Source organism: Lysobacter sp. KACC 24251, assembly GCF_057747755.1.
This window is the reverse complement of sequence record NZ_CM173222.1, coordinates 847,824-902,709: the sequence shown is the minus strand read 5'-3', so window position 1 is coordinate 902,709 and position 54,886 is coordinate 847,824. Positions and strand designations below refer to the sequence as shown.

At 68.1% G+C, this 54,886-nt stretch carries 58 protein-coding genes (1 of these 58 running past the window's edge); 25 read left to right on the top strand and 33 right to left on the bottom strand.

Going from position 1 to position 54,886, the window contains the following annotated elements:
• Nucleotides 1-286 precede the first annotated feature (286 nt).
• The 3 genes from folP to rlmE form a co-directional block, all read right to left on the bottom strand.
• Nucleotides 287-1,186, bottom strand: a complete 900-nt coding sequence (gene folP, locus AC3ARF_RS04295) for a dihydropteroate synthase (protein ID WP_498930592.1) — start codon at nt 1,184-1,186, stop codon at nt 287-289.
• 113 nt (nt 1,187-1,299) lie between these two features.
• Nucleotides 1,300-3,201 (bottom strand): ATP-dependent zinc metalloprotease FtsH, encoded by a 1,902-nt coding sequence (gene ftsH / locus AC3ARF_RS04290; protein ID WP_498930590.1) that lies wholly within the window; start codon nt 3,199-3,201, stop codon nt 1,300-1,302.
• A gap of 94 nt (nt 3,202-3,295) precedes the next feature.
• Nucleotides 3,296-3,928: a 23S rRNA (uridine(2552)-2'-O)-methyltransferase RlmE gene (rlmE, locus tag AC3ARF_RS04285; protein ID WP_498930588.1), complete on the bottom strand. Its 633-nt coding sequence runs from the start codon at nt 3,926-3,928 to the stop codon at nt 3,296-3,298.
• Between the two features lie 69 nt (nt 3,929-3,997).
• On the opposite strand from rlmE, the gene yhbY reads away from it, so the two are divergent.
• Both yhbY and AC3ARF_RS04275 read left to right on the top strand, forming a co-directional pair.
• Nucleotides 3,998-4,303, top strand: coding sequence for a ribosome assembly RNA-binding protein YhbY (yhbY, locus tag AC3ARF_RS04280; protein ID WP_498930586.1), 306 nt, complete (start codon nt 3,998-4,000; stop codon nt 4,301-4,303).
• Between the two features lie 27 nt (nt 4,304-4,330).
• On the top strand, nt 4,331-4,705 hold the full coding sequence (locus AC3ARF_RS04275; protein ID WP_498930584.1) for an Mth938-like domain-containing protein: 375 nt from the start codon (nt 4,331-4,333) through the stop codon (nt 4,703-4,705).
• An 18-nt stretch (nt 4,706-4,723) separates the two neighbouring features.
• On the opposite strand, the gene AC3ARF_RS04270 is transcribed toward AC3ARF_RS04275, so the two are convergent.
• From AC3ARF_RS04270 to surE, 4 genes are all read right to left on the bottom strand, one after another.
• Nucleotides 4,724-5,560: a peptidoglycan DD-metalloendopeptidase family protein gene (locus tag AC3ARF_RS04270; RefSeq protein WP_498930582.1), complete on the bottom strand. Its 837-nt coding sequence runs from the start codon at nt 5,558-5,560 to the stop codon at nt 4,724-4,726.
• 73 nt (nt 5,561-5,633) lie between these two features.
• Nucleotides 5,634-6,296, bottom strand: coding sequence for an exopolysaccharide biosynthesis protein (locus AC3ARF_RS04265; RefSeq protein WP_498930580.1), 663 nt, complete (start codon nt 6,294-6,296; stop codon nt 5,634-5,636).
• Nucleotides 6,297-6,298: 2 nt separating this feature from the next.
• Entirely contained in the window at nt 6,299-6,976 is a 678-nt protein-coding gene (locus AC3ARF_RS04260) for a protein-L-isoaspartate(D-aspartate) O-methyltransferase (protein ID WP_498930578.1), read from the bottom strand.
• Complete coding sequence (gene surE, locus AC3ARF_RS04255) at nt 6,973-7,767, bottom strand: 5'/3'-nucleotidase SurE (protein ID WP_498930576.1); 795 nt, start codon at nt 7,765-7,767, stop codon at nt 6,973-6,975. The genes AC3ARF_RS04260 and surE overlap by 4 nt, the downstream gene beginning before the upstream one ends.
• Nucleotides 7,768-7,930: 163 nt before the next feature.
• On the opposite strand from surE, the gene AC3ARF_RS04250 reads away from it, so the two are divergent.
• Nucleotides 7,931-8,476, top strand: coding sequence for a Smr/MutS family protein (locus AC3ARF_RS04250; RefSeq protein ID WP_498930575.1), 546 nt, complete (start codon nt 7,931-7,933; stop codon nt 8,474-8,476).
• A 3-nt stretch (nt 8,477-8,479) separates the two neighbouring features.
• Here the strand turns inward: AC3ARF_RS04250 and AC3ARF_RS04245 are convergent, their stop codons facing one another.
• The 11 genes from AC3ARF_RS04245 to AC3ARF_RS04195 all read right to left on the bottom strand — a co-directional run bounded on the left by AC3ARF_RS04245 (nt 8,480) and on the right by AC3ARF_RS04195 (nt 17,548).
• Nucleotides 8,480-8,728, bottom strand: coding sequence for a hypothetical protein (locus tag AC3ARF_RS04245; RefSeq protein WP_498930573.1), 249 nt, complete (start codon nt 8,726-8,728; stop codon nt 8,480-8,482).
• A gap of 125 nt (nt 8,729-8,853) precedes the next feature.
• Entirely contained in the window at nt 8,854-9,942 is a 1,089-nt protein-coding gene (gene truD / locus AC3ARF_RS04240) for a tRNA pseudouridine(13) synthase TruD (protein WP_498930571.1), read from the bottom strand.
• Nucleotides 9,943-10,045: 103 nt separating this feature from the next.
• A complete protein-coding gene (gene ispF / locus AC3ARF_RS04235; protein WP_498930568.1) occupies nt 10,046-10,528 on the bottom strand; it encodes a 2-C-methyl-D-erythritol 2,4-cyclodiphosphate synthase in 483 nt (160 codons plus the stop codon).
• A 74-nt stretch (nt 10,529-10,602) separates the two neighbouring features.
• Entirely contained in the window at nt 10,603-11,301 is a 699-nt protein-coding gene (gene ispD, locus AC3ARF_RS04230) for a 2-C-methyl-D-erythritol 4-phosphate cytidylyltransferase (protein WP_498930566.1), read from the bottom strand.
• Nucleotides 11,298-11,675 carry a cell division protein FtsB gene (gene ftsB / locus AC3ARF_RS04225; protein WP_498930564.1) on the bottom strand — a complete coding sequence of 126 codons (378 nt, stop codon included), beginning with the start codon at nt 11,673-11,675 and terminating at the stop codon, nt 11,298-11,300. The genes ispD and ftsB overlap by 4 nt, the downstream gene beginning before the upstream one ends.
• Before the next feature lie 16 nt (nt 11,676-11,691).
• A complete protein-coding gene (gene eno, locus AC3ARF_RS04220) occupies nt 11,692-12,978 on the bottom strand; it encodes a phosphopyruvate hydratase (RefSeq protein WP_498930562.1) in 1,287 nt (428 codons plus the stop codon).
• 57 nt (nt 12,979-13,035) lie between these two features.
• Nucleotides 13,036-13,869 (bottom strand): 3-deoxy-8-phosphooctulonate synthase, encoded by an 834-nt coding sequence (gene kdsA, locus AC3ARF_RS04215; RefSeq protein ID WP_498930561.1) that lies wholly within the window; start codon nt 13,867-13,869, stop codon nt 13,036-13,038.
• 79 nt (nt 13,870-13,948) lie between these two features.
• Nucleotides 13,949-15,607 carry a CTP synthase gene (gene pyrG, locus AC3ARF_RS04210; RefSeq protein ID WP_498930559.1) on the bottom strand — a complete coding sequence of 553 codons (1,659 nt, stop codon included), beginning with the start codon at nt 15,605-15,607 and terminating at the stop codon, nt 13,949-13,951.
• Between the two features lie 137 nt (nt 15,608-15,744).
• On the bottom strand, nt 15,745-16,188 hold the full coding sequence (locus AC3ARF_RS04205; RefSeq protein WP_498930557.1) for a globin family protein: 444 nt from the start codon (nt 16,186-16,188) through the stop codon (nt 15,745-15,747).
• 158 nt (nt 16,189-16,346) lie between these two features.
• Nucleotides 16,347-17,003, bottom strand: coding sequence for a hypothetical protein (locus AC3ARF_RS04200; RefSeq protein ID WP_498930555.1), 657 nt, complete (start codon nt 17,001-17,003; stop codon nt 16,347-16,349).
• 278 nt (nt 17,004-17,281) lie between these two features.
• The gene (locus AC3ARF_RS04195) at nt 17,282-17,548 is read right to left on the bottom strand and encodes a hypothetical protein (RefSeq protein ID WP_498930554.1); all 267 of its coding nucleotides are present in this window, start codon (nt 17,546-17,548) and stop codon (nt 17,282-17,284) included.
• A 210-nt stretch (nt 17,549-17,758) separates the two neighbouring features.
• Between AC3ARF_RS04195 and parE the strand changes: the two genes are divergently transcribed.
• On the top strand, nt 17,759-19,648 hold the full coding sequence (parE, locus tag AC3ARF_RS04190; RefSeq protein ID WP_498930552.1) for a DNA topoisomerase IV subunit B: 1,890 nt from the start codon (nt 17,759-17,761) through the stop codon (nt 19,646-19,648).
• Between the two features lie 78 nt (nt 19,649-19,726).
• Here parE and hutG read toward each other — a convergent pair whose 3' ends face one another.
• The 4 genes from hutG to AC3ARF_RS04170 form a co-directional block, all read right to left on the bottom strand.
• Nucleotides 19,727-20,533 carry an N-formylglutamate deformylase gene (gene hutG, locus AC3ARF_RS04185; protein WP_498930550.1) on the bottom strand — a complete coding sequence of 269 codons (807 nt, stop codon included), beginning with the start codon at nt 20,531-20,533 and terminating at the stop codon, nt 19,727-19,729.
• Between the two features lie 51 nt (nt 20,534-20,584).
• On the bottom strand, nt 20,585-21,937 hold the full coding sequence (gene gorA / locus AC3ARF_RS04180; protein ID WP_498930548.1) for a glutathione-disulfide reductase: 1,353 nt from the start codon (nt 21,935-21,937) through the stop codon (nt 20,585-20,587).
• A gap of 108 nt (nt 21,938-22,045) precedes the next feature.
• Complete coding sequence (locus AC3ARF_RS04175) at nt 22,046-23,302, bottom strand: NAD(P)/FAD-dependent oxidoreductase (protein WP_498930546.1); 1,257 nt, start codon at nt 23,300-23,302, stop codon at nt 22,046-22,048.
• Between the two features lie 186 nt (nt 23,303-23,488).
• Nucleotides 23,489-23,968 (bottom strand): FKBP-type peptidyl-prolyl cis-trans isomerase, encoded by a 480-nt coding sequence (locus AC3ARF_RS04170; protein WP_498930544.1) that lies wholly within the window; start codon nt 23,966-23,968, stop codon nt 23,489-23,491.
• Between the two features lie 127 nt (nt 23,969-24,095).
• Between AC3ARF_RS04170 and AC3ARF_RS04165 the strand changes: the two genes are divergently transcribed.
• Entirely contained in the window at nt 24,096-24,668 is a 573-nt protein-coding gene (locus AC3ARF_RS04165) for a C40 family peptidase (RefSeq protein ID WP_498930542.1), read from the top strand.
• A gap of 162 nt (nt 24,669-24,830) precedes the next feature.
• Entirely contained in the window at nt 24,831-25,472 is a 642-nt protein-coding gene (locus tag AC3ARF_RS04160; RefSeq protein ID WP_498930540.1) for a C40 family peptidase, read from the top strand.
• Between the two features lie 75 nt (nt 25,473-25,547).
• Here AC3ARF_RS04160 and AC3ARF_RS04155 read toward each other — a convergent pair whose 3' ends face one another.
• A complete protein-coding gene (locus tag AC3ARF_RS04155) occupies nt 25,548-26,030 on the bottom strand; it encodes an acyl-CoA thioesterase (protein WP_498930538.1) in 483 nt (160 codons plus the stop codon).
• Between the two features lie 168 nt (nt 26,031-26,198).
• On the opposite strand from AC3ARF_RS04155, the gene AC3ARF_RS04150 reads away from it, so the two are divergent.
• Complete coding sequence (locus AC3ARF_RS04150) at nt 26,199-26,621, top strand: hypothetical protein (protein WP_498930537.1); 423 nt, start codon at nt 26,199-26,201, stop codon at nt 26,619-26,621.
• A 62-nt stretch (nt 26,622-26,683) separates the two neighbouring features.
• Here AC3ARF_RS04150 and AC3ARF_RS04145 read toward each other — a convergent pair whose 3' ends face one another.
• Both AC3ARF_RS04145 and AC3ARF_RS04140 read right to left on the bottom strand, forming a co-directional pair.
• Complete coding sequence (locus AC3ARF_RS04145) at nt 26,684-28,129, bottom strand: M16 family metallopeptidase (protein ID WP_498930535.1); 1,446 nt, start codon at nt 28,127-28,129, stop codon at nt 26,684-26,686.
• A gap of 14 nt (nt 28,130-28,143) precedes the next feature.
• Complete coding sequence (locus tag AC3ARF_RS04140) at nt 28,144-29,541, bottom strand: M16 family metallopeptidase (protein WP_498930534.1); 1,398 nt, start codon at nt 29,539-29,541, stop codon at nt 28,144-28,146.
• A 147-nt stretch (nt 29,542-29,688) separates the two neighbouring features.
• On the opposite strand from AC3ARF_RS04140, the gene bla reads away from it, so the two are divergent.
• Complete coding sequence (bla, locus tag AC3ARF_RS04135; protein WP_498930532.1) at nt 29,689-30,561, top strand: subclass B3 metallo-beta-lactamase; 873 nt, start codon at nt 29,689-29,691, stop codon at nt 30,559-30,561.
• Nucleotides 30,561-31,049: an NUDIX hydrolase gene (locus AC3ARF_RS04130; RefSeq protein ID WP_498930530.1), complete on the top strand. Its 489-nt coding sequence runs from the start codon at nt 30,561-30,563 to the stop codon at nt 31,047-31,049. Before bla ends, AC3ARF_RS04130 begins: the two co-directional genes overlap by 1 nt.
• Before the next feature lie 4 nt (nt 31,050-31,053).
• Here the strand turns inward: AC3ARF_RS04130 and AC3ARF_RS04125 are convergent, their stop codons facing one another.
• Entirely contained in the window at nt 31,054-32,385 is a 1,332-nt protein-coding gene (locus AC3ARF_RS04125; RefSeq protein WP_498930528.1) for a dicarboxylate/amino acid:cation symporter, read from the bottom strand.
• A gap of 145 nt (nt 32,386-32,530) precedes the next feature.
• Here AC3ARF_RS04125 and AC3ARF_RS04120 point away from each other — a divergent pair, with 145 nt between their 5' ends.
• A complete protein-coding gene (locus tag AC3ARF_RS04120) occupies nt 32,531-34,309 on the top strand; it encodes an alkaline phosphatase (RefSeq protein ID WP_498930526.1) in 1,779 nt (592 codons plus the stop codon).
• Here the strand turns inward: AC3ARF_RS04120 and AC3ARF_RS04115 are convergent.
• A complete protein-coding gene (locus tag AC3ARF_RS04115; protein WP_498930524.1) occupies nt 34,245-34,697 on the bottom strand; it encodes a HemJ family protein in 453 nt (150 codons plus the stop codon). The genes AC3ARF_RS04120 and AC3ARF_RS04115 overlap by 65 nt on opposite strands.
• Before the next feature lie 99 nt (nt 34,698-34,796).
• Here AC3ARF_RS04115 and AC3ARF_RS04110 point away from each other — a divergent pair, with 99 nt between their 5' ends.
• Both AC3ARF_RS04110 and AC3ARF_RS04105 read left to right on the top strand, forming a co-directional pair.
• Entirely contained in the window at nt 34,797-35,411 is a 615-nt protein-coding gene (locus AC3ARF_RS04110; protein WP_498930522.1) for a class I SAM-dependent DNA methyltransferase, read from the top strand.
• A 154-nt stretch (nt 35,412-35,565) separates the two neighbouring features.
• Complete coding sequence (locus AC3ARF_RS04105; protein ID WP_498931751.1) at nt 35,566-36,813, top strand: polyhydroxyalkanoate depolymerase; 1,248 nt, start codon at nt 35,566-35,568, stop codon at nt 36,811-36,813.
• A 4-nt stretch (nt 36,814-36,817) separates the two neighbouring features.
• On the opposite strand, the gene AC3ARF_RS04100 is transcribed toward AC3ARF_RS04105, so the two are convergent.
• Nucleotides 36,818-37,768, bottom strand: a complete 951-nt coding sequence (locus AC3ARF_RS04100) for a sensor domain-containing protein (RefSeq protein WP_498930520.1) — start codon at nt 37,766-37,768, stop codon at nt 36,818-36,820.
• Complete coding sequence (locus AC3ARF_RS04095) at nt 37,765-38,130, bottom strand: PadR family transcriptional regulator (protein ID WP_498930519.1); 366 nt, start codon at nt 38,128-38,130, stop codon at nt 37,765-37,767. The genes AC3ARF_RS04100 and AC3ARF_RS04095 overlap by 4 nt, the downstream gene beginning before the upstream one ends.
• A gap of 169 nt (nt 38,131-38,299) precedes the next feature.
• Between AC3ARF_RS04095 and AC3ARF_RS04090 the strand changes: the two genes are divergently transcribed.
• The 3 genes from AC3ARF_RS04090 (at nt 38,300) to AC3ARF_RS04080 (ending at nt 41,501) form a co-directional block, all read left to right on the top strand.
• On the top strand, nt 38,300-39,262 hold the full coding sequence (locus tag AC3ARF_RS04090) for a peptidylprolyl isomerase (RefSeq protein WP_498930517.1): 963 nt from the start codon (nt 38,300-38,302) through the stop codon (nt 39,260-39,262).
• A gap of 78 nt (nt 39,263-39,340) precedes the next feature.
• Nucleotides 39,341-40,087: a metallophosphoesterase family protein gene (locus AC3ARF_RS04085; RefSeq protein ID WP_498930515.1), complete on the top strand. Its 747-nt coding sequence runs from the start codon at nt 39,341-39,343 to the stop codon at nt 40,085-40,087.
• Between the two features lies 1 nt (nt 40,088).
• A complete protein-coding gene (locus AC3ARF_RS04080; RefSeq protein ID WP_498930513.1) occupies nt 40,089-41,501 on the top strand; it encodes a serine/threonine protein kinase in 1,413 nt (470 codons plus the stop codon).
• On the opposite strand, the gene AC3ARF_RS04075 is transcribed toward AC3ARF_RS04080, so the two are convergent.
• Nucleotides 41,498-43,900 (bottom strand): TonB-dependent receptor plug domain-containing protein, encoded by a 2,403-nt coding sequence (locus tag AC3ARF_RS04075; RefSeq protein WP_498930511.1) that lies wholly within the window; start codon nt 43,898-43,900, stop codon nt 41,498-41,500. The two genes, AC3ARF_RS04080 and AC3ARF_RS04075, sit on opposite strands and share 4 nt — an antisense overlap.
• Nucleotides 43,901-44,058: 158 nt before the next feature.
• Nucleotides 44,059-44,601, bottom strand: coding sequence for a spermidine N1-acetyltransferase (speG, locus tag AC3ARF_RS04070; RefSeq protein WP_498930509.1), 543 nt, complete (start codon nt 44,599-44,601; stop codon nt 44,059-44,061).
• Between the two features lie 123 nt (nt 44,602-44,724).
• On the opposite strand from speG, the gene AC3ARF_RS04065 reads away from it, so the two are divergent.
• From AC3ARF_RS04065 to AC3ARF_RS04055, 3 genes are all read left to right on the top strand, one after another.
• Nucleotides 44,725-45,018 (top strand): hypothetical protein, encoded by a 294-nt coding sequence (locus AC3ARF_RS04065; protein ID WP_498930507.1) that lies wholly within the window; start codon nt 44,725-44,727, stop codon nt 45,016-45,018.
• Nucleotides 45,019-45,105: 87 nt separating this feature from the next.
• Nucleotides 45,106-46,923 (top strand): DUF885 domain-containing protein, encoded by a 1,818-nt coding sequence (locus AC3ARF_RS04060; protein ID WP_498930505.1) that lies wholly within the window; start codon nt 45,106-45,108, stop codon nt 46,921-46,923.
• A gap of 80 nt (nt 46,924-47,003) precedes the next feature.
• On the top strand, nt 47,004-47,801 hold the full coding sequence (locus AC3ARF_RS04055; RefSeq protein WP_498931749.1) for a DUF72 domain-containing protein: 798 nt from the start codon (nt 47,004-47,006) through the stop codon (nt 47,799-47,801).
• 4 nt (nt 47,802-47,805) lie between these two features.
• Here the strand turns inward: AC3ARF_RS04055 and AC3ARF_RS04050 are convergent, their stop codons facing one another.
• Together AC3ARF_RS04050 and AC3ARF_RS04045 are read right to left on the bottom strand one after the other, a co-directional pair.
• Nucleotides 47,806-48,030, bottom strand: a complete 225-nt coding sequence (locus tag AC3ARF_RS04050; RefSeq protein ID WP_498931747.1) for a cyclase — start codon at nt 48,028-48,030, stop codon at nt 47,806-47,808.
• Between the two features lie 5 nt (nt 48,031-48,035).
• Nucleotides 48,036-48,926, bottom strand: a complete 891-nt coding sequence (locus AC3ARF_RS04045) for a DMT family transporter (RefSeq protein ID WP_498930503.1) — start codon at nt 48,924-48,926, stop codon at nt 48,036-48,038.
• Between the two features lie 106 nt (nt 48,927-49,032).
• Between AC3ARF_RS04045 and AC3ARF_RS04040 the strand changes: the two genes are divergently transcribed.
• The 7 genes from AC3ARF_RS04040 to AC3ARF_RS04010 form a co-directional block, all read left to right on the top strand.
• Nucleotides 49,033-49,917, top strand: coding sequence for a LysR substrate-binding domain-containing protein (locus AC3ARF_RS04040; protein WP_498930501.1), 885 nt, complete (start codon nt 49,033-49,035; stop codon nt 49,915-49,917).
• 68 nt (nt 49,918-49,985) lie between these two features.
• On the top strand, nt 49,986-50,942 hold the full coding sequence (locus AC3ARF_RS04035) for a DMT family transporter (protein ID WP_498930499.1): 957 nt from the start codon (nt 49,986-49,988) through the stop codon (nt 50,940-50,942).
• 45 nt (nt 50,943-50,987) lie between these two features.
• Entirely contained in the window at nt 50,988-52,691 is a 1,704-nt protein-coding gene (locus tag AC3ARF_RS04030; protein ID WP_498930498.1) for an ExeA family protein, read from the top strand.
• A gap of 3 nt (nt 52,692-52,694) precedes the next feature.
• Nucleotides 52,695-53,579 (top strand): general secretion pathway protein GspB, encoded by an 885-nt coding sequence (locus tag AC3ARF_RS04025; RefSeq protein ID WP_498930496.1) that lies wholly within the window; start codon nt 52,695-52,697, stop codon nt 53,577-53,579.
• 68 nt (nt 53,580-53,647) lie between these two features.
• Nucleotides 53,648-54,043 carry a DoxX family protein gene (locus AC3ARF_RS04020; RefSeq protein WP_498930494.1) on the top strand — a complete coding sequence of 132 codons (396 nt, stop codon included), beginning with the start codon at nt 53,648-53,650 and terminating at the stop codon, nt 54,041-54,043.
• A 31-nt stretch (nt 54,044-54,074) separates the two neighbouring features.
• Complete coding sequence (locus AC3ARF_RS04015; protein ID WP_498930493.1) at nt 54,075-54,554, top strand: iron chaperone; 480 nt, start codon at nt 54,075-54,077, stop codon at nt 54,552-54,554.
• Nucleotides 54,551-54,886 carry the 5' portion of a 2-hydroxychromene-2-carboxylate isomerase gene (locus tag AC3ARF_RS04010; RefSeq protein WP_498930492.1) on the top strand. 297 nt of this gene lie beyond the right edge of the window, so 336 of the gene's 633 nt are visible here — the first part of the coding sequence; the start codon lies at nt 54,551-54,553; the stop codon falls past the right edge of the window. Before AC3ARF_RS04015 ends, AC3ARF_RS04010 begins: the two co-directional genes overlap by 4 nt.

The window sequence follows — 54,886 nt, the reverse complement described above, 5'->3', positions numbered from 1 at the left end:
ACAGCCCCTGTGGACAAGCAGCGGGATAAGCTTGGGGAGCAAACGCCACGGCCCAACAACGACGGGGTGCGCAAGAGGTTTGGCTAAAATTTCACCGCCACGGATAACGTCGAATTCCGAACGCGGTCAGTTGTGCACATGGCCTGTGGACAACCATTTGGATGACGGTGTGGGCAACCACGTGGGGCCCTTGCAGGACGGGCGTGTCAACAGGTTTGGCTATTTTTTCACCACAAAGAAATGCAACGAAAATGCTTGACTCCTGCGTTTTCGGAGCACGTGGCCGTTACTCTTCGTCTGGCCAGCGAATTGAAGGAGCCGTTGTGCGCGGACGCGGCATGGGTTGCGCAGCCACGGCGTTCCACACTTTCAACGCATCCGCCGTCGCCGCCACGTCGTGCACGCGCAGCAGCTTCGCACCGCGCTGCGCTGCGATCAGATGCGCGGCCACGGAGCCAGCCACCCGATCGCGCGGCGACTCGCGGCCGGTGATTTCGCCGATGCTGCGTTTGCGTGAGAGGCCCGCCAGCACGGGCACGCCCAGTTCGACAAATCGCTCAAGCTGGGCCAGCAGGCTGAGATTGTGGGCCGTGTCCTTGCCGAAACCGAAACCCGGGTCCACGACCATCCGCTTCTTCGGAATGCCCGCCATTTCCGCCGCGAACAACCGCTCGGCGAGGAACCGGTGCACCTCGGCGACAACGTCGTCGTATTGCGGCGCGGCCTGCATCGAACGCGGCTCACCCTGCATGTGCATCAGCACCACCGGGACGCCAAGCGACGCGGCCGCATCCAGCGCGCCCTCCTGCCGAAGGCCGTAGATGTCATTGATCATGCCCGCGCCGGCCTCCACGGCGGCGCGCATCACCTCGGGCTTGTAGGTATCGACGCTGATCGGCAGGGAGGTGGCTTCCCGTAGACGCCGGATCAGCGGCACCACGCGACGCAGTTCCTCGTCCAACGGGACTTCGTTGGCGCCCGGGCGTGTGGATTCGCCGCCGACATCCAGGATGTCCGCGCCCTCCTCCGCCAGCCGCACCCCGTGGGCCACGGCTGCCTCCAACGTGTCGTGCTCGCCTCCATCGGAGAAGGAGTCAGGGGTGATGTTGACGATGCCCATCACCCGTGGGCGGTCCAGGACCAGCATGCGGCCGTTGCAGTCCAGGGTGGGGGCGATGTCGAACATGGCGCGCGTTCCCGTCAGGCAGAGGCGGCAGGCTAGCAGGCACGAGGGCCACAGCACAAAACGAAAAGGCCGGGACAAGCCCGGCCTTTGTCGTGTTGCCCTGCAGTGGCGCCTCAGGTCTGCGCCGCAGGCCCGCCAATGGCGCCGCCCGGGGTTTCCGCATCATCCTTGGACACGCGGCCGGACTTGGTCCATTCCGCCGGCGGGCCCGGCTCGCGGCCGGACATGATGTCGTCGATCTGCTTGGCGTCGATGGTCTCGTACTGCAGCAGCGCGTCGGCCATCAGGTGCAGCTTGTCGAGGTTGTCCTTGAGGATCTGCGTGGTGCGGGCATAGGCCCGGTCGAGGATGTCGCGCACCACTTCATCGATGCGCGCGGCGGTCTCGTTGGACACGTTCTTGTGCTGCGTCACCGAGCGGCCGAGGAACACCTCGTCTTCTTCCTCGCCGTAGGCGATCGGACCCATGGCATCGCTCAGGCCCCACTTGGTGACCATGTTGCGGGCCATCTTGGTCGCGCGCTCGATGTCGTTGGACGCACCGGTGGTGACCTTGTCGGCGCCGAAGATCAGCTCCTCGGCAACGCGACCGCCATAGAGCGAGCACAGCTGCGACTCGATCGCGACGCGATTGAGCGAGTACTTGTCGCCTTCCGGCAGGTACATGGTGACGCCCAGCGCGCGGCCACGCGGGATGATGGTGACCTTGTAGACCGGATCGTGCTCTGGCACCAGGCGGCCGACGATGGCGTGGCCGGCCTCGTGATAGGCGGTGTTGCGCTTTTCCTCTTCGCTCATCGCCATCGAGCGGCGCTCGGCGCCCATCAGGATCTTGTCGCGGGCACGGTCGAAGTGGTCCATGCGGACCTCCTTCGCGTTCTCGCGCGCGGCGAACAGCGCGGCCTCGTTGCACAGGTTGGCCAGGTCGGCGCCAGAGAAACCCGGGGTGCCGCGGGCGATGGTCATCGGCTCGACGTCGGCGTCCAGCGGCAGCTTGCGCATGTGCACGCGCAGGATCTGCTCGCGGCCCTTCACGTCCGGCAGGCCCACCACCACCTGGCGGTCAAAGCGGCCCGGGCGCAGCAGCGCGGGGTCCAGCACGTCCGGCCGGTTGGTCGCGGCGATCACGATCACGCCTTCGCCGCCCTCGAAGCCGTCCATCTCGACCAGCAACTGGTTGAGGGTCTGCTCGCGCTCGTCATGGCCGCCGCCCAGGCCGGCACCGCGATGGCGGCCGACGGCGTCGATCTCGTCGATGAAGATGATGCACGGCGCGTGCTTCTTGGCCGTCTCGAACATGTCGCGCACGCGGCTGGCGCCGACGCCGACGAACATCTCGACGAAGTCCGAACCGGAAATGCTGAAGAACGGCACCTTGGCTTCGCCCGCGATCGCGCGCGCCAAGAGCGTCTTGCCGGTGCCGGGCGGGCCGACCATCAGCACGCCGCGCGGAATCTTGCCGCCCAGCTTCTGGAACTTGGACGGATCACGCAGGAATTCGACCAGCTCGCCGACCTCTTCCTTGGCCTCGTCGCAGCCGGCAACGTCGGCGAAGGTCACCTTCACCTCGTTCTCGCCCTGCATCTTGGCCCGCGACTTGCCAAAGCTCATCGCGCCCTTGCCGCCGCCCTGCTGCATCTGGCGCATGAAATACACCCAGATGCCGATGAACAGCAGCCACGGCAGGATGTTGATTAGGATGTACATCAGCGACGGCCCGCTGGCCGGCGGGGTCTGCTCGATGGCGACCTTGTGCTGGATCAGGTCATTGACCAGGTCCTTGTCGCCCGGGTTGTAGGTCGTGAAGGACTTGCCGTCCTTGAACTGGCCATTGATGGTGGTCCGGTCCTCGGCGATGGACACCTTGGCGACGCGGTCGTTCTGCACCTGCTGCACGAACTGGTCGTACGCCAGCGTTTCGCTGACGGCGGTGCGGGGACCGAAAGCCTGGAACACCACCATCAATACGACGGCGACGACCACCCAGAGCAGCAGATTCTTGGCCAAATCGTTCATGTGCCTACCTTACGCGCAACCGTTCGCCGAAACATTGTCAAAACCCGCCATTCGCTGAACGGCGCAACCGTACCCACACGCACTGCGACCAGGCCTACCTGGGAACCGCCCGCTTGCCCTGCGCCAGCGCGTACACCTCGGGCGAGCGCTTGCGCGAGGCCTCCGGCTTGCGGATCGCGACCTTGTCGTAGCGCTTGCGCAGCTCACGCACGTAGTCATCGAACCCCACACCCTGGAACAGCTTGATCAGGAACGTGCCACCGGTACGCAGGTGCTTGTCGGCGAAATCCATGGCCAGCTCCGACAGGTACAGCGCCCGCGGCATGTCCACCGCATCCATGCCGCTTTTATTGGGGGCCATGTCGGAAAGCACAAGGTCCACCGGCTTGTCACCGACCATGGTCTCAAACTGCGCGAGGACTTCATCCTCCCGGAAGTCACCCTGCAGGAACTCCACCCCAGCCATTGGCGCCATCGGCAAGATGTCGATCGCCACGACCCGGCCGGAGTCGCCCAGGCGGGCACGGACCAGTTGTGACCAGCTGCCCGGTGCGGAGCCCAGGTCGACCACGGTCATGCCCGGCTTGAGCAGGCGATCGCGATCGATCAGCTCCTCCAGCTTGTAGATGGCGCGCGAACGGGCACCCTCCTTCTTTGCCTTCTTAACGAAGGGGTCGGAGACGTGTTCCTGCAACCAGCGCTGACTGCTTTTGCTGCGGGTGGCCATGGGGATGCGGGTGGGGGAAGGCTGTCATGATACCCTGAGCGCCCTGTCACACCCCTGTTGCGTGCCCCGATGTCGACCGTTTTGACCTCCGCCCAGACCCGTTTCCTGCGCGGACAAGCCCATGACCTGAAGGCAATGCTGCAGGTGGGCGGCAAAGGCATCACGGAGGCACTGGTGGCCGAGGTGGACCTGGCGCTGGAGCACCACGAGCTGATCAAGGTGAAGGTGGGCGCCGCGGACCGTGACGCGCGCGACACGATGATCGACGACCTCCTCGGGCGGACCGGCGCCGCGCTGGTCCAGCGCATCGGCCACACGGCCGTGCTGTACCGTCCGAGCAAGGACAAGCGCCAGATCGTGCTGCCGCGGTCCTGAGCCTGCGCCAGCCCACCGGAGAGCGCCGTGCAACTAACGCTCGAAAATCCTGACCACGAATTCTTCCTGCGCGGTGCCGATGGCGTATCCGCGCTCGTGAACGACCGCCGCTTGACCTGCAGCTTCGTGCTCGCGCCCAACACGCTGATCGAGGCCTGGGCGGTGCGCGATGCCAGGTCGCTGACGGCCGACGATCTGGAGCCGCTGCTGGCGCTGGCGCCGGAAGTGGTATTGCTGGGTACCGGCGCTGGCCAGGTGTTCCCGCCCGCCGCGGTCATGGCCGCCTGCCTGGGACGTCGCATCGGCGTGGAAGTCATGTCCAATGCCGCAGCGGCCCGCACCTTCAACGTGCTTGCGGGCGAAAGCCGCAAGGTCGTGGCCGGGTTCATCCTGCCGGGCTGACGCCGGGCGGACGCCTGCTCAGCGCTTGGGCAGGTACAGCAACGGGTCGACCGGCTTGCCGTTGTAACGCACTTCGAAATGCAGCATGTCGCGCGGCGCACCGCTGCGCCCCATTTCCGCGATCTGCTGCCCGGCTTTCACCAGCTGGCCTTCGTTGACCAGCCGGGTGCGGTTGTGGCCGTAGGCCGAAAGCCACTCGTCGTTGTGCTTGATGATCACCAGTTCGCCGTAGCCCACCAGGCCCGATCCCGAGTAGACCACCACGCCGTCGCCGGCGGAACGCACCGGGGCGCCACTGCTGCCGGCAATGCCGACACCCTGCTTGGTCGGCTCGCCTGCGACGTAGCGGCTGATCAACTCGCCATCGGCCGGCCAACGCCATTTGATCGGGCTTGCAGGCGGGACGGCGGCGGGCTTGGGCGTCGCGGGCTTGGCGGCCGCCGAACTCGGCGCAGAAGGTTTGGCGGCGGTGGCCACCGTTGCCGACTTCGTCGCAGCCGTCGCCGGGGAGGGTGTGCTGGAGCCACGCGGCCTGTTCGAAGCAACCGTGCGGGTCGCTCCCGCACTGCCGCCGCCGGGGTAGAGCTTCAGGCGCTGCCCCGGATAGATGGTGTAGGGCTCGGCGATGCCGTTCCATGCCGCCACGTCACGGGCCTGCACGCCATTGGCACTGGCGATGCGATAGAGCGTGTCACCCCGCTTCACCACCGCGGTCACGCCCGGTTTGCCGGTGGAAGGTGCAGGCGCTTCGCGGACCACGGTGGTCTTCGCACAGGCTGACAACAGCGTGGCCACGGCGAGGCACAACAGTGCGATCCGGGTCGCCGAAGGGCGGGGAATGAGCGTAATGGTCATGCGCCTCGTGATTTTCTCCATGTCTTCATGGCCAGCCGACGAGGCGATCCGACGGCTGGACGACGGTGGGCACTCAGCCCGACAACCGCTGCCAGAGTCCGTGCAGGGCAACGCCTCCCCCACCGATCAACACGCTGAAATAGATGATGGTACCGATGTTGGACAGGTGGCCCAGCAACATCGCTCCACCATCCCGCTGCACCAGGCCCACAGCGTAGAACAGCAGCGCGAGCGCGGGGAGCGTATTGCTGAACGGCACGAAACCAAACGGCGCCATCAACAATAAGGCGGCAAGGATGAAGGCCAGGTTGTTGAACACGTCCTGCGCGCGGCCATCGACGAAGACACGCAGCCGATGCGGACGACTGATCTTTTCCAGCCTGCGCACCCACTCCAGGCCGCCGGTCAAACCGGGGCGCAGCTTGTCCGCGGGCAATCCGCGATCACGCACGCGGGCCGGCACCCACAGCGGGCGGCCGCTGAGGCGGCTGATTCCCACCAGCAGTATGGCCGCGCCGAACACGGTGCTCACCCCGGGGATCGACACCGGGATCAGGAACACCAGCGTCAACATCATCGTCAGCAGCAGCAGGCCTTCGTCGCCGAACGTCTGCAGGAGCTCGCCAAGCGTCAGGCGGTCCTCGGGCAGGTTGCGGATGATCGTGGCCAGTTGTTCGCCCAGCGAGACGGATGCGGGCGCGTCGACCGCGCCCACGGGGGGTTCGTGTTGGCTCATGTTCAGTCGACCATGCCTGACAGCAACGGCACGAACACCACCGGGCCCAGCGTCTGCTGGGTAACCCGGCCGTCCGCTTCGCGCTGGAGGCGCAACAGGGATTGGGAATTGGCCGCGCCCACCGGCGCCACCAGGATGCCGCCGACGGCCAGTTGCTCGGTCAGCGCATCGACCAGGGCAGGCGCCGCGGCGGTGACGATGATGGCATCGAAGGGGCCGTTCTCCGGCCACCCGATGCGCCCGTCGTCATGCTTGCTGCGGATGTTCAGGCCCAGTTGGCGGAAGCGCTTGCGGGCGGTACGCAGCAGCTCGCCGATGCGCTCGACGGTATGCACCTCCAACCCCAGCGCGGCCAGCACCGCCGCCTGGTAGCCGGAGCCGGTGCCGATCTCCAGCACCTTTTTCGGTTCGCACGCCAGCAGCGCTTCGGTCATCCGCGCGACCACCCACGGCTGCGAGATGGTCTGGCCCTGACCGATGGGCAGCGCGGTGTCCTCGTACGCCCGGCTGGCAAGCACTTCGTCGATGAAGAGGTGGCGCGGCACGGTGCGAATCGCGTTGAGCACTCGCTCGTCGCGGATACCGTTTTCGCGCAGGCGCTCGACCAGCCGGTCGCGGACGCGCTGCGAGGTCAGTCCGGAGCCGATGGCTTCGGGTTGCAGGCGCATGCGCACGCTCATGGCGCCACCTCGGTAGTGCCGCCGCGCAGTGCGCCGGAGAGACCATCGACCCAGCTCGCGACCTGCTCGAGCGCCTGGTAGCGGGTCAGGTCGATCTGGATCGGAGTAATGGAGATGTGGCCCATGCGCACCGAGTGGAAATCAGTGCCGGGACCCGCGTCCTGTTCGGGACCCGCGGCGCCAACCCACCACCACTGGCGCCCGCGCGGATCCCGCTGCGGCACACAGGCTTCGGAACGGTGGCGGTTCCCGAGGCGGGTGACCTCGAAGCCACGCACGTCGTCCCAAGGAATATCCGGCACGTTGACGTTGAGGATGGTGTCGGCCGGCAGGGGGTCACTGGCCAGCCGCGCGATGATCTCGACGGCGGCGCGGGCGGCGGTGTCGTAATTACGGCCGTCCTGGTCGCGGGTGGCCAGCGACATGGCCACCGATGGCAGGCCCAGGAAACGGCCTTCCATCGCCGCGGCGACCGTACCGGAATAGATCACGTCGTCGCCCATGTTGGACGCGCTGTTGATGCCGGACACGACGATGTCGGGTTCGGCGTCCAGCATGCCGGTGAGCGCAACGTGCACGCTGTCGGTGGGGGTGCCGTGCACGCGCCACGTCTGGGGGTCCAGTTGGACCACGCGGATCGGGCCGTCCAGGGTCAGGGAGTTGCTGGCCCCCGAGCGGTCACGATCGGGGGCGACCACCAGCACTTCATGGCCGGCCGCGCGCAGGCCCTGCGCCAACGCACGAATGCCGGGTGCGTCTACGCCATCGTCGTTGCTGACCAGTACTCGCATGGACTCGCGGAAAACCTCACCTGGGCGGGGATGCGGGCTGCAGCGCGTGAATGCGTACGCGGCGGCGGACCGTCGGCCCATGATAGCCGATGCGCGATGACCGTCCTGCCCGCGGGACCACACTTCGCCTTGCGTTGCCGCCCCACCGCGCTAGGCTCTGCACATGGCACGCCGGAATGAGCCCTCGGACGACGACCACGCCCTGTTCCTCAGCGCGATCGGCGACGTGCGCCGGCTGGACGAGGCGCCCTTGCCGCCGTCGGCACCCAAGCCGCGGCCCCGTGCACGCATGGCCGAACAGGACGACGCGGCCGCGCGCGAGGCCTTCCGCCACGCCCTTGATGCCAGTCTGCTCGAAGCAGGCGATGCCCTCGCCTACCGGCGCGACGAACTGCCGGTGCGGACCTGGCAGCGGCTGAAACGGGGCGAACTTTCCGCCCAGGAAGAGCTGGACCTGCACGGCACCGACGCCCGCACCGCGGAAGCGCTGCTACGTGCATTCCTCAACGATGCCCGCCGGCATGGCGTGGGCTGCGTCCGGGTGATCCACGGAAAGGGGCGGCAGAGCGACGGAATTCCCGTGCTCAAGAACCTGGTCGACCGCATGCTGCGGCACCGCGGGGACGTGCTGGCGTTCCACTCGGCGCCGCCCGCGCAGGGCGGCACCGGAGCGGTGGTGGTGTTGCTGGCGCCGTCGAAGCGGCGCTGAGCGTCAGCGCATGGCCTGGCGCGGATCGCCAGTCCTTGCAGGCGCTCGCTTGGTGGGCGGATTGATCCACACGACCTCAATACCGCGGCGTTGGGCAATCTGCTCCACCGCGGCAATGTAGGCCTCATCCCGGTCCTGCAATGAGGGCGTGCCTTGCGGCGCGACGTAGCCGGACTCGCCACGCATGCTGGCGCAGCCTGCTGCGGATGCGACCCCCAGGACTGCAACGATCAACGCGATGGATGCCTTCATGACGACACCTCCCGGTGCAAACGTTCAGGCTGGAGGGGCGAGTGCCACTCCTGAATCCGCTTATACGCCGTCGAGTCCGGCCCGCCAGTGCCGCCGGCCGCATGCCGACGAACGGTCGGCCTGCGTCAGGAATTGGCGTTGCGGGCAGCGTCCTGGACGTCGCCCAGCTCGGCCAACACCGAGGTGGCATACGTACCGGCCGGCAGGGCGAAGCTGATTTCCAGCGTGTCGTCGGCGTGCCAGCTCCATTCCAGCCCCGCCGGGCGCAACCGTAGTGCCCGGCGCTCCTGCTCCAGGCCCGCCTTTTCCAGGCCCCGCCGCAGGGCGGGCGCATCGCCCCCGGTCAGGGCCGCCTCCTCGCAGGCTGCGGCGGCATCCTGGGTCCGCAATTCACCCCGGCCCCACAGCGGGCCAGTCGGATGAATGTCGAACGCCTCCAGCCGGCGCAGCAGATCCTCGGTCATGGCTTCGGGACCGAAGACGCTGCGGCGGCCATCCAGCATCCAGACCTCGCCGTCCAGCGGTCGGTTCCAGGTTGCGCTACGCACCCGCGTGGCCAGCACGCGGTTGAACAATTCCGAGCGGGCCGCGGACAACAGTAGGCCACGCTTTTCCCGGGCCACACGGCGGCCCCGGAACATGGCCAGGGCCTGCGCGACGTTGTCGCCCCCGCGACCGAAGCGCTGTTCGCCGAAATAGTTGGGCACGCCCTGCGCAGCGATCGCCTGCAGTCGGGCCTCGATGGCCACGCGGTCGCCCTTGACGTCGCGCAGCACCAGGACGAAGCGGTTGGCGGCCAGCGCGCCGCGTGGCAGCTTGCGCGAGTGCCAGTGGTGCTCGAGCACGCGCAGGTCGTCTGACTGCAGCAGGGCCAGGTCGGGCGCTACCTTCTTCGGCAGGTGCACGCTGATCCGCTGGCGGGTGACGGCGTGCCGGTCCTTCAATCCGGCGTAACCGATTGCCATCTCGCCGACGCCGGCCCACGCGGCGATGCGCTTGACCGCGAAGGCGGTGTTCATGCCGCGCTTTTCAATGGTCAGCAGCAGGTGCTCGCCGGCGCCGGAAGGCTCGAAACCGGCGATCTCCTCAACGAAGAAGTCTTCGGGCTTGGTACGTATGTGGGCACGCAGAACGGCGGGGCCGTGGGCAGTCGGCAGGTCATCTGTCGATGCGGGAGCAACGCCATCGCCGTATTCGGGGGGTGCCGAGGACACTGGGCCTTGGGGAATTGACGAAGCCCTGGCAGCGGGCACGTCAGTCCCAAGGGACACGGCCGATGCGTCCGGTTCGTTGTGGTCGGTAGGCATCATGCTGCAATCAGGCCTTGATCAAGAGGCACACGGCCATCGCGGCGATGCCTTCGCCACGACCGGTGAAGCCCAGGCGCTCGCTGGTGGTGGCCTTGATGCTCACGGCATCCACGTGGATGCCCAACACCTGCGCCACCCGGTCGCGCATCGCCTCCGCGTGGGGGCCCACCTTGGGTCGCTCGCAGACGACGGTGATATCGGCATTGCCCACGTGCCAGCCGCCCTGCTGTGCGATCAGTTCATTGCAATGCCGCAGGAACAACAGGCTGTCGGCGCCCTTCCACTGGGGGTCACTGGGCGGGAAGTGACGACCGATGTCGCCCAGCGCCAACGCGCCGAGCATCGCGTCGCACAGCGCGTGGATCACCACGTCGCCATCCGAGTGGGCGACGATGCCGCGCTCATGCGGGACCCGCACGCCGCCCAGCATGACGTGGTCGCCGTCGCCGAAGGTGTGTACGTCAAAGCCTTGGCCAATGCGGATGTTCATGGAAGCCCTTGTGTGGTGGCGGACGCGATCAGCGCGCCCGTTGCGGGGCCTGCCGCTGCACCGCCGGTGCCGGCTCAGGTCCTGCGCGAAAGAAGATAATCCGCCAGCGCAAGATCGGCGGGTGTGGTCACCTTGAGGTTGTCCTCACGCCCTTCCACCAGCACTGGATGCGCGCCGGCCCGCTCCATCGCCATGGCCTCGTCGGTGACCCGCACGCCGGCAGCGCGCGCGGCGCGCAGCGCGTTGCCAAGTGCGTCCCGGCGGAACGCCTGCGGGGTGAAGGCGCGCCACAAGTCATCACGCGGCGCCGTGGCGACAATCGTCCCGTCCGCCCCCGCCCGCTTGAGCGTGTCGCGCACGGGGGCACCCAGGATGGCTCCGTCGGCATGCTCGGTGGCCACGTCGATCAGCCGGCTCAGGTCGTGGGACGCCAGGTTGGGGCGTGCAGCGTCGTGAACCAGCACCAGCGCATCCGACGGCACCTCCGCGGGCAATGCTTCCAGCGCGGCAAGCACGGAATCGGCGCGCTCGGCACCGCCCACGCAATGCAACACCGGCTTTCCATGGAGCGAGGTCCAACCGGGCCAGCGCCCGTCGTCCACGGCAAGCGCCACCATCGCGCCTGCCACGCTGGGATGCGCCAGCAGCGTCGCCAGTGCATGCTCGATCAGCGGCTTCCCGGCTGCCTGCAGGTATTGCTTGGGCACCTCGCCGCCGAAGCGCGTGCCGCGCCCTGCGGCGGGCACCACCGCCCAAACCGTTGCCGGGCTCATGGCGCGTCGCCACCTTCACCGTCAGCGGCGGGGGCATCGGACTCCTCGCCCACCGGGTCCATCGGCGCCTGCTCGGCACGGACGGCTGAGCCCTGGGGCTCGACCACGCGGTAAAAGGTCTCCCCCGGCTTGATCATGCCCAGTTCGCTGCGGGCGCGGTCCTCGACCGCAGCCTCGCCGGACTTCAAGTCCTCGACTTCGGCCGCCAGCGCGGCGTTGCGCTGCTTCAGGCCACCGTTTTCCCGGGCCTGCGCCGCGACCTTCTGCTGGAGGTCGGCCACCGAGCGGCGGCCGCCCTCCCCGAACCACAGGCGCAGTTGCAGGAACGCGAGCAGCGCCAGCAGCGCCACCAGCAGGACCCGGACCCAGCGCATGCGGCCTCGGCGCCCGTCAGCGCTTCAGCGAGACGAACGCGTCGCGGCCAGCGTACTTCGCCCCAGCGCCGAGCTGTTCCTCGATGCGCAGCAGCTGGTTGTACTTGGCCACGCGGTCGCTGCGGCACAGCGAACCGGTCTTGATCTGCGTGGCGGTCGTCGCCACCGCGATGTCGGCGATGGTGGTGTCCTCGGTTTCACCCGAGCGATGCGAGACGATCGACGCGTACTTGTTGGCGTCAGCCATGGCGATGGCTTCCAGCGTCTCGGTCAGGGTGCCGATCTGGTTGACCTTGATCAGGATGGCGTTGGCCACTGCCTGGTCGATGCCTTCCTTGAAGATGCGCGGATTGGTCACGAACAGGTCGTCGCCGACCAGTTGCACCTTGCTGCCGATGCGCTCGGTCAGCAGCTTCCAGCCGGCCCAGTCGTGCTCGGACATGCCGTCTTCGATGGTGATGATCGGGTACTGCGCGCTCCAGCCGGCGAGGAAGTCAACGAACTGCTCGCTGGTCAGGCGCTTGCCTTCACCGGTGAGGTTGTACTTGCCATTCTCGAAGAACTCGCTGGAGGCGACGTCCAGACCCAGCAGGATATCCTCGCCTGCCTTGTAGCCGGCCTTGCCGATGGCCTCGAGGATGGTTTCCAGCGCCTCTTCATTACTGCGCAGGTCGGGGGCGAAACCACCCTCGTCACCCACTGCCGTGCTCAGCCCGCGGCCCTTGAGCACCGACTTCAGCGCGTGGAACACCTCGGTGCCGGCGCGCAGCGACTCGGCGAAGGTCGGCAGGCCCACCGGCAGGATCATGAACTCCTGCAGGTCGACGTTGTTGTCGGCATGCGCACCGCCGTTGATGATGTTCATCATCGGCACGGGCAGCACCGCTTCGCGACCGGCGGCGAGGTACTGCCACAGGGGCTGCTTGCGCGAGGCGGCCACGGCATGCGCGTTGGCCATCGACACACCCAACAGCGCGTTGGCACCCAGGCGGCCCTTGTTCTCGGTGCCGTCGAGGTCGATCAGGCGCTTGTCGAGGCCAGCCTGGTCGGCCGCATCGAAGCCGGCCAGCGCGGCGGCGATGGTGGTGTTGACGTTGGCCACGGCGTTGCGCACGCCCTTGCCCAGGTAGCGGGTCTTGTCACCGTCGCGCAGTTCCACGGCCTCCTTGGTGCCCGTGGATGCGCCCGAGGGCACCATCGCGCGGCCGAAGCTGCCGTCCGCCAGGGTGACTTCGGCTTCGAGCGTGGGATTGCCGCGGCTGTCGAGGATCTCGCGGGCGTGGACTTTGGCGATCGTGGTCATGTCGACTGGACGTTCCGGTTTGTCTTGAAGGGGAATTCGAAAGGAGTGCCGCGCCTGTTACAGGCTGGCCTCGAGGAAACCGTTGCGCTTGGTCACCTCGTCGATCTGCTTGAGGATCTCCAGCAGCGCGCGCATCTTCGGCAGCGGCCACGCATTGGGGCCGTCGCTGAGCGCTTCCTCGGGCTTGGGATGGGTTTCCATGAAGATGCCGGAAATGCCCACCGCCATCGCCGCGCGCGACAGCACCGGCACGAACTCGCGCTGGCCGCCGCTGCTGCCGCCGGCGCCGCCGGGCAATTGAACCGAATGCGTGGCGTCGAACACCACCGGACAGCCGGTGTCGCGCATCACCGCCAGCGAACGCATGTCGCTGACCAGGTTGTTGTAGCCGAAGCTGGCGCCGCGCTCGCAGACCATGATGTCCTTGTTGCCGGTCGCAAGGGCTTTCTCGGCCACGTGCTTCATCTCCCACGGCGACAGGAACTGGCCCTTCTTGATGTTCACCGGCTTGCCGGCGCGCGCCACCCGCTGGATGAAATCGGTCTGGCGGCACAGGAAAGCCGGGGTCTGCAGCACGTCGACGACGGCAGCGACTTCGTCCATCGGAGTGTATTCGTGGACGTCGGTCAGCACCGGCACGCCCAACTGACGCTTCACCTCGGCCAATACCTTCAGCCCCTCTTCCATGCCCGGGCCACGGAAGCTCGTGGCCGAGGTGCGGTTGGCCTTGTCGAAGCTGGACTTGAAGATGAAGGGGATGCCGAGCTCGGAGGTGATTTCCTTGAGCTGGCCGGCGGTGTCGAGCTGAAGCTGCATCGACTCGATCACGCACGGGCCGGCGATCAGGAAGAACGGCTTGTCGAGGCCGATTTCAAAGCCACACAGGTTCATGCACGGGCATCCATCTTGGTCAGAGTCGCCGCGGGCCCGCCATTGCGGGCATCACGGGCGGGCACCCCGGCGCGATCGCTCACGCCGTGGCTTCCTTCAGCAACGCGCCGCCGGCCTTATGCTCGCGCGCGGCGCGGATGAAGCCCACGAACAGCGGATGGCCGTCGCGCGGGGTGGACAGGAACTCCGGATGGGCCTGGCAGGCCAGGAACCACGGGTGCCTGTCACGCGGAAGTTCCACCATCTCCACCAGCGTCTCGTCCATGGACTTGGCGCTGAACACCAGGCCGGCGCTTTCCAGCTGGTTGAGGTAGCGGTTGTTGAACTCGTAGCGATGCCGATGGCGCTCGCCGACGATGTCCTTGCCGTACATCGCATGGGCCAGCGTGCCCGGCTTGATGCGCTGCTCCTGCAGGCCCAGGCGCATGGTGCCGCCCAGGTCGCTGTCCTCGCTGCGACGCTCGACATCACCCGTCGCGGTTCGCCACTCGGTGATCAGGCCGATCACCGGATGCGGGGTAGCCTTGTCGTTCTCGGTGCTGTTGGCGCCTTCCAACCCGGCCACGTGGCGGGCGTAGTCGACCACCGCCGCCTGCATGCCATAGCAGATGCCGAAGTACGGCACGCCATGCTCGCGGGCGAACTGCGCGGTGAGGACCTTGCCTTCGAAACCGCGATCACCGAAGCCCCCGGGCACCAGGATGCCGTCGATGCCTTCCAGCACCTTGCCGCCCTGATCCTCGACGTCGGTCGATTCCAGCCACTTGAGGTTGACCTTGGTGCGCTGGCGCAGGCCGCCGTGCTTGAGCGCCTCACCCACCGACTTGTACGCATCCTGGTGGTCGACGTACTTGCCGACCACGCCGATGGTGACCTCGTCCACGGGATGCTCGCTGGCATCGACCACGGCATCCCACTCGGACAGGTCGCACGGGCCAGCCTGCAGGCGCAGGCGGTCAATGACGATGTCGTCCAGGCCCTGGTCGTGGAAGCGCTCGGGCATGCGGTAGATATTGGGCAGGTCCACGGCCGAAATGACCGCCTTCTCCGGCACGTTGGTGAACAGCGCGATCTTGCGGCGCTCGCTGTCCGGCAGGGGCTGCTCGGAGCGGCACAGCAGGATGTCGGGCTGGATACCGATGGAGCGCAGTTCCTTGACCGAGTGCTGGGTCGGCTTGGTCTTCAGCTCGCCGGCCGCGGCGATCCACGGCACCAGGGTGAGATGCATGAAGATGGCCTTGTCCGGGCCGCGCTCGGTGCGGATCTGGCGGATGGCCTCGAGGAACGGCAGCGACTCGATGTCGCCCACGGTGCCGCCGATCTCGACCAGGGCGACGTCATAGCCTTCGGTAGCCTCGACGATGCAGCGTTTGATCTCGTCGGTGATGTGCGGGATGACCTGCACGGTGCCGCCCAGGTACTCGCCACGGCGTTCCTTGCGGATCACGTTCTCGTAGATCCGGCCGGTGGTGATCGAGTTCTTGCGGCTCAGCCGGTTGCGCAGGTAGCGCTCGTAGTGGCCCAGGTCGAGGTCGGTCTCGGCGCCGTCGTCGGTGACGTACACCTCACCGTGCTGGAACGGGCTCATGGTGCCCGGGTCGACGTTGATGTAGGGGTCGAGCTTCATCATCGTCACGCGCAGGCCGCGCGCTTCGAGGATGGCTGCCAACGAGGCTGCCGCAATGCCCTTGCCAAGCGAGGACACCACGCCGCCGGTGACAAAAATCAGGGGAGTCATGGAATTGGGGGCGCTGGAAAGCCGTAGTCTACCGGACGGCGGGCCGGGCCGCGACCGGTTGACTTTGGCGGCATGCCTTCGCCCTGCCCCGGGGACCGGCCGGGACCGCCCCTCGCGGGGCAGCCCCGCGGGTGGCGTCAATGCCCCGGGTAGCGGTGGCTGAAGGTGTCGACCACCGAGGTCATGCCCTCGCGCCAGCGGTTGATCAGCAGCGGGCCCGCCTCGGGATCGAACTCCTGGACGGCCTTGATCAGGCTCTCGATCCAGAACGGGTAGAGCTCCGGTGGCACCGGCGCGCGGCCCGGACAGGCGTGTACGTCGGCCATCTGGTCGATGGTGCGCTTGACCACGTTGCTGCCAGCGGCATGGAAGATGGCCACACTGATGCCGCGACGCAGTGCCAGACGCTGCTTCTGGAAATCGGTCTGGGCGAACATCTCGGCCACTCGCGGGCTGCTCGCCATGAAAATCTCGTAGAAGCGCTCAATGAACTGCTTGTTCTGCAGGCATCGGCCGTAACTTTGCTGCAGGTCGAAGTACTGGTCGGACAACGTGGGGTTCCTCGCGGTGGATGAGGCCACGAGTGTGATTGCAGGCACCTGGTCGGCTATTGATGTGCCTCAAAAACGTGCCCCAGGGCATGCCGCGTTGGACCAAGGTCGTAGGGCCGCGCAAGGTTCTGCTGCGCGAAACGCGGCCCGGAAGCCCGGGCCGCGGTCGCGATAGTTGGCGCCGGCGATCAGCGCTCGTTGCGATCGGGATTGCGCTTGGCTTCGTCCTGGCGGGTCGGCTTGCGCTCGGCGCGACGCTCACGCGCGGCCGTGCTGTCAGGCGCTTCATGCTTATCGGCGCCCGCGGACCCGACGGCCTGGCCGGCCTGCCCGGTGACGGCGCTGCTCGCGGCCGCCGTGGCGTTGCCCGACACGGCGCCCACCGCGTGCTCGTTGGCATGCAGGGCGCCGTTGGCCGAGGCGTCCGCACCCACCGTGGTACTGGCCTGCCCGCCGGATGCGGCGGCGGCCTGCGCCAAACCCTGGCCCGACGCAGCGGCACCCATGGCGGCATGGCCGGCCGCAGAGCCGGTGGCCTGGGCGGTACCCACCGCGGCGTTCGCGACCTGGGTGCCCGTATTCACCGTGGTCGCAGCCGCGGCGCGGCCCTCGGCCTCAGCCCGCGCCGCAGCACGGCGGGCTGCACGGGTGGTGCGCTCGACCGCGCGGGCGTCCACGCCCAGGTCACCCCGCGCGTTGGCGGCGCCGCCGAGGTTGACCGGTCCCGTCTGGATGCCGGCCCCACCGCCAATGTTCACGCCACCTCCCAGCACCTGGGCATAGGCCGCGGGCGCCACGAGCGAGGTGGCGATGAGAATCGAGAGGACGTACATGCGCTGCTTCATGGTGTGCAACTCCTGGATGGTTGTTCGGGGCGTGTCGCGGCGACTGCCGACGACGACGTGCCGACCGTAGGCAGCGTGACCCGGCCGTTCGATGAACCACGATTCGCAAATGAGGGATTTCCCGGATTGTCCCGCGGCCCGGTCTGCGTCCGTCTCGACCGCAAACCTTTCTCATTCAGATACTTGGCATCAACGGGAAAAATGAACGCGCGGCAACAGAAACCAAAACGCCCCGGGGTTACCGGGGCGCGGGGCACTTCTGGCGCGGCTGGCAGGACTCAGCGGTCCTCTTCCTCCGGCTCATCCTGACCGGCCACGGCCTTGCGGGCGGCCGCAGCCTTGGCCGACTTGGCCTTGCCGGCCTCGGCCTTCTGCTGGGCCTCGGCCTGCTTGCGCTCGGCGGCGGTGTCGGCCTTCTGCTTGGCCGCATCGGCCGCCTTGGCGGGCTCGGTCGGCTGGGGCGCAGCCTGCTGCGCCATCGCCGCGACCGACGCTACCAGCGCGCCCGCGGTCAGGCCAAGGATCACGAGCTTGCGGAATGTCATGAGGGTTCTCCGTTGCGGTCGGTGGGCCCGGCGGGCCACGGCGTGCGCATCGTTTGTGACGTGCATACGTTATCCACAAGCGGGTGGCCCCTGCCTGAACGCGCCCCCATCTCATTGCCTGCGATGCGGGGGGCGCACACTGGGCGGGCCGCGCTTGACCCGCCCGGTCCACCTCGCCATCCTCGCCGCTCCGCTATCCGCAGTGCCCGCATGAACAATCGCTACAACGCCGCCGACATCGAAGTCCTTTCCGGGTTGGACCCGGTCAAGCGCCGCCCGGGCATGTACACCGACACCGCCCGTCCCAACCACCTGGCACAGGAGGTCATCGACAACGGGGTGGACGAGGCGCTGGCCGGGCACGCCAGGACGATCGAGGTCATCCTGCACGCGGATGGCAGTTGCGCGGTGTCCGACGACGGCCGCGGCATGCCGGTGGACATCCACCCCGAGGAGGGCATCCCGGGCGTCGAGCTGATCCTCACGCGCCTGCACGCGGGCGGCAAGTTCAGCAACAAGAACTACGCGTTCTCCGGCGGCCTCCATGGCGTGGGCGTCAGCGTGGTCAATGCGCTGTCCACCCTGGTGGAAGTGCATATCAAGCGCGACGGCAACGAATACCGCATGACCTTCCGCGACGGCGATCGCGCCAGTCCGCTGGAAGTGGTCGGCACGGTCGGCAAGAAGAACACAGGCACCCGCGTGCGCTTCTGGCCGGACGCGAAGTACTTCGACACGCCCAAGTTCAACCTGCGCGCGATCAAGCACCTGCTGCGCGCCAAGGCGGTGCTCTGCCCCGGCCTCACCGTGCGCCTGTTTGATGAAGCCAGCGGCGAGAAGCTGGAGTGGTACTACGAGGATGGGCTGCGCGATTACCTGCGCGGCGAACTGTCGGAGCGCGAGCTGCTGCCGCCGGACCTGTTCGTCGGCAAGCTGACCAAGGACACCGAAACCGCGGACTGGGCGGTCGCGTGGGTGCCCGACGGCGAGCTGGTGCAGGAGAGCTACGTCAACCTGATCCCCACCGCGCAGCACGGCACGCACGTCAACGGCCTGCGCACCGGTTTCACCGAGGCGCTGCGCGAGTTCTGCGACTTCCGCAACCTGCTGCCGCGCGGCGTGAAGCTGGCGCCGGAGGACGTGTGGGATCGCGTCGCCTTCGTGCTCAGCATCAAGATGACCGACCCGCAGTTCAGCGGCCAGACCAAGGAGCGGCTGTCCTCTCGCCAGGCCGCGGGCTTTGTCGAAGGCGCCGCGCACGACGCGTTCAGCCTGTGGCTCAACCAGCACGTGGAACTGGGCGAGAAGATCGCGCAACTAGCCATCGAGCGCGCCTCGGCGCGCCTGAAGACCGAGAAGCAGGTGACCCGCAAGAAGGTCACCCAGGGCCCCGCCCTGCCCGGCAAGCTGGCCGACTGCACCGCGCAGGACCTGTCGCGCACCGAGCTGTTCCTGGTGGAGGGCGATTCGGCCGGTGGCAGCGCCAAGCAGGCGCGCGACAAGGACTTCCAGGCGATCCTGCCGCTGCGCGGCAAGATCCTCAACACCTGGGAAGTGGCCTCGGGCAGCGTGCTGGCCTCGCAGGAAGTGCATGACCTCGCTGTCGCGATTGGTTGCGACCCGGGCAAGGACGACCTGAGCGGCCTGCGCTACGGCAAGGTCGTGATCCTCGCCGACGCCGACTCCGACGGCCTGCACATCGCCACGCTGCTGACCGCGCTGTTCCTCAAGCACTTTCCGTCGCTGGTGGCGGCCGGGCACGTCTTCGTCGCGATGCCGCCGCTGTTCCGCGTGGACGTGGGCAAGCAGGTGTTCTACGCACTGGACGAGGAAGAGAAGCGCATCCTGCTGGAGAAGATCGAGCGCGAGAAGATCCGTGGCGCGGTGAATGTCACGCGCTTCAAGGGCCTCGGCGAGATGAACCCATCGCAGTTGCGGGAATCGACGATCCATCCGGACACGCGCCGGCTGGTGCAGCTGACCGTGGACGACAACGCCGAGACGCATTCGCTGATGGACATGCTGCTGGCGAAGAAGCGGGCGAGCGATCGGAAGACGTGGTTGGAGACGAAGGGCGATCTCGCCTCGCTGGAAGTCTGATCCTCAGGATTCATTGCCCATGGCCGTTGCGACGGCCCAGGGCGCATGGAGCATGGCGGTGCAGCGAGGACGGAAGGACTATCGCGGCGCGGCCAGCGCAGCTTCCAGCAGCAGCCGCAGCACGCGCTGCAGGCGCTCGGACTTGGCGTCGTCGTATTGGAACGAGTTTTCATCCATGTAGTTGCGCTGGCTGATCTCCAGCTGCACGGCTTCCACGCCCTCGGCTGGCCGGCCGTAGTGGCGAGTGATGTGGCCGCCCTTGAAGCGGCCATTGGCCACCCAGTCGTACTCGGTTTGCGCGCCGAGCACCGTCTCCAGGCGCTGTTGCAATGCAGGCGAGCAACTCGCACCAGCGGCGGTACCCAGGTTGAGGTCGGGCAGCCGGTCATCGAACAGGAACGGCAGGTCGCTACCGCGGATCGAATGGCCTTCCCACAGCACCAGGCGGCCGTGTTCCGCCTTCAGGCGCGCGATTTCCGCCGCCAATGCCAAGTGGTACGGGCGCCAGTAGTGCTCAACGCGGGTCCTCACTTCATCGGCTGACGGGGCCTGCCCTTCCAGATAGACCGGCTCACCGGTAAAGCGCACGGCGGGACACAGCCCGGTGGTGTTCTGGCCCGGATACAGCGAGGTGTCATCCTCGGGGCGGTTGAGGTCGACGACATAGCGCGAATACTTCGGCACCAGCACCGAGGCGCCCAAGTCCCGGGCGAAGGCGTACAGGCGCGAGACATGCCAGTCGGTGTCCGGGGCACGGCGTGCCTCGGGCGTCATGCGCGCAGCCAACTCCGGCGGAATGGCGCTTCCGTCGTGCGGCAGGCTCACCAGCAACGGCGCGGTGCCGCGGTGCAGGGTGACGATGTCGCTGGCGGAATCGGGGTGCATGGCACGGGGCATGAAGTTGAAGTCGGCACAGTGTAAGCCGCAGGGTCACGCTCAGCGCATCAGCACCACTTCCTCGGCGCTGGTGGGGTGGATCGCGACCGTGTCGCGCAGGTCCTGCAGGGTGATCCCGCGGCGAATCGCCACCGCAAACCCCTGCAGGATCTCATCGGCCGCATCGCCCATCAGGTGGATGCCCACCACGCGCTGGTCCGAGCCGACGCAGACGACCTTGAACAGGCTGCGCTGTGGCACCTGCGCGAGTGCGTTGAGCATGGGCCGAAAGCCTGCGCGGTAGACCTGCACCTCGTCGCCATGACGCTGCCGTGCCTCCGCTTCGGTCAGGCCCACCTTGCCGATCGGGGGATGCGAGAACACCACGGTGGGAATATTTTCCAAACACAGGCGCGCGTCGTCATGGCCACCGAACAACCGGTCCATCAAGCGGCGCGCGGCGGCGATGGCCACGGGGGTGAGGGGAGGATTCGTGGTGACGTCGCCGACGGCGAAGACACCGTCGACGCCGGTCGCCTGCCAGGCGTCGACCTCAATGTGACCGCGCTCGTCCAAGCTGAGCCCGATGTCTGCGGCACCCAGATGCGAAGAGTTGGGTCGACGACCGGTGGCGAACAGCACCCGGTCGAAAGCGCCTTCAAGCAGACCGCCCGGACCTCGCAGCCGCAGGACGCCATCGCTGCGCACGATCCCTTGCACCGGGTTGCCCAGGTGCACGTGTATGCCGGACTGCCGGTAGTCCTCCTCCAGTTGCGCCGTCAGCTCCGCATCGAAGCTGTCGAGCAGGCGCGCGCCCCGCCCGAACAGCGTCACCTGGCTGCCGAGCGCCTGTAGCACGCCGGCCAATTCCAGCGCCACGTAGCCGACGCCCACAATCGCCACGCGGTTCGGCGCGGCGGTCCAGTGGAAGAAGTCGTCTGACGTTTCGCCGAGCTCCACCCCCGGAATGTCGGGACGCAGCGGATGCCCGCCCGTGGCGATCAGGATGTTCGACGCACGTAGGGCCACGCCGTCCTCGCAAACCACGGTGTCGCGCGCGATGAGCCGGCCGCGCGTGGGTCGGACCACGATGCCGGCGGCATCCAGTCGCCGGCGGTAGCTCTCATGGATGTTGTGGATGTAGCGCTGGCGGTGGGCGATGAATTCTGGCCACGACAGCCGTACCTCGCCGATGTCGAAGCCGAGGGTGGGCGCCATGCGCATCCGCGAGGCGAGGTCGGCGGCCAACCACATCGCCTTCTTCGGCACGCAGCCGGCATTGACGCAGGTACCGCCCCAGGCCGTTGGCTCCAGCAATGCGACGCGCGCGCCATGCTCGGCGGCGCGGAATGCGCCGGCCAGGCCCCCAGAACCGCCGCCCAGCACGATCAGATCGAAATCCATGTCCGCCATCCATCCGCTCCTTTCACTTCAGCCAAGGCGCCATGGTCGCGCAGTGCGATGTCATGGGGCCGTCATCCCGGACCGAGTCGAGCAGTGGACAGCGCAACCGGTCCGGGCTCAGCGCAGCCTGTCGACACGGTAGGGAGCCGGGTCAATCGCGGGCGCGCGCCCCGTCACCAGATCGGCGACCAGTTGCCCGGTCGCAGCACTCATGCCCACGCCCATCATGCCGTGCCCGGTGGCCAACCACAGGCCCTTGCGCCCGGGGACGGGGCCAATGATGGGGATGTCATCGACCGACATGGGCCGCCAGCCGAACCAGCGCTCGCGCACTTCGGGACCCACCGGCTGGTGCAGGTACTCGGCGGCGCCCCGCTCCAGCGCGGCCAACCGGCGCGTATTGAGCGTGTCGTCGAAACCCGAGAATTCCATGGTGCTGCCCAGTCGGTAGCCGCTTCCCCACGAGGTGACGCACACCGAGCGCTCGCGCAACACCAGCGGTCGGCGCGGCACCAGCGAGGGCGGCGAGTACGTGATGGAGTAGCCCTTGCCCGGCTGCATCGCGCGGCGCAATGCCGGCACGCCAATCGCCGTGGCCAAGCGGGGCGACCAGGCCCCGGTAGCCACGAGGACGTCTCGTGCGTGCAACGTTCCAGCGGGCGTATCGATTCGCCAACCATCGGCGTCGGCAACCAGCGCCTGCAATGGACGCTGCTCATCGATGATGCCGCCCAACCCACGCACCGCGCGGGCCAACTCGGCCACGTAGTGATCGGGCCGCAGGGCCGCGTCGCCGGAAAAGCGGATCGCACCGGCCACACCGGGCTTCACCGCGGGCTCCTGTGCCTCGTAGGCGGCCCCTTCGATCAGCTCCACGTCGATGCCCAACGCGCGCAGCATGTCCAACTCCTGCTGGCCGTGCGCAAACGCTGCCGGATCGCGGAACACATAGTCCTCGCCCGATTCGACGAACTCGCAGGCCAGATGGTGCCGCCGGATCAGTCCCGGCAGGCGGGCGCGGGCGTCGTTGAGCATCGCTGCCTTCGCGCGGGCACTGCGTTCCCAATCGCGGGGATTGCAGCGCAGCGCGAAGCGCAACAGCCACTGCCACAACAGCGGGTCCACGCGTGGCGGGATGTACAGCGGCGCGTCGGGCGTCAGCATCCACTTGAGCGCGCGCAGCACGGTGCCGGGTGCCGCCAGTGGCGGCGCGTGGCTCGGGGTGATCGTGCCGCAGTTGCCGTGCGAGGCGCCGCCACCCACCCGGAGGGCATCTATCACCCGCACCCCACGGCCGGCTTCGAGCAGGGCGAGTGCGCTCGCCAGCCCGGACACGCCCGCCCCTATCACCACCACGTCTTCGCGCTGCTCCATGCAGGAAGTTTAAGGTCGGCGGCTCCATTGCAGGTGCCGGGCAGCCCCAGACCTTGGGGTACCGGGCTCGGATGTCTCCAAGCTGGGCGTAGGCGACGTCGCGCACGCTGAAACAACAACGGCCCGCGTGCGCGGGCCGTCGGGCGGTTCGACTCCGGCCCTGGGACCGGAGGACGAAACCTGATGTCAGTGCTGGTGGCCGCCGGCGCCGTGCACGTGGCCGTGCTCGACTTCCTCGGCGCTGGCTTCGCGCACTTCCACGATCTCGATGGCGAAATGCAGGTCCTTGCCGGCCATCGGGTGGTTCAGGTCCACGTCGACCACGCTCATGCCCACCTTCTGGATGGTCACGGCGCGCGGGCCGAAGTTGGTCGGCAGCACGGCCTGCATGCCCGGCACCAGCTTGGCGCCCTCGAAGTGCTTCTTGGGCACGCGCTGGGTCATGCCCTCGCGACGCTCGCCGTAGGCGTCGGCCGCGGCCACGTCCACCTCGAACTTGTCGCCGGCGGCCTTGCCTTCCATCGCCTTCTCCAGGCCCGGAATGATGTTGTTGTGGCCGAACAGGATGGCCAGCGGGTCACGGCCCTCGGACGACTCCAGCGGCTCCTGGCCCTGCTCGGCAACGGTGTAGTGGAACAGGACGACGCGGTCTTTCTCGATATTCATGGTGGTCTTCGCAGGGACTGGGTGCCGGCAGGCGGCAGAATGGAGTGGACAGGCAGGACCGCGGTTGCAGCCGCCGGGCGGTGACCCGGGGTTGCCGGGCCCGTCGTGACCGGCCAAGCTAACGGCCGTGACGAAGGATGCGCATTATCCCGGCAAGCCCGCCCCCGCGCCAGCGTGGGGTCAGTCGCGTCCGTGGGTGCCGGCATGGGCGGCGATCGGATTGGCCACGTTGCTGGCCGCATGCGGTGGCCATCGTGAAACTGTCCGCCCGTCCGCCGCGCCTGCGCCGCGCCCGTGGCCGGCCGTTGCCCCGGCCAACCCGGTCGCGGCCAACGCCGTGTTGATGCGGGCCATCAGCTTGGTGGGCACTCCCTACCGCTGGGGCGGCAACACGCCGGAGAGCGGCTTCGACTGCAGCGGGCTGGTCAATTACGTGTACCGCGACGTGCTGGCGCTGGACCTGCCGCGGAGCTCGCGCGCCCTCTCGCAGTACCAGGGCGACCGCATCAAACCCGAGCGGCTGGCGCCCGGCGATCTGGTGTTCTTCGGCAACGGAAACGGGGTCAACCACGTTGGCATCTACGTAGGCGAAGGACGGTTCGTGCACGCCCCGACCTCGGGGGGAACCGTCCGCCTCGATCATCTGGATGGCCACTACTGGCGCGACCACTACAGCGGCGCGAAACGGGTCCTGGACTGATCGACCGTCCCGATTTGCGACTTCGGCCGTCACTTTTAATGAATTTTTAACTTTTTCTGAACCAAATGGTCGCGGTTCACGGGCATGATCGGCGCGTGATTTTTCAGTGATGACCGCGTGACGAATTCCAAAGCTCGCCACAACCGCCTCACCCCAGCCGCCATGTCCCGCGCCAGGCACGGGGCTGTCCGACTCGTTCTTGCCCTGGTGATGGCCCTCGCGGCCCTGCCGGCGTTCGCGCAGCAGGCCGCGGTCGCCGGTTCGATGGCCGCCGACTCCGCTGACGTCGCCGCGCCGCGTGCCAGCGCCAGCGATACCCTCTCCTTCTCCGATCGCGCCCTACTGCTGGCGGGCGACCTCAATCGCCTGCTGGTACCGGGCGTGGGCCTGGCGTCCCGCAGCGAAGCCGAGGCCGCCCAGTCGTCGACGGGCGTCAAGACGGTGCTGTCGCGCGCGCTGGCCCTGCTCGGCACCCCGTACCGCTGGGGTGGCACCACGCCGGATGGTTTCGACTGCAGCGGCCTGGTCGGCTACGTGTTCCGCAACGCGCTGGGCGTCGAGCTGCCGCGCGTGTCCCGCGAGATGGCCAAGACCGGCCGTGCGATCACCGACCGCGCCCAGCTGGCCGCGGGCGACCTGGTGTTCTTCGGCCGCAAGGGGCAGGTGGACCATGTGGGCATCTACGTGGGCGAAGGCCGCTTCGTGCATGCACCCAGCAAGGGCAAGGACGTGACCGTGTCCAGCATGGAAACCGGTTACTGGAGCGGCAAGTTCATGGCTGCGCGCCGGGTCGAGGGCATCTGAGCCGGCGCCCCGGGTTTTTCCCTAGATGCGACGTGGCAGGGCCGCCCTTGGGGCGGCCTTTGCATTTGGGCCGGCCTAACCGGCGATCGCCTCGATCGTGGCCTCGATTCCCTTGCTGAGTTCCATCACCTTGAGCGCGTACTCGGCAAGGCGCTTGTCGTCCTCGCTGGTCGGGGTCCATGCGGGCACGGGCACCGGCTTGGCCGGCTCCTGCTGCTCCATCGCCACGAAAACGATGATGCAATGGGTGCACAGGCGGTCATCGCCGCCCATGGGATCGCGGGCCTTCACGTCTACCGCGAAGTGCATGCTGCTGGTGCCGGTGTAGACCAGCTTGGTGTGGACGGTGACGAGGTCGCTGATGTGGATCGGCGCGACGAAACGGATCCCGCCCACCGCCACGGTGACGCTGTAGCGGCCGCTCCACCCGACGGCCGCCGCGTAACCCGCCTGGTCGATCCACTTCATCACCATGCCGCCATGGACCTTGCCGCCGTAGTTGACGTCGGTCGGCTCGGCGAGGAAACGCATCGTCAGTTCGCGTTGCTGGCCACTCATGGGTGCGGCTCCGTCCGGGCAGGGTGATTGGCTGGTCATTATGGCGAGGGCGACGCCCTGCTGCTTACGCAGGGTGCATCCCCGTCGTGAAGGCCGCGGAATAGCCCCCCGGTTGCGAAGCCCCTGCGGCCGGGGCCATGCTGGCGGTCAACCAAAGGGGGCACTGCAATGGGTCGAACCATCCTCGGCATGTTGGCGGGCGTAGTGGTGATGTTCGTGACGATCATGGGCATCGAGGCGGTGGGACACCTGGCTTACCCGCCGCCGCCCGGCCTGGATCCCATGAACCCGGCGCACGAGGCCGCCTTCGCCCAGTTCGTGTTGCAGATGCCGCCGATGGCCAAGGCGATGCTTGTACTGGCCTGGGTGGCGGGCGCGTTCGTCGGCGGGCTGGTCGCGGCGAAGATTGCCCGCCACCAGAACGCGGCGGCGATCTTTGTCGCGCTGGTGGTGATGTCCGGGGTGGTGGGAATGATCATGAAAGTGCCCCATCCCACCTGGTTAGCGGCGGCGGGGCTGCTGTTGCCGATTCCGGTGGCCCTGCTGGCCGCGCGGCTGGTGCACCGGCCCAAGCTGCTGCCCAAGCTGTGAGCTGAAAGAGAAAGCCGGCCCATTGCGGGGCCGGCTTCCCTGTGTACCGCGTGCGCGCGCGCTTACTTGTCGCGGCGCTCGAACTCGCCGTACGGCGTCAGCTGATCGGCCACGGCCTTGCCATCGCCCACGACGATGATCGACTGGTCCTTCGGAGCGTAGTACTTGCTGGCCATGGCCTGGACCTGGGCGGCGTCGACCGCGCGGATCTTCGGCACGTACTGCCCCAGGAACTCCGCCGGCAAACCCGACAGCCAGTTGTTGGCGAGCGTGGCCGCCACCGCACCCTGCATCTGGTTGGTGATGAGGTAGCCGCCCGCGACGTAACGCTTGGTGTCTTCCAGTTCTGTCGCGGGCACCGGCTCACTCCCCAGGCGCTCGAACTCGTGGAAGAACTCCCTGATCGCCGCACCGGTCACTTCGTTGCGCACATCGGCACCCGCAGACACGCGCCCACCTGCGCGCGCGACGGCCAGGCCGGCGCGGGCACCGTAGGTGTAGCCCTTGTCTTCGCGCAGGTTCTGCATAACGCGGCTGCTGAAGCCACCCCCCAGCACGATCCCCGCCAGTTGCGCCGGGATGTAGTCCGCATCGGTCGCTGGAATGGCCGGACGGCCGACGGCGAGCGCGGACTGCACGCTGCCATCGCGCTGGATCAGCACACGGGCGGGTTTGGCTTCCCGGCGCGCGGGGGCGATTTCAGCAGGGGCGGCGCCAGTACCTTTCCAGTCACCGAACGCACGCTCCGCCAGGGCGAAGCCTTCGGCCGGGGTGACCTTGCCAGTGATCACCAGCAGCGCGCGCTCTGGGCGGAAGCGGCGGATATGTTCGCTGCGCAATTGCTCTGCCGTCACCGCGGTGATGCCGGCTTCGGTGGGTTGCACGCGCGCGTACGGATGGTCGCCGTAGGTGGCGGCCAGCAGCGCACGCGTGGCTTTGAAGCCGGGCTGTGCCTCGGAGGCCTTCAACCCCTGCAGCGCGTTGGCCTGGGCCAGCTTCACTTCCTTTTCCGGGAAGGACGGCTGCCGCGCGACTTCCGCCAGCAGACCGAGCATGCCCTCGCGGTGCGTCGACAGCGCGTTGCCGAAGAGGGTGACGCCGTCGTTGCCGGCCCCGGCGCCCACCGTGCCGCCATAGCCCTGGGCGGCTTCGGCGATCGCCTTGGAATCACGCTTGGCCGTGCCTTCGGTCAGCAGTCCCGCGAGCATCGACGCGAAGGCCGGCGTGTCCGCCGCGTCAGCCGCGAAACCGGCGCCGCGCAGTGCCAGCACATAGTCCACGCGGGGCAGGCCGTCGCGCGGCACCACCCACACGGTCATGCCGTTGGCCAGCGACTTCTGCGCGATGTTGGCCACCGGCAGTTGTCCTTCCGGTGCGTATGGTGGCAGGTCCTTGGGGAGCTCGGCCTTCGGGCCGGCCGCGGCGGCGCCCGCCAGCAGCGCGCACAGGGCGGCGACCGCAAGCCGCAGGGAGACCGTGGATGCGATGGGGGTCTTGGCAATCTTCATGATCGTCGCGCTCCTCAGTTCTTCTGGCCGGCGGCCGGCGTGGCCTGCAGCATCGCGGCCGGCTTACGGTCGATGGTGGTGCGGTTGGCCGTGGTCAGGTAAGTGCGGGCCACGCGCTGGATGTCGGCGGAAGTCACCCCCTCGATCCACGCCGGGATCTTGTTGACCACGCTGGCATCGCCCCACAGGGTCTGCAGCTTGGCCAGGGTGTCGGCGCGGTTGATGAAGGCCTCGTTGCCGTTGTACCAGTCGGCCAGCATGCGGGTCTTGACCCGCTTGAGCTCGGCATCGCTGACGCCGTCCTTGACGACGCGGGCGATCTCTTCGTCGATGGCCTTGAGCAGTTCATCGGCGCTGGAGGTGGGCTTGTACAGCGCAAAGGTGGTGAAGAGCGTGGGGCCATCGTAGGTCCACGGATCGGTCAGGCCGTACAGCGCCTCGATGTTGAGTGCCAGTTCACGACCCTTGACCAGCCCCTGATACAAGTGCGACGCATCACCGCCGGCCAGCACTTCGCCAAGCACCGCAAACGGCGCCTGGTCCTTGCTGCCGCGGTCGGGGATCTTCCAGGCGGTGGCGACTGCCGGCACCTGCGCGAGCGCGTCGGACTGGGTAATGCGCTTTTCCGCAGTGTTCAGGCCCTCGCGGAAGTCCGGCGCCTTGGGCGTCGCCCGTGCAGGGATGCTGCCAAAGTACTTCTCGGCCAGCGCGAAGCCCTGCGCCGGGGTGACGTCGCCGGCCATCGCGATCACCGCGTTGTTGGGGCCGTAGTAGTCGCGATGGAACGCGGCCACGTCCTGCAGGCTGGCGTTCTCCAGGTCCTTGAAGCTGCCGTAGCCGTCGTGGTTGTTCTCCCACTTCTGGAATGCGTGCTGGCCGATGTCGATCCACATGAAGCCGCCATACGGCTGGTTTTTCACGTTGACGCGGATTTCCTCCTTGACCACGTCCTGCTGGTTCTTGAGCGTGGCCGGGTTGAAGTCGAGCGTTTTCATGCGGTCGGCTTCCAGCCACAGGATCGGCTCCAGCGCGGACACCGGCGCGACTTCGATGTAGTTGGTGAAGTCCGGGCGGGTGGAGCCGTTGTTGCGGCCGCCGCCGCCGGTGATCACGCGATCAAACACGCCCTCGCCCGCATTGGGAGTGCCTTCGAACATCAGGTGCTCGAACAGGTGGGCGAAGCCCGTGCGGTTGCGCGGCTCAAGCCGCATGCCGACGTGGTAGACCACGCTGACGCCAACCGTGGGTGAGCTGTGGTCCTCGGACACGATCACGGTCAGGCCGTTGTCGAGCTTCTTGACCGCCACCGGCACGCTCCAGCGATCGGCATTCGGGGCTGCGTTCGCGCTGAACGTGGCCGCCGATGCCAACACCAGACCCGCCAGCAGCACCGAAACGGGGCGCTTGCGCATGGACACTCCTTAATCCGATGGAAGCGGGCACTCTAGCGCAATCGCGCCGGCACTTTCATGGGCCAGTTTTCCTGCAGGACGAGCGTGGGCGCTGGTCGGCATCCGCTGGATGACCGACACTGTCGCCCCCACCAGCCCGCGCCCACCATGTCCCTGACCCGCATCGCATTCTTCGCCAGCCTGCTGTTCGCCACGAGTGCCTCGTCGGCCGCTGCCGAGGCCCCGTTGCCCCAACTCGGGTCCTACCAGGTGGACGAACACTGGCGGCAGCCGATCACGCCGTTCAAGATCGCCGACCGCACCTGGTACGTCGGAACCGCAGGCTTGAGCGCACTCGTCGTGGTAGGCGATGCGGGCGCCGTGCTCATCGATGGCGGCATGCCGCAGGCCGCGGAGATGCTGCTGCGCAACCTGCGCAGCGTGGGCATCGCCGACGGCCAGTTGAAGTGGATCGTGCACAGCCATGCGCATGCCGACCATGCGGGCCCGCTGGCGGCGGTGCAGCGGGCCACCGGCGCGCGCGTGGCCACCAATGCCGAATCATCGGTGTTGCTGGCCCGGGGCGGCACCGACGACCTGCACTTTGGCGACAGCATCGCCTTCCCGCCCGTCAAGGTCGACCGTATGTTGCTTGATGGCGAGGTGATCGACCTCGGCAACGTGCAACTGACCGCGCATTTCACTCCAGGCCACACGCCGGGCAGCCTGAGCTGGAGCTGGACGGATACACGCGATGGCAAAGCCGTGCGCATCGTCTACGCAGACAGCATGAGCGCTCCGGGCTACGACCTCATCGGCCACGCCCGCTACCCGCGCATCGTCGACGACTACCGCGCCACCTTCGCCAAGGTGCGAGCCCTGCCCTGCGACGTGTTGATCACTCCCCACGCCGATGCCAGCGGCTGGGCGCCGGGCACCACTACGCCGCATGCCAAACCGATGACCTGCCGCGAGTACGCCGACAAGGCCGGGCAGAAGCTCGACGCGCAACTCGCCGCCCAGCGCAAGGCCATGCCCTGATGCCATACATGCCGATCGTCGCCACTTTGGGTTACGTGCTCTCGCCGGACGGGCGCGAGGTGCTGCTGGTGCACCGCAACGCGCGCCCCGGTGACCAGCATCTGGGCAAATACAACGGCCTGGGCGGCAAACTCGAGTCGGACGAGGACGTGGTGGCGGGCATGCGCCGCGAGATCCACGAGGAAGCCGGCATCGAATGCACGGAGTTGACCCTGCGCGGCACCATCAGCTGGCCCGGCTTTGGCAAGCACGGCGAGGACTGGCTGGGCTTTGTGTTCCTGATCACCGGCTTCACCGGCAAGCCTCCGGCCAGCAATGCCGAGGGCACGCTGGAATGGGTGCCGCTGGAACGGATCCACGACCTTCCCATGTGGGAGGGCGATCGCAACTTCCTGCCGCTGGTGTTCGACGACGACCCCCGCGCGTTCCACGGCGTGATGCCCTACCGCGACGGGCGGATGGTGTCGTGGAATTACTCGCGGATCTGAGCCCTCACGCCGACTCGCGCCCCGGCTCCTCGCCTTCCTGCAGGCCGACATTGCTCGACGCCGCGTTGTAGACCTCCTGGTCCAGCAGCCCGGTCTCCTTGGCCACCAGCACCGGCACCAGCATCTGCCCGGTCACGTTGGTCATGGTACGCATCATGTCGAGCACGCGGTCGATGGCGACGAGGTAGCCGATGCCCTCCAGCGGCAGGCCCGCCGCCGACAGCACCAGCGTCACCATCACGATGGCGGTACCCGGCACGCCCGCCGTGCCGAAGCTGCCGAGCACCGACGCCACCAGGATCGTGAAGTACTGGCTGGGCTCCAGCTGGAGCCCGAAATACTGCGCGACGAAGATGGAGGTCAGCGCCGGATAGATCGCGCCACAGCCGTCCATCTTGATGCTCGCACCGAGCGGCACCGCGAACGCCGCGTAGTCCTTGTCCACGCCGAGGTTGTGGGTGACCGAGCGGATGGCCGCGGGCATCGACGCGAAGCTGGATGAGCTCACGAACGCCACCTGCATGCCCGGCGCCGCGCCGCGGAAGAACTTCAGCGGGTTGAGCCCGTGCACCGCCACCAGGCTGCCGTACACCACGATGATGTGGATGGCGCAGGCAAGGTATAGCGCGAACACATAACTGCCCAGCGGCAGCAGCTTCTCGAATCCGTAACTGCCCACCAGCGATGCAATGAGGCCGAAGGTGCCGATCGGGGTGGTTTCCAGCACGAAGCGCGTGACCTGCACCATCACGTCGCTGGCCTCGCCGACCAGCTTGCGGATGCCGGCCACCTTCTCGCCCAGCTTGACGAGCGCGAAGCCCACCAGCCCAGCGAAGAAGATCACCTGCAGGATGGTGCCCTTGTTGGTGAGGTAGGTGACGCCGTCTTCCTTGTACGTGCCGGCGCCGGCCAGCGCCTGGAACGGGTTGGCGGGGATGATGTCCAGCAGCACCTGCACCGGCGAGGGCAACTCGCGCACGGTGTAGTCCGGCGCCATCGACAAGCCGGTCAGGCCGACACCGGGCTTGAGCACCCAGCCCACCGTGAGGCCCACGCCGACCGCCAGCGCCGCAGTGATGCCGAACCACAGGAAGGTACGCCCGCCCAGCGCCGCCATCGACTTCTGTCCGTGCAGGGACGCGACCGCGTTCATCACCGCGAAGAACACCAGCGGCACCGCGATCATCTTGATCAGGGTCACGTACATCGTGCCGAAGGGGCCGAACCAGGTGTCGGCAGCCGGCCCCATCGCCCAGCCCGCCAGCGCGCCGAGCACGAAGCCGGCCACCACCCGCTGCCAGAACGGAATGCGGAACCACGCGGAGATCAGGGACATGGGCATGCCATCAGGGGCCAGTTCCGGACAATAACCGAGCCGCCGCTCCCGCGCGATGCCGCAGATGCAACACACAGCACGCTGATTCGCAACAAAGCCGGGGCATAATCCACCGATTCCATTCGCTCCTGTATTGATCGCCTGCATGCCTTCGTTTCCTGCGCCGCAGCGCGTACTGCTGCTCGCTCCCGTGCTGCTCGCCAGCGCCTGCACCACCCTGTCCCGTCCTGCCACGGACGCCAGCCGCGCCGCCGCCCCATCCGCGAGCGCGAACGTCCACGCGGTCGACGTGCCGGCCATCCGCCATCCCTCCGGCGAGACGCCCGACTGGTGGTACCGCGACGGTGCGGCGCAGGCGGCGGAGCGCGGCGCGATGGGCGGCGGGGCGAAGAACGTGATCCTGTTCGTCGGCGATGGCATGAGCCTGACCACAGTGGCCGCCGCCCGGATCCTGGAGGGCCAGCGCCAGGGCCATCCCGGCGAGGAGAACCGCCTGGGCTGGGAGCGCTTCCCCTACACCGCGCTCAGCAAGACCTACAACACCAATTCGCAGACGCCCGACTCAGCCGGCACCATGTCGGCGATGGCGACCGGGGTGAAGACCCGGCTGGGCGTGCTCAGCGTGGGCCAGCAGGTGTCGCGCGGCGACTGCGCCGGGGCACTGGCCGCGCCGATGCTGACGCTTTGGGAATCCGCCGCCGCCCAGGGTCTCGCGACCGGAGTGGTGACCACCACCCGCGTCACCCATGCGACGCCGGCTGCCACCTTCGCCCATTCCGCCGACCGCAACTGGGAGAACGACGCCGAGCTGAGCGAAGCGGCGAAGTCGGCCGGCTGCATCGACATCGCGCGGCAGATGGTCCACTCGCGCTTCGGCACCGGCCCGGAGGTGCTGATGGGCGGCGGCCGCGGGCAGTTCATGCCGGCAAGCCAACGCGACCCGGAATACGACGACAAGGTCGGCCAGCGCCTGGATGGGCGCGACCTCATCGCCGAATGGAAGCAGCGCCATCCGCGCGGCCACTACGTGTGGAACGCCCGGCAACTGCAGCAGGCGCCCGCCAATGCACCGCTGCTGGCGCTGTTCGAACCCGACCACATGCAGTACGAACACGAGCGCAGAGGCGACCGCGCCGGCGAGCCCTCGCTGGCCGAGATGACCCGCTCGGCCATCACGCGCCTGCGCAACAACCCGAAGGGCTACGTGCTGCTGGTCGAAGGCGGCCGCATCGACCACGCGCACCACAAGGGCAACGCCCATCGCGCGCTGGTCGACACCATTGCGCTCAGTGATGCAGTCAAGGTCGCGGACACGATGACGTCCGCCGAAGACACATTGATCCTGGTCACCGCCGATCACGCGCACACGCTGGGCTTCGTCGGTTACCCGGTGCGCGGCAATCCCGTGCTGGGCAAGGTGCGCGGCACCAGCGGCGAGGACGGCGAACCCGGCACCCTGGCGCGGGACGCGTTGGGCTTGCCTTTCACCACGCTCATCTACGCCAACGGTCCGGGTTACGTCGGCGCCACCACGCAGTCGCCCGAGGGCCCGAAGTCATTCGCACACTCCACCAGCGGCTATAAGGCCGCGACGCAGGGCCGCCCGGACCTGACCGATGTGGATACCGAGCACCCGGACTTCCTTCAGGAAGCGATGGTCCCACTGTCCAGCGAGTCGCATGGCGGCGATGACGTGGGCATCTGGGCGCGCGGCCCCGGCAGCGAGGCGGTGCGCGGCAGCGTGGAGCAGAACACGATCTACCACTTCATGCTGCAGGCGATGCCAGTACTGCGCGAGGCGCAGTGCGCCCAGGGTTTCTGCAATCGCGAGGGCGTGCCCGTCACCCGACCGCCTTGGCTCAGAACGGCTTGGCCAGCACCAGGTACACCACGGCCACCAGCAGCACCAACGGCACTTCGTTGAACCAGCGCAACGACTTCGAAGAGGGCAACGACTTGCCGGCGTCCGCGCCCTTCAGCCAGCGCCCCGCGACGATGTAATAGGCGAACATCAGCGCCACCAGCAGCAGCTTCGCGTGCAGCCAGCCGCTGCCGGCCACCACCATCGTGGGCAGGCTGGGGAACACCCGGTAGCCCAGCCACAGCACCAGCCCGAGGACGAAGGCCACGCCGAACATGTGGTGGCCGAAGCGGTAGAGCCGGCGCCCCATCAGGACCAGTCGCGCCCGCACCGCCAGGTCGTCACCCGCCTCCGCCAGGTTGACGAGGATGCGCGGCAGGTAGAAGACGGTGGCCATCCAGGCGATCACAAAAACAAGGTGGGCGGTCTTGAGCCAGAGGTAGGCATGCATGCGGAACGGTCCAGGCGGGGTTTCAACGCGATAGGATCGCATGCCCCGGCGCGCGATCGCGACGCCCGCTCCTTGGCCCGCCACCTCATGCCCACTCCCATGACCAAGCAATACGACGCCGCCTACTTCGAACGCTGGTACCGCGACCCCGCGTTGAAAGACCAGGCCATCGGCGGCAGCGCGCGATTGGCGCGCAAGGTGGCGATGGCGGTCGCCACCGCCGAATATCACCTCGAGCGCCCGATCCGCACCGTGCTGGACATCGGCTGCGGCGAGGGCGCGTGGCTGGCGCCGCTGCGCAAGCTGCGACCGCGCGTGCAGTACCTGGGCTTCGACAGCAGTGAGTATGCGATCGGCCGTTACGGCGCGCGTCGCAACCTGCACCTCGCCCGCTTTGGCGACTTCGAGCACCTGCGTCCGTGCCCGCCGGTGGACCTACTGGTGTGCAGCGACGTGCTGCATTACCTCGACACGCGCGAACTCGACCGCGGGTTGCCCGCGCTGGGCGAGCTTTGCGGCGGCGTGGCGTTCCTGGAAACGTTCACCCGCGAAGACGGCATCGACGGCGACACGCACGGGTTCAAGCGCCGGCCGGCCCGCTTCTACCGGGAGCGTCTGGCGGGCGTGGGGTTGGTGCTGCTGGGCTCGCACCTGTGGCTGTCGCCCGAGCTGCGGGCCGGCGTGGCGGCACTGGAACTCCCCGGCAACGCCTGAACAGCATCGTACTTGGCGGGCTCCGGACCACTGCGGGGAGGGCCAGCTCGCCACAAAGCGGGAGGGGGTCCCGCCGCCTACCCGGCGTTAACCTTTGCGCGGCGTGATTCCGTTACGCTGCACTGCAGCATTGCCGATGAACAGGGCGGACACGATGTTTCTTTACCAGCTTCATGAGCTTGGCCGAGCCTGGATGGCGCCGATGACCTACTGGGCCGATGCCGGCTCGAAGATGTTCTCCGCGCCTGGCAGCTGGCTGTCCACCGTGCCGGGTGCCACGCGCATCGCCGCCGGCTACGAGCTGATGTACCGCGTGGGCAAGGACTACGAGAAGCCGGAATTCGGCATCCACAACATCGACATCGAGGGCGCGTCGTACCCCGTCGTCGAGAAGGAGATCATCCGCAAGCCGTTCTGCCGACTGCTGCGCTTCAAGCGCTACACCGACGATGCCGGCAACCTGGTCGAGCTGAAGGACGACCCCTCCGTGCTGGTGGTGGCACCGCTGTCGGGCCACCACTCCACGCTGCTGCGCGACACGGTCAAGACGCTGCTGCGCGACCACAAGGTGTACATCACCGACTGGGTGGACGCACGCATGGTGCCGGTGGCCGAAGGCCCGTTCCACCTGGATGACTACATCGCCTACGTCCAGGAATTCATCCGCCACATCGGCGCCGACAAGGTGCACGTGATCAGCGTGTGCCAGCCCACCGTGCCGGTGCTGGCCGCGGTGTCGTTGATGGCGTCGCGCGGCGAGACCACGCCCCGCTCGCTGGTGATGATGGGGGGCCCGATCGACACGCGCGAGAGCCCGACCCAGGTCAACGATCTCGCCGCGCAGAAGCCGCAGTGGTGGTTCGAGTCGCACCTGGTGCATCCGGTGCCGTCCAACTATCCGGGTGCGGGCCGCCGCGTGTACCCGGGCTTCCTGCAGCACAGCGGGTTCGTGGCGATGAACCCCGAGCGCCATTTCGAATCGCACTGGGATTTCTACCAGAACCTCATCAAGGGCGATCTCGACGACGCCGACGCCCACCGCCGTTTCTACGACGAGTACAACGCCGTGCTCGACATGCCGGGCGAGTACTACCTCGACACCGTGCGCATCGTGTTCAAGGAGCACTTGTTGCCGCGCGGCCTGTGGGACGTGCGCGGCGAGCGCGTGAAGCCTGGCGACATCAAGGGCACCGCGCTGCTGACCATTGAAGGCGAACTGGACGACATCTCGGGTCAAGGCCAGACCCGCGCGGCGCACAAGCTTTGCACCGGCATTCCCGAGCAGGACCAGCACCACCTGACCGTGCAGGGCGCCGGCCACTACGGCATCTTCAGCGGCCGTCGCTGGCGCACCCAGGTGTACCCGAAGGTGCGCGACTTCATCGCCCAGTACGCGAAGTAACGGTTCAGTTGTACTGCGCCGACTTGACCAGCAGGTGCTTGGCCAGCATGCCGTGCAGGCGGCCGATACCGCGCGCCACGTGCAGGGTGATGAAGAGCAGCAGCACGCCCCCGAGCAGCATCAGCGGCAACATCCAGGCCTCCGCCGAGGTGCCCCAGGCGGTGCCGTCGAGGCCCACCACCTGCCATCCCGCGTAATCGACGTTGGCGGTGGCCAGCCCCGTCCACACCGCGATGGGCGCGGCGATGAAGGCCAACGACATCGCGAGCAGGGTCACCGCGATGGTGAAGTAGCCCACGCCCAGCGGCAGCATCGCGAGGAAGTAGAGCAGCGTGCCCCAGGTACGCGGATCGGTGAACAGGGCGGCGATGCGTTGCTGCCAGGGCCGCCCGCGGTTGGCGTACAGCGGCCGGCGAGGCATGCGCTCGCCCAGCATTACTTCGATCAGGCGGCCTTCGACCAGCGACAGCACCCGCACGGAGCCGAGGAACAGCAGCAGCAGTGGGACGCCGATGATCAGCACCAGCGTGCCCAGCGACACCGACGCGCCGGCGACCACCCAGACGAAGTAGAAGATGCCGGTGGCCAGGGACAGCAGCATGTAGAACAGCGCGGCATAGGCGCGCGGGTCCGCCACCACGCCGAAGAAGCGCCCCAGTGCCGAGCGGCGCGGGGGGGCCATCGGGGTGCGCAGTGCGGCCTGCACCTTCACTTCTGTATCGCGGTAGATGTCGGCGACCTCGTCGGGGGCGCCGTAGCTGCCGGCCACCGCGGCGATGACCTCGGCCTCGTTCTTGCCGGGGTTCTCGGCCAGCTCCGAGCGCAGGTATTCCTCCGCGTCGTACAGGGCATCCTGCACCAGCGCCGGGTCGGCGCCCGTCAGTGCAACGCGCAGGCGATCGAGGTACTCGGGGATGGTGGTGGGCAGGCCACCGGGAAAGTTGGAGGCGTTCATTGCGGTATCCCCTTGAGCACGGAATCGACGGAATCGCGGGTGGCGCGCCACGCGGCGGCCCAGTCACGCAGGGACTGGCGGCCCGCGTCGGTGAGTTGGTAGTAACGCCGCGGCGGCCCCGCCACGGACGGTTCGACATGGCTGCCCAGCAACCCGGCCCCTTCCAGATTGCGCAGCACCGGGTACAGGGCGCTCTGCTTGCCGGTCAGCACGCCCCCGCCATCGCGCTCCAGGCGCTTGGCGATCTGGTAGCCGTACATCGGCTCGCCGACCTCCGCCAGCACCGCGAGCAGCGCCAGCGAGACGGTGCCGGTGCTCAGCTCCTTCTGGAACTTCCTGAGTTGGGCATCGAGGTCGGTCATGGCGGGATCCACTAGCTTGAAGTGGATACTAGTACCAACTTCGATATAGCGCCCCTGTCATTAGTCATCCGGGTCGAAGGTCAGGCCGGCCCTGCCGACCTCGTCGGCGCGCGAAGCCGCGTCTACACTCGACGGCTATCGCCCACGCACCCCGCCAAGGAACGACCCGATGCGCCTGACGCCGCCTGTCCTGTCCGCGCCTGCCCTCCGCCCGCGCCCCCTCCGCACGCTCGCCCTGTCCGCGCTGCTCGCGTGCGCGTGTCCGCTGGTTCTGGCCGCCGAGCCGGCACCCAAGGCACGCACCACGCAGGAGATCCTCGATGGCAGCCGGCCTTCCGACTGGCGCCCGCTGGACCCCGCGCGCACCCTGTACATGGAGCTGTCCAGCGGCCGGGTGATCATCGAACTGGCACCGGAGTTCGCTCCGGCACACGTGGCCAACATCACCACGCTGGCGCACCAGGGCTATTGGGACGGCCTGGCCATCATCCGTTCGCAGGACAACTTCGTCGTGCAGTGGGGTGATCCCAATGCCGACGACGCGGCCAGGAAGAAGCCGATGGGCAGCGCGAAGGCCAAGTTGCCGGCCGAATTCGAGCGCGCGTCCAAGGGACTGGCGTTCCATGCCCTGCCCGACATCGATGGCTGGGCGCCGCAGGCGGGCTTCGTCGATGGCTTCGCCGTCGGCCGCGACCCCAAGGCCGACCGTACCTGGCTGGCGCACTGCTACGGCGCGGTGGGCGCCGGTCGCAACAACGAGGCGGACTCCAGCACGGGTGCCGAGCTGTACGTGGTGACGGGCCAGTCACCACGCCAGCTGGACCGCAACATCACCGTGGTCGGCCGCGTGGTGAAGGGCATCGAACTGCTGTCGGCGCTGCCGCGTGGCACCGGCCCGCTGGGCTTCTACGAGAAGCCCGAGCAGTACGTGGGCATCCGGACCATCCGCTTGGCGCGTGACGTGCCGGAAGCGGAACGCACGGCGCTGCAGGTGCTGCGCACCGATACGCCGCTGTTCGATGAGCTGGTGGAAGCCCGCCGCAACCGCCGCGACGACTTCTACAAGCGACCGGCGGGCCACATCAACGTGTGCAACGTGCCTCTGCCCACGCGCGCGCCGCCAGCCGGTTGAGCGGCCCGACCAAAGCCGCATCGCGCCGGCTCGGTGGGCTGCCTACCATCGGGGCCAACGCGACCGCACACTGAGCCCATGCGCCTGGCCTTCTTCGCCGACCTGCACGCCAACCGCGAGGCCTTCGAGGCCTGCCTGAAGCGGCTGCGCAGGATCGGCTTCGACCGGGCGGTGGTGCTGGGCGACCTCGTCGGCTACGGCGCCGACCCGGCGTGGACCGTGGATACGGTGCAGCGGCTGGTCGAAGACGGTGGCGTTGCCGTATTGGGCAACCACGACCAGGCCGCACTGCGGGGCCCCACCGAGCACATGCACGCGGAAGCGCGCGCCGCCATCGAATGGACGCATCACCAACTGGACGACGCGCAGCGCGCCTTTCTCGCCAAGCTGCCACTGACGGTGGAAGACGAGGACCGGCTGTACGTGCACGCCAATGCGTGGGCGCCCGCCAATTGGGGCTACATCACCAACGCGCGCGCCGCCACGCAGAGCCTGGCCGCGACACGCCAACGCATCACCTTCTGCGGACACATGCACGAGCCGGCGCTCTATCACACGCGCCCCGGCGGGCTGGATGCGGGCCATTTCACCCCGCGCACCGACTTCCCCATTCCGCTGGCACCCACACTGCGCTGGCTGGCCATCCCGGGTTCGGTGGGACAGCCCCGCGACGGCAATCCCGCCGCCTGCTGCGGGTGGATGGACACCGAGCGCAATAGCCTTACGTGCCTGCGCGTGCCGTACGACCACGAGGCCGCCAGCGCGCGTATCCTGCGCGCCGGCCTGCCGCCGGGCTTCGCTGCACGCCTGGGCGAAGGACGCTGACATGCCAGTCCACGTGCACGCGGGAATGCAGATCGGCGGCTTCGAGCTGCTGGGCCCGTTGCACGAAGGCGGCATGGCGACACTGTGGCGCGTGCGCCACCCGGACCACGCCGACGAGCTGCTGATGAAGCTGCCGCGCATCGGCTACGGCGAGGTCGCCACGCACATCGTCGGCTTCGAAGTGGAACGGATGATCCTGCCCGCGCTCGACGGCCCGCATGTGCCGCGCTTCATCGCCAGCGGCGATTTCGAGGACCAGCCGTGGCTGGTGATGGAGCACCTGCACGGCGAAACGCTGCGTCCGCTGCTGGACCGCGCGCCGCTGCCGCCCGCGCATGTCGCCGAACTGGGCGCCGCGGCCGCGACCGCCATCCATGCGGTACACCGCCAGCAGGTGGTGCACCTGGACATCAAGCCGAGCAACCTGCTGCGCCGGGCCGACGGCACCATCGCCCTGATCGACTTCGGCCTGTCGCACCACGCGCACCTGCCCGACCTGCTGGCCGAACAGTTCAACATTCCCATCGGCACAGCGCCGTACATCGCGCCGGAGCAGGTGCTGGGCGTACGCAACGACCCGCGCAGCGACCTGTTTGCGCTGGGGGTGACGCTCTACCACATGTCCACCGGCGAGCGGCCGTTCGGCAACCCCACCAGCCCGGCGGGGCTGCGCCGCCGGCTGTACCAGGATCCAGCGCCCCCGCGCGCACTGCGCAAGGACATCCCGCGCTGGCTGCAGGAAATCATCCTGCGCTGCCTGGAAGTCGACCCCGACCAGCGCTACGCCACCGCCGCGCAGGTGGCCAACGACCTGCAGCACCCCGACCAGGTGCCACTGACCGAACGCGCCGAACGCGAGCACCGCGCCGGCCGCTGGACGCGGATGCAACGCTGGTGGCGCAGCAAGGGCCATGAGCACGACCCGCGCGGCCGTCCCGGCGAGCACCTGCACGAAGCCCCGTTGCTGATGGTCGCGGTCGACCTGAAGCAGCACGACTCGCGCCTCACCGATGCATTGCAGTTGGCGGTGCAGCGCGTGTTGCTGGCGTTTCCCAAGGCCCGGCTGGCCTGCGTCACCGTGATGCGCACCCCGCGCATCGGCATGGACAGCAACATCGACGCAGAAGGCCGCAACCGCCACGTCAAGCGGCTGCTGGCACTGCGCCACTGGGCGCGCGACCTCAAACTGGGGGACCGCCCGTTGACCGTGCACGTGCTGGAGCACAGCGACCCGGCCGAGGCGCTGATCGAGTTCGCGCGCAACAACCGCGTCGACCACCTGGTGATGGGCGCACGCGGCATCACCGGCGTGCGCCGACTGCTGGGTAGCGTGTCGGCGCGCGTGGTGGCCGAGGCGACGTGCACCGTGACCGTGGTGCGCGCGCCCCAGCCGGAGGAGAGCGCCCCCGCTTAGAACTTCATCCAGAAGCGGGCGAAGTAGCTCGCACCGTTGATGCCGAACTGCACGCTTTCGTAGATGTGGCCGTTGTCGGTCTCGTTCGGGTCCTGCCTGGTCGGGAACACGTCGAACACGTTGGCCGCGCCCACGGTGAACTTTGCCTTGTCGGTGAAGTTGTAGGTGAGGCTGACGTCCGCCGAGGTCTTGGCGTCGTAGCGCTGGTACAGCCCATCGCCGGTCCAGGTGCCAAGGGTCTGCTTGCCGAAGTGGATGACCTTCAGGCTCGGCGCCCACTTGCCCCAGGCGTAGTCGAAGCCTGCGACCGCCTTCAATCGCGGCGCGGCGCCTTCGATGAAAGAGCGCTCGCGCTCGTTCAGCAGGGTGTCCTCGCGGCCGGCCAGTTCCGGCGGGGTGTGCACCTGGGTGATCTCGGTCTTGCCGTAATTCAGCCCGAGGAAGCTGGCCAGCTGGCCGCCGCCCAGCGCCATGTCGTGCGACACGGTCAGGTCCACGCCGGTGGTGCGGGTGTCCACCGAGTTGAAGAAGAAGCGTGCCAGGCCCACGCCCAGGTCATCCAGCGCACCGCCGATGTTGGGGTCGGTGTTGTCGAACTCGCCGCTGAGCACCACGCGGTCGTCGATCTCGATGCGGTAGGCATCCAGCGTCACCGACAGGTTGTCGCGCGGGGTCCAGGTCAGGCCCAGAGTGGCGCTGGTGGACTGTTCCTCCACCAGGTTCGGGATGCCCGCGGCCCGTGCCAGCGCGCTGTCGTTGGGCGCGATGACGATGTCCACCGGCTCGCCGCCGATGAAATCGGTGATGGTCGAGGAGAAATACTTCTGCTGCAGCGACGGTGCGCGGAACCCGGTGCTGACCGAACCGCGCAGCAGCAGGCTGTCGGTCGCATGGTAGGCGGCCGCCAGCTTGCCGTTGAGGGTGTCGCCGAAGTCGCTGTAGTCCTCGTAGCGCGCGGCGAACCCCGTCATGAAGCGATCGGTGACGTCCAGCTCGAAGTCCATGTACAGCGCGGTGCTGTCGCGGCTGCGGTCGGTCACGTCGCCGGGCTGGAAGCCCGGGAAGCCCTGGCTGCCCGCGTTGCCGCCCTCGCCCACGCCATCGACGTCCGCGTACGAACCCGGCTCGCCGGCACGGATGCGGTAGCGCTCCTCGCGTGCCTCGGCGCCGAAGGCCACGTTCAATCCGTTGAGCACGCCGTCGAAGTAGCGCGACACGTCGAAGTTGGCAGTGTCCTGCTCGAACGAGAAGCCGCCCGCGTCGAACTGTGTGGGACTGATGCCCGCGCCGCCGTTGATCAGGTCCAGGTTGGCGATTGACGCGTTGAGCGTATTGCGGATGGTGTAGTTGAACTCGTTGTAGCCGTGGGTGTACGACATGTCCCAGTGCCACGCGCCCGCTTCGCCGCGCAGGCCGATGATGCCGTAGCGGTCATCCAGCACGCCGTCGATGAAGGGTACGAAGCCATCCGGGTACATGGCCTCGGAGTTGCGCGACGGGATGTCATCGCTGCCGATGCCGCCACGCGCCCACGCGGCCGACGATGCGTCGCGGTTCTGCATGCCCGCGGTGAAGTACACCTCGGCCACTTCGCCCAGCGGCGCGTCGCCGTTGAGGTACACGGTGCGGTTGGTCACCTTGGAGTCGCCGATGGTGCGCAGCGGGTTGAAGTCGGTGGCGCGGTTGGAGCGGTCGCGGTCCTGCCATTCGCCGGTGACCGACAAGCCGCCGCCCATCGCGAAGCCGACGCCGCAATAGGCGGAGGCCAGCCAGTTCTCGCCGTCACCGCGCGAGTACTGACCCCAGCCGAGCACGGTCTCGCAGCCCTTGCTGCGCTTGAGCGCGATGTTCATGACGCCGGCGATGGCGTCGGAACCGTACTGCGCCGCCGCGCCATCGCGCAGGATCTCGATGCGGTCGATGGCCAGCAGCGGGATCGCATTGAGGTCGGTACCGGTGTTGCCGCGATCACGCGCGCCGTAGATGTTGACCAGCGACACCGTGTGGTGGCGCTTGCCGTTGACCAGCACCAGGGTCTGGTCCGACCCCAGGCCACGCAGCGCGGCGCCGTCCACCAGGTCGGCGCCGTCGGCGCCCGTCTGGCGGGTGGAGTTGAATGAGGGGGCGGTGTACTGCAGCGTCTGCGCCAGGTCGAACTGAGCGCCCTGCTCGGCGGCGGCGGCCATGGGCAGCACGTCCACCGGTACCGGCGTGGTGGTATCGGAGGCGCGGTCGATGCGGCGCGAACCGATCGTGCGCACAACGTCGACCTGGGTGACCGGTTCGTCCGGAGCCGCAGTGGGCGCGGCCTCCTGGGCGACGGCGGAAACGGCAACCGGCAGCGAAAGCGCGAGCGCGACGGCCCGGCACAGCGTGGTGCGACGTGCGTTGAAAAGCATTGGCGATGTCCCCGAAAGTGGATGTAACCCCCTGTTACCACCCCAATCTAGCCGGGCGCCTCACCCGCCGTCCATGCCCCCGACACCCGTGCCACGGCAGACGCAGAAGCGCATCGGACCTGCGCAGTCACGACAGCGCAGGACAACAAGATGCGGACTCAACCGCCCCCGATCCGGGAGCGCCCCAGCACCTCGTGCTGGAACAGGCACATACGCAAAACGTCGTGGTATCGGCCGTCGCTGAAGAACTCGTCGACCAGCACGCCCTCGCGGCGGAAGCCCGCGCCCTCGTACACGCGGATGGCGCGGGCATTGTCCACGTCCACCAGCAGGTAGAGCTTGTACAGGTTGAGCATGCGGAAGGCGTAGTTGATCGCCAACCGCGTGGCGATGCGCGCGTAGCCCCGGCCCTGGTGCTCGGGTGAAACCATGATCAGGAATTCCGCGCGCCGGTGCAGGTGGTCGATCTCCACCAGTTCCACCAGACCCACGCGGTCGCCCGCCGCGTCCTGGATGATGAAGCGGCGCTCGGACTGGTCGTGGATGTGCTTGCGGTACAGCTCCTCCAGCTCCACGAACGATTCGTAGGGCTCCTCGAACCAGTAGCCCATCACGCTGCGGTTGTTGTTCAGGACGTGCACGAAATGCAGGTCGCCGCGCTCAAGCGGCCGCAGGGTCAGGAGGGGCGTAGGCGGTTCCATGGCGCCAGCCTACACCGCTGGCGCGAGGTCCGGTTGACGCCCCGTCCACAGCGGCCGGGGCCATCACGCGGCCTTAGCCAGCGCCTGCCTAGCCTGACCTTCCCCACTCCACTGAGCCTTCCCATGCCCATGCTCCGCCTGCGCGTCACCGGCAGCGAGGACGATGTCCGCGCCATCGGAAACCTGCTCACCAGCCTGGATGGCATCGAGCACGTCGAGGAAGTCGGCGACCTCATGCCGCACATGGACGACTTCGATTCCAGTTCCGCCGGCCTCAGCGACACCACCGGCCCGGACATGCACGAAATCGAGATCGACGCGCCCAATCCCTCCACTGCGCTCAAGGTGCGCGAGGCCGTGGAAGCGCTGGCCTTCGAGTTGGACGTGCTGGTGGAGTTCGAGGAAGAGGACCAGTAGGCCGCCCCCAACCTCCGGCGCATGCGGCGCGACGGCGGTGCGGCTATCCTCGGGCGGTCGCGGTCCTGCCGCCTGCCCGAGCCCCCCATGCGCACCTCGCTCCTGCCCCTGACCGCGGCCATGCTGGCCGCCTCGATCGCCACCGCCTGCAAGCCTTCTGCCCCGCCCGCTCCAGCCCCCGACAGCCAGGCCGTACAGGCGCCGAACGGGCAGGCAGACCAGCAGTTCGCCGCCCTCTCCAAGCGCTGGCTTGACGGCTGGCTGCCGCTCAACCCGGTGGCCGCCACCCAGATCGGCGACCACCGCTTCGACGACCAGTTGGATGACCTGAGCGCCGCCGGCCGGCAGAAAGCCGTGGACTTCAGCAAGAAGCTGCTGGCCGAGCTGGATGCGATGGACACCAACCACCTCTCGCGCGAGAACCAGATCGACGCGGCGATCCTGCGCAACCAGTTGCAGGCCGACGTGTGGGGCGTGGAAACGCTGCAGTCGTGGGCATGGGACCCGCAGGCCTACAGCGGCTTGGCCGGTGGCGCGATCTACAACCTGATGGCGCGCGAATTCGCGCCGATGCCGCAGCGGCTCAACGCCGCCACCGCGCGCATGGAGAAGATCCCCGCGCTGTTCCAGCAGATGCGTGAAAACCTCGATCCCGCCCGCGTGCCGAAGATCCACGCCGAGACCGTGGCCAAGCAGAACGCGGGCGTGCTCAGCCTGATCGACACCTTCATAACGCCCAACGCCGGCCAGCTGCAGGGGGCCGAACGCAAGCGTCTGGACGATGCCGTCGCCGCCCTGCGCAAGGCCGTGGCCGAGCAGCAGGAATGGTTGGACAACACCCTGGTCCCGGCCGCCAAGGGCGACTTCCGCCTCGGCCAGACGCTGTACGACGAGAAGTTGAAGTTCTCACTGAATTCCTCGCTGTCCCGGCTTGAGATCAAGCAACGCGCCGAGACCGAGATGACCCGGGTGCGCACCGAGATGTACGCCATCGCCCAGCAGGTGCTGAAGGACAAGCCGGGTGCGCCGGAGATGCCGGCCAAGCCCAGCCCCGAGCAGCAGCAGGCCGCCATCGAAGCCGCGCTGGAGCTGGCCTACGCCGAGCGTCCCGCGCGCGACAAGGTCGTCGACTTCGCCAAGCAGACGTTGGCCGACGCCACCGCCTTCACCAAGGCCAAGGACCTGGTCACCGTGCCCGCCGACCCGGTCAAGATCATCCTCATGCCGGAGTTCCAGCGCGGCGTGGCGGTGGCCTACTGCGATTCGCCGGGCCCGCTGGACAAGGGCCTGGACACCTACTACGCCATCTCGCCGATCCCGGATGACTGGTCGCAGGAGCAGGTAGATTCGTTCCTGCGCGAGTACAACAACCGCATGATCCACCTGCTGTCGATCCACGAGGCGATGCCGGGCCATTACCTCGAGGGCGCGCACTCGGTGCAGAACAAGTCGACGCTGCGCGCGGTGCTGCGTTCCGGCCTGTTCGCCGAAGGTTGGGCCGTGTATACCGAAGACGTGATGGCCGACGCCGGCTACCTCGACAACGATCCGTTGTTCCGCCTGGTGCAGCTGAAGTTCTACCTGCGCACCATCTCCAACGCGATCCTCGACCAGGGCGTGCACGTGGACAACTGGACGCGCGAGCAGGCGATGGAGCTGATGACCAAGGGCGCGTTCCAGCAGGAGCGCGAGGCCGCGGGCAAGTGGGTGCGCGCGCAGCTGACCAGTGCGCAGCTGCCGACCTACTTCGTCGGCGCGCAGGAGCACTTCGACATGCGCAAGGCCGTGGAGACCAAGGAAGGCGCCAACTTCAACGCCAAGCGCTACCACGATGCCGTGCTGTCGTACGGCGCACCGCCCGTGCGCTTCGTGCGGCAGATGTTGTTGGGCGAACCCATCAAGTGACCGGCAAGGGGCGCAAGCCTCGTGCAAGCGCGGGCGGCGACCAGTTCGCCGCCCCACCCAACCGCGAGCCGGAACGCGCCATCGCACCCCCGTCGGGAATCCGCGTGGGCATCGGGGGCTGGGTGTACGCGCCGTGGCGCGACAACTTCTACCCCAAGGGGTTGGTGCAGCGCCGCGAACTGGAGTACGCCAGTCGACACGTCACCGCCATCGAGGTCAACGGCACCTATTACGGCAGGCAGAAGCCGGAAACCTACGCCAGATGGGCCGCGGAAACGCCGGAAGGCTTCGTGTTCTCCGCCAAGGCGCCGATGCGGATCATGCAATCCAAGGTGCTGGCCAAGACCGGGCCGCAGGTAGAGGACTTCGTCGGCGGCATCGTCTCGCTGGGCGACCGCCTCGGTCCGCTGGTGTGGCAGTTTGAGCGTCCCGGTCTGCAGCGCGAGGACTTCAGCGCGTTTCTCGGGTTGTTGCCCACCACGGTCAACGGCCGCCGGCTGCGCCACGTGCTGGACGTGCGCGACCGCGACTTCGTGGACGCGGATTTCATTGCGCTCGCCCGTCGTCATGGCATGGCCACGGTGTTCACCGACTCCGACGAGCATCCGTCCTTCGCCGATGTCACCGCGGACTTCGTCTACGCGCGGCTGATGCGCACCCGTGCGGAGGTCGCGACCGGCTACCCGGCCGATGAACTGGACCGCTGGGCGCAACGAGCCCGCACCTGGGCCAGTGGCGGGCAACCCGAGGGTCTGCCCTATGTCAGCGCCGACGCGGCACCCGCCATGCCGCGCGAGGTGTTCGTGTACTTCATCAGCGCCGCCAAGGAGCGCAATCCCGCGGCAGCGATGGCGCTGCTGCAGCGCCTCGCCAAGTGACCGCTCACGCGCGCTGCGCGGGCAGGCGCTTGTGCGGCTCGACGATGATGCGCTTCCTCAGGATGCGCACCTCGCCGACCATCAGCAGCCGCAGGTCGCGGACGATGTAGTCCGCCAACGCCGCGTCGTCGATGTCGTCGCCGTCGATATCCAGGCGGAAGTCCTGTCCCTGCAGCCCGCCGCCATTGCTGAAGCGGATATCGAAGTCGAAGACAACGCGGTGTTCCATGCGGCTCAAGCGCTCTTCTGGCTCAACGCCACGCTGCCCAGGATCAGTGCACCCGCAATGCCCATAGTGAGCGTCAGCGGCTCATCCAGCAGCAGCCACGCCCACGCCACACCGAACACCGGGATCAGGTAGGTCACCGTGGAGGCGCGGCTGGCGCCGATGCGCGCGATCAGCCGGTAGTACATGACGAAGGCCGCGCCGGTGCAGACCACGCCCAGCATCGCCGCCGAGAACCACGACGAAGCAGGAATTGGCGCCTGCGGCCAGGTGGCCACCGCGAACGGCAGGGTCAACAGCGCCGACACGCCCAGCGTGGCCGAGGCCACAGCCGCGGGTGGCAGGCCAGCCAGGTGGCGGCGCACCAGGTTGATGCCGATGCCGTAGAGGAAGGCCGCGCCGGCGCCGGCCGCCACCGCCCACGAGATGCTCGCGCCCGCGGCCTTGCCGCTGGCCAGCACCACCACGCCGGCAAAGCCGACCAACAGCGCCATCGCCCGGCGCGAGCCAATCTTCTCGCCGAAGAACAGGAAGCCCACCAGCGCGGTGAACAACACCGTCATCGCATTGGCAATCGCGCCGACGCCGGCTGGCGCGCGCTGCGCCGCCCAAGCGAACAGCATGAACGGCACCGCCGAATTGATCGCCCCGATGATCGCCAGCTTGGGCCACAACCGCGCTGGGAACTGCGCACGCGCCCGCCACAGGAACGGCAGCAGCACCAGCGAGCCCAATGCCAGGCGCACTTCCACCAGCGGCATCGCGCCGAAATGCGGCGCGGCCACGCGCATGAACAGGAACGACGCGCCCCAGATGGCACCGAGCACGCCCAGTTCCAATGGCGTCAGCCACGCGCGGGTGGAGGGGGTGTCGAGGGCGGGGACCGCGACGCTGTTCATGGGGAGGCTCCAATCTGGCTCTTGCCGAGCGCACATTGTCCTACCCCCGCCGCCATCCACAAGCGCATACTTTCCCGGTCAGACACAAACCAGATTTGAGGCTCCCATGGCCCTGCGATCGGACTGGCTCCCGGCCCTGGCGGCGTTCGAGTCGGCTGCCCGCCACCAGAACTTCGCCCACGCCGCGGAGGAGCTGCATCTCACCGCAAGCGCGGTCAGCCACCACGTGCGCAAACTGGAAAGCCGACTGGGCGCCGTGCTGTTCCAGCGCCACGCCCGCGGCGTCTCGCTCACTGCCGAAGGCCGCCAGTTGGCCGATGCCGCGGGCAGCGCACTAGCGGACATGGAAGAGGCCCTGCGCCAGTTGCGCACCGCGCGCCACGAGACCAACCGCGTGCGCATCACCACCCTGCACTCGTGGGCCAATACCTGGCTGCTGCCGCGGCTACCCGCCTTCGCCGCCGCGCACCCGGAGGTGCGCATCCACATCGACACCGAGATCGCCCTCACTCGCTTCGACGAAGGCGGACCCGACCTCGGCGTCCGCCACGGCGCGGGGCATTGGCCTGGGCTGACCGCACAGGCGCTGATGGATGAATCCCTGTTCCCGGTGGCCTCCCCCAGCCTGCCTGGCCTGGCCGAGGTAACCGAACCCGCGCACATCCCGCGCCTGCCCCTGGTCGCCGACCTCGGGCGCCAGGGCTGGCCCGACTGGTTTCGCGCAGCCGGCGTGCACGGGGTCGACACCGACGCCCGCTATGTCTTCAGCGACTCCACCGATGCGCTGGAAGCCGCCGCCCGTGGCCTGGGCGCCATGGTCGCGCGCGACCGCATCACGACCGACTACCTGGCCAGCGGCCGCCTGGTGCGACTGCCCGGCCCGGTGATAGCCGCACGCTGGAACTATTACGTGGTCTACCCCTCGCACCGCCGCTTGCGCCCGGCCGCCCGAACCTTCCTCGACTGGTTGATGGCGCTGCCCAAGGACTGAGGGGCCCGTGCGACCAAAGTCATCCCCGACCCACGACGACTGCTACGCACCTGCCCGATAATCCCCCCATGCCCATGACCCCTGCCGCCAAAGCCCAGCTTCAGATCCACTTCTGCGTGCTGCTGTGGGGCTTCACCGCCATCCTCGGCAAGCTGATCACGCTGCCGGCGCTACCGCTGGTGTGGTGGCGCATGGTGCTGGTGGTAGTGGCGCTGGCCTTGGTCCCACGCGTGTGGCGCGGACTGCGCGCAATGTCGGCACGGGTGATGCTGGCCTACTGCGGCATTGGCGCGCTGGTGGCGCTGCACTGGCTGACCTTCTACGGCTCGATCAAGCTGTCCAACGCCTCGGTCGGCGCCACCTGCATGGCGCTGGCCACGGTATTCACGGCGCTGGTGGAACCGTGGTTGGCCCGCACCCGCTTCTACAAGCGTGAACTGATCCTGGGCATCGCGGTGCTGCCCGGCGTGGCGCTGGTGGTGGGCGGCGTCCCGGCGGACATGCGGCTGGGCATCGCGGTGGGCGCGGTGTCGGCGCTGTTCGTGGCGCTGTTCGGTTCGCTCAACAAGCGCATGGTCGAACACGGCGACGCGCTCACCGTCACCGCACTGGAGTTGGGTGCGGGTGCGTTGACCCTGACCCTGCTCGCGCCACTCATGCCGGCGATCTTCCCCGCCTTCGCCGGCGACCTGTTCGTCATGCCCTCCACCAGCGACGCGCTCTACCTGCTGGCGCTCGCGATGGCCTGCACGCTGCTGCCCTTCACCCTGTCGCTGGTGGCGCTGCGGCACATGAACGCCTTCGCCGCGCAGATGGCGGTGAACATGGAGCCGGTGTACGCCATCCTGCTGGCCATCGTGCTGCTGGGCGAGCAGCACGAGCTGACCACGCAGTTCTACCTGGGCGTGGTCATCATCCTGGCGGCGGTCTTCGCCCAGCCCCTGCTCAACCGCCTGGCCAACCGCCACCCCGTGGACCACCCCGAGGTGCTGGGCACGGCCGAAGCCAAGCACATCGCCGACTGAGCCATTTCGTGGCAGGCTAGAGCCACCGCCGCCACGCTGGCTCGCATGTACCTCGAGTATTACGGCCTCAGGGAACCGCCGTTCTCGATCACGCCCGATCCGCGCTTCGTGTTCCTAAGCGAGCGCCATCGGGACGCTTTGGCACACCTGCTGTACGGCATCGGCCAGGGCGGGGGCGGCGGCTTCGTGCAGCTGACCGGCGAGGTCGGCACCGGAAAGACCACCGTCTCGCGCCTGCTGCTGGAGCAGGTACCGGACAATGCGCGCGTGGCGCTGGTGCTGAATCCGCGGCTGAGCCCGATCGAGCTGCTGGAGACCATCTGCGAGGAACTGCACCTCGATCTGGAAGGCAGGCGCGGCAGCGTCAAGCAACTGGTCGACCTGCTCAACCGCTACCTGCTCGACGCCTACGCGCAGGGTCTGCGGGTGGTGCTGATCATCGACGAGGCCCAGAACCTGTCCGTCGACGCACTGGAACAGGTGCGCCTGCTGACCAACCTCGAGACCGACACGCAGAAGCTGCTGCAGATCATCCTGCTCGGCCAGCCCGAACTGCGCACCATGCTGGCGCGCGAGGACCTGCGCCAGCTTGCGCAACGCATCACCGCCCGCTTCCACCTCACCCCGCTCAACACCGCCGAGACAGACGCCTACCTGCGCCACCGCTACAAGGTGGCCGGCGGCCAGCGTTTTCCGTTCACCGACACCGCCACCCGGCGCATCCACACCTGGTCGCGCGGCGTGCCGCGGCTGACCAATGTCATCGCCGAACGCGCGCTGCTGGCCGGTTATGCGCACGACGAGAGCATGATCGGGCCGAAGTGGGTCGACGAGGCCGCACGCGAAGCACTGGCCCCCGCCCCGCGCCACGCGCGACGTTGGCCGATGGCGGCGGCCGCGGGACTCGCGGTCGTGGCCCTCGCGGCCACGCTGTGGTGGTGGCCACGCGGGCAGGATGCAGTGGCCCGGGATGCGTCCACCTCCGCGGTGCCCAAAGCCAGTGATCGCGGCTCCGGTACTTCCTCCGGCGCGAATGTCGAGACTGCGGCCAATCGCACCGATGATGCGAGCAACGGTGCGGCCACCTCCGACACAGCCAACTCCGGCACTGGGCCCCGCGCCGCAGGCAGGATTCCGCACCTCGATGCCGCCGGGCTGCAGGGCGCAATTGCCACCGCGGCTGCCTCGCCCACGCTGGCCTGGCAACACCTGCTGCAGGCCTGGTCGCAGCCGGCCACCGCGGCGGCCGCCGCGACTGTCTCCGCCTGCCCCGCGCAGGTGTCGGGTGGTCTGCACTGCCTGCTAGGCCAATCGCAGCTGGATGCGCTGGTCGCGCTGGGGCGGCCAGTACTGCTCAAGCTGCGCAGCGAAGGGCACACGGCCTGGGGGCTGCTGCTCGGTGCCGACGCGGTCAGCTTGCGGCTGCAACTGGGCGCGCAGACCATGGACATCGACCGCATCGCCCTGGCACGCGTGTGGCAGGGCGAGTACGCCGCATTCTGGCGCGCACCGGACCACGTGCGGCCGCCCTTTGTGGCCGGTCAATACGGCCCCGCAGTGGAGTGGATCCATGCGCGGCTGCAACCCGCGTATCCCGGCCCGGAGGTGCTGGATGCCGCCATGCTCGGCGCCATCCGCCAGTTCCAGGCCACGCGCGGCATCGCCACCGATGGCGTCATCGGCCCGGAAACCCTGATGGCCCTGGCCGCGCGAGATCGCGGCCCGCGACTGCGCACCGTGCTGGAGTAGCCGATGTCCCTGATCCTCGACGCGCTGCGCAAGTCGGAAGCCGAACGTCGCAAGGCACAGGCGGCCAGCGATGCGCTGGCCGAAGTGCCGCGTGCCCCCGCCTCCCCGCTCGGCGGCGTGCCTGTCTGGGTGTGGCCGGCAGTGGCACTGGTCGCTGTCGCGCTGACGGTCTGGTTGTGGCGGGGGCGCCCCGCCGAAACGGGCGCGTTACCCCCAACGCCCCCTGCAAACGTTGGCGCAGCCGACGGCAACACCGGCGACCCGTCCTTCCCCGGCGCGGGCGCGCAGGACTCCAGACTCGCCCTGCCCACCTCGGCTGCCGGCGATGCGCCCCCGTCGGCTGCGACCGCGACGATCGCGCCGCCCATCACGTCCGCTGGCAACGCCCCATCCGCGGCCGCCACGACCTTGTCCGCGCCGACGCAGGCGACGGCACCGTCGTCGGCGCCCGCCCCGTCGGTGGCGGCGATCCCGGCAGCCGCGACCCTTCGGGCCGACGCAACTACGGTACCGACGCCCGTCGCTGCCGCCGTACGCGCCTCACCTCCCACCGTGGCCCTTCCGTCGCCGACCGGTGCGCCATCGAACAATGGCGAGACAGCCGCAGTGCTCCCGCGTGCACCGGGCGCGCCCGCGTCGACTTCGCCCTACCCGGCAGGCAGCCCGCTGCGCCTGTCCGACCTGAGCACCGCCGACCGCCAACAACTGCCCCCGCTGAAGATGAGCTTGCACATGTGGGGCGCGGAAGCCGGCAAGCGCTTTGCCATCATCGATGGCAACCGCGTGGGCGAAGGCGACCGCGTGGGCGACGCCGTGGTCGCCGCCATCGAGCAGGACGGCGTGGTGCTGGCGTGGAACGGCATCCGCCTGCGCGTGCCGGTACGCTGACCCAAGGCACAACACCGCGCCGCGTTAATCCGCACACTCGCCAACATTTTCCAAGGGGACTTCGCACCGTGAATCCGAACACCCAGGCCGACCTCGGCAAACTCATCCTGCGCATTGCGCTGGGCGTGCTGATCCTGCTGCACGGCGTCGCCAAGCTGAAGGGCGGCGTCTCCGGCATCGTCGGCATGGTGGAAGCACAGGGCCTGCCGGGCTGGCTCGGCTATGGCGTGCTGATCGGCGAAGTGCTGGCACCGGTGATGGTGCTGATCGGCGCCTATGCGCGCATCGGCGGCATCATCGTCGCCATCAACATGCTGGTCGCCATCTGGCTGGCGCACATGGGCCAGCTGAGCCAGTTCAACGAACAGGGCGGTTGGGCGCTGGAACTGCAGGGTATGTTCCTGGCGGGCGCGCTGGGCGTAGCGCTGTTGGGACCGGGCAGCTACAGCGCCAACAACAAGTAGGCGGACCACCCCAACCAGGAGAGGCATGTCCATGACGACGAAGAAGGCCGCAAGGAAGACGACCCCACGCTCCAAGGCCACTGAAGAGGCGGCGAGCGGTTTCACCGCCGAAGAGCGCGCGGCCATGAAGGAGCGTGCGAAGGAACTGAAGGCCGAAGCGCGTCTGGCCAAGGACAAGGCCGCCGGCGAAGCGGACGTGCTGGCCAAGATCGGCGAAATGGCGGAACCCGACCGCAAGCTGGCCCAGCGCCTGCACGAGCTGGTGACAGCCAACGCCCCGACGCTGAGTCCCAAGACCTGGTACGGCATGCCCGCCTATGCCCGCGACGGCAAGGTGGTGTGCTTCTTCCAGGATGCGGGCAAGTTCGGCTCACGTTACGCCACGCTCGGCTTCAGCGACCAGGCCCGGCTCGACGACGGGCATTTGTGGCCCACCGGGTTCGCGCTTACAGCGCTGGGCAAGGCAGAGGAGGCGCGGATCGTGGCGTTGCTGAAGGCTGCAGTCGGATGAGCCAGCCGCGGCGCCACATCGACTGGTACTACGACTTCATCTCGCCGTTCGCCTATTTCGGCTTCCTTCGCCTGCGCGAGTTGGGCGACGTGGACATCGCCTACCACCCCGTGCTGCTTGCCGAACTGTTGAAACGCCACGGGTACAAAGGGCCGGCGGAAATTCCCGCCAAGCGCACGTGGACCTACCGCTCGTGCGTGTGGTGGGCGGCACAGCATGGCGTGCCCTTCCGGTTCCCGGCCGCACACCCGTTCAACCCGCTGCCGTACCTGCGACTGGCCATCGCCGCCGGCAACACGCCGCAGGCCATCGGCCGCATCTTCGAGGCACTG

Excerpts from the sequence above, each read along its gene's own strand:
- AC3ARF_RS04120 (WP_498930526.1), top strand. The coding sequence starts at position 32,531 with ATGCCTTCGTTTCCTGCGCCGCAGCGCGTACTGCTGCTCGCTCCCGTG.
- pyrG (WP_498930559.1), bottom strand. The coding sequence starts at position 15,607 with ATGACTCCCCTGATTTTTGTCACCGGCGGCGTGGTGTCCTCGCTTGGC.
- ispF (WP_498930568.1), bottom strand. The coding sequence starts at position 10,528 with ATGAACATCCGCATTGGCCAAGGCTTTGACGTACACACCTTCGGCGAC.
- AC3ARF_RS04145 (WP_498930535.1), bottom strand. The coding sequence starts at position 28,129 with ATGAAGATTGCCAAGACCCCCATCGCATCCACGGTCTCCCTGCGGCTT.
- AC3ARF_RS04115 (WP_498930524.1), bottom strand. The coding sequence starts at position 34,697 with ATGCATGCCTACCTCTGGCTCAAGACCGCCCACCTTGTTTTTGTGATC.
- surE (WP_498930576.1), bottom strand. The coding sequence starts at position 7,767 with ATGCGAGTACTGGTCAGCAACGACGATGGCGTAGACGCACCCGGCATT.
- AC3ARF_RS04085 (WP_498930515.1), top strand. The coding sequence starts at position 39,341 with ATGCGCCTGGCCTTCTTCGCCGACCTGCACGCCAACCGCGAGGCCTTC.
- AC3ARF_RS04200 (WP_498930555.1), bottom strand. The coding sequence starts at position 17,003 with ATGAAGCAGCGCATGTACGTCCTCTCGATTCTCATCGCCACCTCGCTC.
- AC3ARF_RS04130 (WP_498930530.1), top strand. The coding sequence starts at position 30,561 with ATGCCATACATGCCGATCGTCGCCACTTTGGGTTACGTGCTCTCGCCG.
- AC3ARF_RS04265 (WP_498930580.1), bottom strand. The coding sequence starts at position 6,296 with ATGAGCCAACACGAACCCCCCGTGGGCGCGGTCGACGCGCCCGCATCC.
- bla (WP_498930532.1), top strand. The coding sequence starts at position 29,689 with ATGTCCCTGACCCGCATCGCATTCTTCGCCAGCCTGCTGTTCGCCACG.
- AC3ARF_RS04030 (WP_498930498.1), top strand. The coding sequence starts at position 50,988 with ATGTACCTCGAGTATTACGGCCTCAGGGAACCGCCGTTCTCGATCACG.
- AC3ARF_RS04095 (WP_498930519.1), bottom strand. The coding sequence starts at position 38,130 with ATGACCGACCTCGATGCCCAACTCAGGAAGTTCCAGAAGGAGCTGAGC.
- kdsA (WP_498930561.1), bottom strand. The coding sequence starts at position 13,869 with ATGAACCTGTGTGGCTTTGAAATCGGCCTCGACAAGCCGTTCTTCCTG.
- AC3ARF_RS04060 (WP_498930505.1), top strand. The coding sequence starts at position 45,106 with ATGCGCACCTCGCTCCTGCCCCTGACCGCGGCCATGCTGGCCGCCTCG.
- gorA (WP_498930548.1), bottom strand. The coding sequence starts at position 21,937 with ATGGCGGACATGGATTTCGATCTGATCGTGCTGGGCGGCGGTTCTGGG.
- ispD (WP_498930566.1), bottom strand. The coding sequence starts at position 11,301 with ATGAGCCCGGCAACGGTTTGGGCGGTGGTGCCCGCCGCAGGGCGCGGC.
- AC3ARF_RS04050 (WP_498931747.1), bottom strand. The coding sequence starts at position 48,030 with ATGGAACACCGCGTTGTCTTCGACTTCGATATCCGCTTCAGCAATGGC.
- parE (WP_498930552.1), top strand. The coding sequence starts at position 17,759 with ATGAACAATCGCTACAACGCCGCCGACATCGAAGTCCTTTCCGGGTTG.
- eno (WP_498930562.1), bottom strand. The coding sequence starts at position 12,978 with ATGACCACGATCGCCAAAGTCCACGCCCGCGAGATCCTCGACAGCCGC.
- AC3ARF_RS04025 (WP_498930496.1), top strand. The coding sequence starts at position 52,695 with ATGTCCCTGATCCTCGACGCGCTGCGCAAGTCGGAAGCCGAACGTCGC.
- speG (WP_498930509.1), bottom strand. The coding sequence starts at position 44,601 with ATGGAACCGCCTACGCCCCTCCTGACCCTGCGGCCGCTTGAGCGCGGC.
- AC3ARF_RS04080 (WP_498930513.1), top strand. The coding sequence starts at position 40,089 with ATGCCAGTCCACGTGCACGCGGGAATGCAGATCGGCGGCTTCGAGCTG.
- rlmE (WP_498930588.1), bottom strand. The coding sequence starts at position 3,928 with ATGGCCACCCGCAGCAAAAGCAGTCAGCGCTGGTTGCAGGAACACGTC.
- AC3ARF_RS04260 (WP_498930578.1), bottom strand. The coding sequence starts at position 6,976 with ATGAGCGTGCGCATGCGCCTGCAACCCGAAGCCATCGGCTCCGGACTG.
- AC3ARF_RS04100 (WP_498930520.1), bottom strand. The coding sequence starts at position 37,768 with ATGAACGCCTCCAACTTTCCCGGTGGCCTGCCCACCACCATCCCCGAG.
- AC3ARF_RS04170 (WP_498930544.1), bottom strand. The coding sequence starts at position 23,968 with ATGAATATCGAGAAAGACCGCGTCGTCCTGTTCCACTACACCGTTGCC.
- AC3ARF_RS04040 (WP_498930501.1), top strand. The coding sequence starts at position 49,033 with ATGGCCCTGCGATCGGACTGGCTCCCGGCCCTGGCGGCGTTCGAGTCG.
- AC3ARF_RS04155 (WP_498930538.1), bottom strand. The coding sequence starts at position 26,030 with ATGAGTGGCCAGCAACGCGAACTGACGATGCGTTTCCTCGCCGAGCCG.
- AC3ARF_RS04110 (WP_498930522.1), top strand. The coding sequence starts at position 34,797 with ATGACCAAGCAATACGACGCCGCCTACTTCGAACGCTGGTACCGCGAC.
- AC3ARF_RS04065 (WP_498930507.1), top strand. The coding sequence starts at position 44,725 with ATGCCCATGCTCCGCCTGCGCGTCACCGGCAGCGAGGACGATGTCCGC.
- AC3ARF_RS04175 (WP_498930546.1), bottom strand. The coding sequence starts at position 23,302 with ATGGAGCAGCGCGAAGACGTGGTGGTGATAGGGGCGGGCGTGTCCGGG.
- AC3ARF_RS04045 (WP_498930503.1), bottom strand. The coding sequence starts at position 48,926 with ATGAACAGCGTCGCGGTCCCCGCCCTCGACACCCCCTCCACCCGCGCG.
- hutG (WP_498930550.1), bottom strand. The coding sequence starts at position 20,533 with ATGCACCCCGATTCCGCCAGCGACATCGTCACCCTGCACCGCGGCACC.
- ftsH (WP_498930590.1), bottom strand. The coding sequence starts at position 3,201 with ATGAACGATTTGGCCAAGAATCTGCTGCTCTGGGTGGTCGTCGCCGTC.
- AC3ARF_RS04250 (WP_498930575.1), top strand. The coding sequence starts at position 7,931 with ATGGCACGCCGGAATGAGCCCTCGGACGACGACCACGCCCTGTTCCTC.
- folP (WP_498930592.1), bottom strand. The coding sequence starts at position 1,186 with ATGTTCGACATCGCCCCCACCCTGGACTGCAACGGCCGCATGCTGGTC.
- AC3ARF_RS04150 (WP_498930537.1), top strand. The coding sequence starts at position 26,199 with ATGGGTCGAACCATCCTCGGCATGTTGGCGGGCGTAGTGGTGATGTTC.
- AC3ARF_RS04160 (WP_498930540.1), top strand. The coding sequence starts at position 24,831 with ATGTCCCGCGCCAGGCACGGGGCTGTCCGACTCGTTCTTGCCCTGGTG.
- AC3ARF_RS04195 (WP_498930554.1), bottom strand. The coding sequence starts at position 17,548 with ATGACATTCCGCAAGCTCGTGATCCTTGGCCTGACCGCGGGCGCGCTG.
- AC3ARF_RS04140 (WP_498930534.1), bottom strand. The coding sequence starts at position 29,541 with ATGCGCAAGCGCCCCGTTTCGGTGCTGCTGGCGGGTCTGGTGTTGGCA.
- AC3ARF_RS04270 (WP_498930582.1), bottom strand. The coding sequence starts at position 5,560 with ATGACCATTACGCTCATTCCCCGCCCTTCGGCGACCCGGATCGCACTG.
- AC3ARF_RS04075 (WP_498930511.1), bottom strand. The coding sequence starts at position 43,900 with ATGCTTTTCAACGCACGTCGCACCACGCTGTGCCGGGCCGTCGCGCTC.
- AC3ARF_RS04245 (WP_498930573.1), bottom strand. The coding sequence starts at position 8,728 with ATGAAGGCATCCATCGCGTTGATCGTTGCAGTCCTGGGGGTCGCATCC.
- AC3ARF_RS04090 (WP_498930517.1), top strand. The coding sequence starts at position 38,300 with ATGCGCCTGACGCCGCCTGTCCTGTCCGCGCCTGCCCTCCGCCCGCGC.
- AC3ARF_RS04125 (WP_498930528.1), bottom strand. The coding sequence starts at position 32,385 with ATGTCCCTGATCTCCGCGTGGTTCCGCATTCCGTTCTGGCAGCGGGTG.
- ftsB (WP_498930564.1), bottom strand. The coding sequence starts at position 11,675 with ATGCGCTGGGTCCGGGTCCTGCTGGTGGCGCTGCTGGCGCTGCTCGCG.
- AC3ARF_RS04105 (WP_498931751.1), top strand. The coding sequence starts at position 35,566 with ATGTTTCTTTACCAGCTTCATGAGCTTGGCCGAGCCTGGATGGCGCCG.
- AC3ARF_RS04015 (WP_498930493.1), top strand. The coding sequence starts at position 54,075 with ATGACGACGAAGAAGGCCGCAAGGAAGACGACCCCACGCTCCAAGGCC.
- yhbY (WP_498930586.1), top strand. The coding sequence starts at position 3,998 with ATGTCGACCGTTTTGACCTCCGCCCAGACCCGTTTCCTGCGCGGACAA.
- AC3ARF_RS04035 (WP_498930499.1), top strand. The coding sequence starts at position 49,986 with ATGCCCATGACCCCTGCCGCCAAAGCCCAGCTTCAGATCCACTTCTGC.